We start from the raw sequence: 57,081 nt of genomic DNA, 5'->3' as shown, positions 1-57,081 counted from the left end.
AGACGTGGCACGCACGTACACATGTACAGGGCGTGCCGCTTCGGGGCGGTAGCTCAGCCGGTTAGAGCAACGGACTCATAATCCGTCGGCCGTGGGTTCGAGTCCCACCCGCCCCACTTCTGCCCCTCTGCGCAGAAACGTTCACGCACGTGAGGCGCCTCCTCGACGCTCGCCGTCGAGGAGGCGCTGTGCGTGGTCGGCGAGTTCGACCTTGCGGATCTTGCCGGTGGCGGTCATCGGGAAGGCGTCGGTGAGCGCGATCAGCGGGATCTTGTAGCGCGCCATGCTGGTGCGGGCCCACTCCGCGAGGCCCTCCGCGTCCACGGCCGCGCCGGGGCGGCGGCGCACGAAGGCCACGGGCCGCTGGCCCAGTTCGGGATCGGCGGCGGCGACCACGGCGGAGGCGAGCACTTCCGGATGCTGGGCGAGCAGCATTTCGACCTCCGCGGGGAAGACGCTCATCCCCTTCACCTTGATCATGTCCTTGTCGCGGCCGAGGAAGTGCAGACAGCCGTCCTCGTCGAGCACACCGTTGTCCCCTGTGTGCAGCCATCCGTCGCGCAGTTGACGCGCTGTGGCCTCCGGGCTGTTCCAGTAGCCGCGCATCACGGAGGGGCCCCGTACGACGATCTCGCCCGTCTCGCCGAGGGGCAGCGGCTCGCCGGTCGCGAAGGAGACGACGGCCACATCGGTGCCGGGCACGGGCAGCCCGCAGAAGACGGGACGGGCGCGCAGATCGCGGTCGTCCTGCGAGAGTCCGAAGGGGGTGACGTCGCTCGTGTGGGTCTCCGTCATGCCGTAACCGCCTTCGCGCAGTACGGACTTCCGGCCTGCCGCCTTCTGCCAGTGCTGCCGCACTTCGGGGGTCAGCGTGCGGACGAAGGACACGGCGAGCGGGTCGGTCAGGGACGACAGGTCGGTGTCGGGCAGTGCCGGATGGCCGAGCAGTTCGAGGTAGTTCTCGACGGTGCCGACCATGGTGGTGGGCCGGTACGTACGGATGGCGGTCAGGGCGGCACCGGCGTCCCAGCGGGGAAGCAGAACTGTCGTACCCCCGGTGACGAAGGGTGCGAAGGCGGTGTTCTCGCCGGCGATCCAGAAGACCGGTATGTAGCAGAGCGCGGTGGACGGGCTGTCCGGGCCGCGTCCCGTGGTGCTCGCGACGGCGGCGAACGTGTAGATCATGTGCCGGTGGGTGTGCTCGCATCCCTTGGGCAGGCCCGTGGTGCCGCCGGTGTAGTTGAGGACGGCGAGGTCGTCCATGCCGGCCGCGTGCTGCGGCAGTTCCGCACATGGCGACGTGTCGTACCGCAGTGCCTCCTCCCAGCCGCCGGGCACGGTGAGGACCTGCCGTACGGCGGTCTCCTCCCGTACGTCCTGTACGCGGTCCGCCAGGTCGTCGCGGGTGATGACGGTGACGGCTCCGGAGTCGGCGAGTTCGTGGGTGAGTTCGCGGCGTTCGAACATCGGGTTGACCGGGACCAGGACCGCGCCGGCGCGCAGTACGGCCAGCAGTGAGACGACGTACTCGGGACTGTTGCCCAGATGCACGGCCACTCTGTCGCCGGGCCGTACACCGCCGGGTCCGGCGAGCCAGCCGGCCAGCCGTCCGGACTCCTCGTCGAGCTGTGCGTAGGTGTACGTACGGGGCGCGGGCCCGTGGAAGGCGAGGGCGAGCCGGTCGGGGTGCCGGTCCGCCCAGTGCGCCACGTGTCCGGGCAGGGTCATCTCGCCCAGCGGGAAGGTCACTTCGGCCGCGGCGCCCGCGGGGCGGGTCCGTGCCTGGCGTGCCCGCAGGTCCTTCAGATACGCCTCGATGTCCATGGCGGGGCTCCTCACCGGAAGGTCCGGAAGTCCGGAGGTCAGTTGTCGCCGGAGGTCAGTTGTCGCCAGAGGTCAGTTGTCGCCGGAGGTCAGTTGTCGCCAGAGGTCGCCGCACCGGATGCCGGTGCGGCAGTTGTCGGTTCAGCAGGACGGCAAGGTCAACGGGACGGTCGGTTCAGCGGGCCGTCGGTACAGCGGGCGGCCGGTTCACCAGGTGTCGATGAAGGGGCGCGCGGTGTGCGGGGGTTCGGCCGGGGCGGGCCCCGAGAGGGCGGCGGTGATCCAGCGGCGGGTGTCGGCGGGGTCGATGACGTCGTCCACGTCGAAGACCGTCGCGGCGCTGAGGGCGCGGCCGCGTTCGTAGGCGGCGTCGAGGAGTTCGTCGTAGAGGCGCTGGCGTTCGGCGGGGTCGGAGACGGCCTCCAGCTCGCGCCGGAAGCCGAGCCGCACGGCGCCCTCCAGTCCCATGGGGCCCAGTTCTCCCGTGGGCCAGGCGACCGTCGCGACGGGGGTGCGGAAGCCGCCGCCGGCCATGGCCATCGCGCCGAGCCCGTACGCCTTGCGCAGGACGACCGCGCACAGCGGGACGGTGAGCCGGGCGCCGCCCACGAAGAGCCGGCTGAAGTGCCGTACGGTCGCGGTCTTTTCGGAGTCGGGGCCGACCATGAAGCCGGGAGTGTCGACGAGGGAGACCACCGGCAGCCGGTGTGCCTCGCACAGCTGGAGGAAGCGGGCCGCCTTGTCGGCGGCGTCGCTGTCGATGGCGCCGCCCAGATGCGCGGGGTTGTTGGCGACGAGCCCCATGGGGCGCCCCTCGACGCGGACGAGCGCGGTGAGCGCTCCGGCGCCGAAGTCGCGGCGCAGCTCCAGGACGGAGCCGGTGTCGGCGAGGCCCTCGACGGCGCGCCGGATGTCGTAGGCGCGCACCCGGTTCTCGGGGACGACGTGCCGCAGGAGGCGCTGGTCGGCGCAGTCCCAGTCACCGTCCGGCGCTTCCGACGGGCCCTGGAAATAGGCGAGATAGCGGCGTGCCGCCTCCACCGCTTCGGCCTCGTCCTCGACGACGAGGTCGACGACGCCGTTGGGGGCCTGCACGGATATGGGGCCGACCTCTTCGGGCAGGCAGGCGCCCAGTCCGCCGCCCTCGATCATGGCGGGTCCGCCCATGCCGATGGTGGCGTCCCGGGTGGCGATGACGACGTCGCAGCAGCCGAGCAGCGCGGCGTTGCCGGCGAAGCAGCGGCCCGAGGCGATGCCGACGGTGGGGACCTGCCCGTTGAGCCGGGCGAGGGCGCCGAAGGTGCCCACGGAGAGGCCCGCGGTCTCTCCCGCGCCGAGGTCCGTGTCGCCGGGCCGTCCGCCGCCGCCCTCGGCGAACAGCACGACGGGCAGCCCGCGTTGGTGGGCGACGTCCAGCATGCGGTCGGTCTTGGCGTGGTTGAGGACGCCCTGGGTGCCGGCGAGGACGGTGTAGTCGTATGCGAGGACGGCGCACTGCCGGCCGCCGATCCTGCCGAGACCGGTGACCATGCCGTCGGCGGGCGTACGGGCGATCAGGTCGTCGAGGGAGCGGCGGCGGCGCTGCCCGGCGACGGTGAGCGCGCCGTACTCGGTGAAGCTGCCGGGGTCGCAGAGTCCTTCGACGTTCTCGCGCGCGGTGCTCTTGCCCTTCTCGTGGCGGCGCCCGACGGCTTCGGGGCGGGCCGCGTCAAGGGTGGCCTCCTGGCGGCCCAGGACCTCGGCGAGGTCGGGCCTGACGGTCTCCAAGTCGGCCTCGGGGCGGGCGTCCTGCGCGACGGCGGCGTCCTCGGAGGGGGTGACGAGTGCCAGCGTGTCGCCCTCGCGCACGGTGTCGCCGACGGCTGCCCGTACGTCCTTGACGGTGCCGGCGGCGGGTGCGGCGAGGACGTGCTCCATCTTCATGGCTTCGAGGACGAGGACGGCGTCGCCGGCGCGGACCGCCGTGCCGGGCGGGGCCTCGACGCCGACGACGGTGCCGGCGGAGGGGGCGAGGACCGAAGTGCCGTCCTCCGGCTGCCCATTCGGTCCGTCCCGCGACTCCCGCACGTCGGGCGCTTCCGGCTCCTCGGGCAGCAGCTCGGTCAGGTGCCGGTCGAGGAAGTCGGTGGTGCAGGCGGCAGCGGCGAAGTCCGGGTGCGCGAGGACGGCGCGGAGCAGGCCGGTGTTGCAGCCGGGCCCCTCGACGGTGAACTCGCCCAGGGCGCGCGCCAGTCGAGCCGCCGCGGCATCGAGGCCGCCGCGCGGGGTGTGGGCGACGACCTTGGCCAGGAGCGAGTCGTAGCGGGCCGTCATCTCGGCGCCGGCGCGACCGTACGTGTCGACGCGGATGCCAGGTCCGCTGGGCGGCTGGAAGGCGGTGAGGGTGCCGGAGGTGGAGCGGGGCACGCCGTCCCGGCCTGTGCGCTCCAGATTGACGCGCGCCTGTACGGCGTATCCGGCGGGCTCGGGTATCCGGTCCTGTGTCAGGCCCTGCGCGGCGAGGGACTCCCCCAGCGCGACGCGCAGTTGGGCCGCGACGAGGTCGATGCCGGTGATCTCCTCGGTGACGGTGTGCTCGACCTGGAGCCGCGGGTTGGCCTCGATGAAGAACAGTTCGTCGCCCTCGGGCGCGTCGAGGTCGACGAGGAACTCGACGGTGCACAGGCCCGCGTAGCGCAGTCCGCCGGTGAGGCGCAGCGCGGCGTCGGTCATGCGGCGGTGCAGACCGTCCGCGAGCGCGGGCGCCGGCGCGGTCTCGATGAGTTTCTGGTGCCGCCGCTGGATGCTGCAGTCCCGGTCCCACAGGTGGCTGACGGCGCCCGAGCCGTCGCCGATGATCTGCACTTCGACGTGCCGGGCGCGGCGGACGAGCCGTTCGGCGCACAACGCGCCGTCGCCGAAGGCGCGTTGCGCCTCGGAGCGGCAGCGCTCGAACGCGGCGGGCAGCTCGTCCGGGGCGCGTACGGGGCGCATGCCGCGTCCGCCGCCGCCGTGCAGCGCCTTGAGCATGACCGCGCCGCCGGGCCCCTGTCCGGCCAGGAACGCGCGCGCGTCCTCCAGCGTGACGGCGCCGGGGGTGGCGGGCAGGACGGGTACGCCGTGTTCGTGCGCGGCGGTGCGGGCGCGCGCCTTGTCGCCCAGCAGCCGCAGCAGTTCGGGGGACGGCCCCGCGAAGGCGAGGCCCGCTGCGGCGCAGGCCTCGGCGAACTCCGCGTTCTCGCTGAGGAATCCGTAACCGGGGTGCACGACGGTCGCGGTGCGCCGGGCGATGCCGACGATCTGTGCGGCGTCGAGATAGCCGTCCGTCGTGCCGTGGTCGAGCAGGTGCGCCTCGTCGGCGAGCCGGACGTGTGGCGCGTCCCGGTCGTCCGGGGTGTGCACGGCGACGGTCCGCAGGCCGAGTTCGGCGGCGGCGCGCTGGACCCGTAGGGCGATCTCGCCCCGGTTGGCGATCAGAACGCTGTGCTTGCCGGGCTCCTGCATGGGCGTTCAAGCCCCTTCCCTCACACGAATGCGGCCGCAGATCACGCTAAGTCCCCGCAGCGCACAGGGGCAGGGGTCGTACGCGGAAAGATCACGCGGCGGCGCGGGTCCGTACCCCTGTCAATGAGGGTTGACACGCGGAGACTGTCATCCTAGGTTGACAGCATGGCCGACACGGGAGCACGAGAAGCAGCGGACACCGCCGCGGCCGCCCTGAACAGCGATCCGCACGTGGGCCTGCGCGCCGTGGCCGCGCTGCGCCGGCTGACGGAGCGTCTGGAGGCGCTCCAGGTCGACAGCGCGCGGAGCCGGGGCTGGTCCTGGGACGAGATCGGGGCGGCGCTCGGCGTGAGCAGGCAGGCCGTCCACAAGAAGCACGCACGCAAGGCGGACGCGAAGAAGACGGCTCCGCGGGATCCGGGCACGAAGGGGAAGAGGTAGAGGCGATGTTCGAGAAATTCACCCGCCAGGCACGTCAACTCGTCGTGGGCGCACAGGAGGAGGCGCGCGGACTGGGCCACGGCTGGATCGGGACGGAGCATCTGCTGCTGGCCGCCCTGCGGCAGCCCGGCGACCCCGGCGCCGCGACGCTCGTACGGCTCGGGGTCACCGCCGAGGAGTGCCGGACAGCGGTGAAGGGCGTGGTCGGACAGGAGGGCGGAGCACTCGGTGAACAGGACGCCGAGGCGCTGAAGGCGCTCGGCATCGACCTGGACGAGATCCGCCGGCGCGCCGAGGGCGCGTTCGGCAGCGGCGCGCTGGACGTACCGGCGGAGGATCCCGCGGACAAGCGGCGCCGCCCGTTCCCGCTCGGCCGCCGCCGCGACCGGGACGGGGACGGCGCACCCGGCAAGGGGCACATCCCGTTCACGGCCCGCGCCAAGAAGGCGCTCGAACTGGCGCTGCGCGAAGCTGTCGCGCGCAAGGACCGGTACATCGGCGTGGAACACGTGGTGCTGGCACTGCTGCGCAGCGACGACAACATCACCGCGGCCCTCTTCGCCGAACTGGACCTCGTTCCCCGGGAAGCACGTGAGCATGTGCTGTCCGATCTCGGGGGAGCAGCCTGAGACAGGCCTAGTTGAATCTTGTACCATCGCATTCGCCCCTGGCCACCTACCGGTCCCGCCCCCGGAACAAGGAGACGACCGTGGCTTCCCAGATCGACGCCCGCCCCTCGGCCGGCCGCTTCCAGACCAGGAACTCCTGGCTGGACTCGCGGCACTGTTTCTCCTTCTCCCGGCACTGGGACCCGGCCAACACGCACTTCGGACTGCTGCTCGTCTCCAACGACGATGTCGTCGCACCCGGCAGCGGCTTCGAGACCCATCCGCACAAGGACATGGAGATCGTCACCTGGGTGCTGGACGGCGGCCTGGTGCACCAGGACTCCGAAGGGCACAACGGCGTCATCTACCCCGGCCTGGCCCAGCGGATGAGCGCCGGCACCGGCATCCTGCACAGCGAGAAGAACGACTCCTGGACGCTGACCGGCGAACCCGAGCACAAGGACCCGGTCCACTTCATCCAGATGTGGACGCTCCCGGATGAAGAGGGCATCAAGCCGGGATACGAACAGCTCGACATCAACGACGAGTTGGACAAGGACGGCTGGACCGTCGTCGCCTCCGGCATGCCGCGGCACCAGGACCGGCGCGCGATCTCCATCCGGCAGAAGCACGCGGCGCTGCACGTCACCCGGGTCCGCCCGGGGAAGACCGTGGAGCTCGCCACGGCGCCGTACGTCCACCTCTTCCTGGCCCGCGGCGTCGGCGACCTGGAGGGCGGCTACCCGATGGCCACCGGCGACTCGGTGCGCGTCACCGGCGCCGAGGGCCAGCGCTTCACCGCGGGTCCTACCGGTGCCGAGCTGCTGATGTGGGAGATGACCGCCGACGCGCGGGCCCGCTGAAGCAGCCGCGGCGGCTACGTCCGGCGGCCGGGCCCGGCCGTCGGAAGCCGTAGCCCCGTAAGGCATCATTCCGGTCATGGGGATAGTCGCCGGTCTGGACAGTTCAGCTGAGTACACACGCATCGTCGTCTGCGACGCGGACACGGGTGCCGTCATCAGGCAGGGGCACGCGGAGCACCCCGACGAGCGGGACGACCCGCAGTCCTGGCTGGTGTCGCTCGGCAAGGCGGCCGGCGGCGGTCAACTGGCCGACGTCCAGGCCATCGGCGTCTCCGCGCAGCAGCAGGGCCTGATAGCCCTCGACGACTCGGGCACCCCGGTACGGCCGGCGCTGCTCGGCAACGACAAGCGAACCCAGACCGCGGCGGCCGACCTGATCGACGCGCTCGGCGGACGCGAGGCGTGGGCACAGTCGGTGGGCGCCGTACCGCAGGCCGGGCACCCCATAGCCAAGCTGCGCTGGCTCGCCCGCAACGAGCCGGAGGCCGCGGCCCGGGTGACCGAGCTGATGCAGCCGCACGACTGGCTGGTGTGGCAGCTGCTCGGCCGCCCGCCGCAGCGCGTCACCGACCGGGGCGACGCCTCCGGCACCGGCTACTGGTCGGCCGCCACCGCCGCCTACCGGACCGACCTGATCGAGCTGGCGCTCGGTCACCAGGTGCGGCTGCCCGAGGTGATCGGCCCCGCCGAGGTCGCGGGCCAGACACCGGAGGGCCTGCTCATATCGGCCGGTACGGGCGAGACCATGGCGGCGGCGTTCGGCCTGGGTGTCGACTCCGGCGACGCGGTCATCTCCCTCGGCGCCTCCGGCTCGGTGTTCGCCGTGCACCACGAGGCACTCGCCGACCCGAGCGGCACCATCACCTCGTACGCCGACGCCACCGGCATGCACCTGCCCGCCGTACGGACGCTGAACGCGACCCGTGTGCTGCGCGGTACGGCGCAGCTGCTCGGCACCGATCTGGACGGACTGTCCGAACTCGCCCTGCAGTCCACCCCGGGCGCGTCCGGACTGGTGATGCTGCCCTATCTGGAGGGCGAGCTGACACCCCAGCTCCCGCACACCGCCGGCTCGTTGCACGGGATGCGCCGCGAGAGCATGCACCCGCAGCACCTGGCCAGGGCCGCGGTCGAGGGCATGCTGTGCGGACTGGCCGACGCGCTGCAGGTGCTGCGCGCACGGGGCGTCGAGGTGCGCCGGGTCTTCCTGCTGGGCCAGGCCGCCGAGCTGCCCGCCGTACAGGCAGCGGCACCCGGACTGTTCGGCGCGCAGGTCGTCGTGCCGCAGCCCGCCGACTACACCGCGCTCGGCGCGGCCCGGCAGGCGGCCTGGGCGCTGCAGGGCGGCGCGCAGCCGCCGCAGTGGCCGGCCGCGGCCTGCCAGGTCTTCGAGGCGGGCGACGAAATGGCGGTCGGACAGGCCGTCCGCCAGCAGTATGTGACGGTCCGTGAGGAGAGCCACCCGGGCGCCTTCGGCTGACCCGCGCACGGCGCTCCGGCGGGCCGGGTCACACCCGGACCGCCGGTCGGCCGTGCAAAAAGGTCAGTCGAGATAGCCGCGCAACTGGTCGGCGAAGGCGTGCTCGCGCAGCTTGTTGAGCGTCTTGGACTCGATCTGCCGGATGCGCTCCCTGGTGACGCCGAACAGCCGGCCGATCTCCTCCAGGGTGCGCGGCCGGCCGTCGGCCAGTCCGTACCGCAGCTGTACGACCTTGCGTTCGCGCTCGCCGAGGGTGGAGAGCACGGCCTCCAGATGCTCGCGGAGCAGCAGGAAGGCGGCCGACTCGACGGGCGAAGGCGCGTCGCCGTCCTCGATGAGGTCGCCGAGGTTGACGTCCTCCTCCTCGCCGACGGGCGCGTGCAGCGACACCGGCTCCTGCGCGAGCCGCAGCACCTCGGTGACCCGTTCCGCCGTCAAGTCCAGCTGCACGGCGACCTCTTCGGCCGACGGCTCGTACCCGCGCTCCTGGAGCATCCGGCGCTGGGCCCGCACCACACGGTTGATGAGCTCGACGACGTGCACCGGGACCCGGATCGTGCGGGCCTGATCGGCCAGCGCCCGGGACATGGCCTGCCGGATCCACCAGGTGGCGTACGTGGAGAACTTGTACCCGCGCGCGTAGTCGAACTTCTCGACGGCGCGGATCAGTCCGAGGTTCCCCTCCTGGACCAGGTCGAGCATGGTGAGCCCGCGGCCCACATAGCGCTTGGCGACGGACACGACCAGCCGCAGGTTCGCCTCGATCAGGCGCCGTTTGGCCATCCGGCCGAGGACGACCAACTGGTCCAGATCCAGCGCGAGCGCGCTGTCCAGATCGACGTCGCCCGCGAGCTTCTGCTCCGCGAACAGTCCGGCCTCGACGCGGCGCGCGAGGTCGACCTCCTCGGCGGCGGAGAGCAGCGGGATCCGTCCTATCTCGCGCAGATACTGCCGGAACAGGTCGGCGGACGGGCCGCTGCCGGACCCCGTATCCGGCCTGGCGGCTGGCGCTTCCGACTCGGCTTCGGGCGGACCCGGCTGCGCGGGCACGGCTTCGAGCAGGGACGCCTCGGTGCTTTCCGGGGGCGCCTGCGGAGCGGGTGGAGCGGGCGCGGGGGACGCTGTCGGGGCGGCAGGGGCCGCGGTGGTCAGGGTCTGGGTCTGCACGGGGGCGACCTCCAGTGTGATCGCTGCCGGTACGGGGGGCGGCGTGCGAGACGCGGACGACTGCGGCCATGCCGCATACCGTCCGACCATGCTGTGCGGATTCGCGGGGGACTCCGGCTCCTCCTGGCCGGCACCGCCGCGCTCCGAGGACTCAGGCACCGGGACCCAGTGTGGAGTACGACACACTCCCGCCACGAGGGGCGTGCGCCCGGTTTTTTGCCGGACCGGTGACGCCGCACGTACGGAGCGCGATGGCCTCCGGGGCGGCCCGCCGTCGTGACGCGGCACCCGCTGCCGCGGCGGGATGTGCGGCACGGCGAACCTGCCGGCGGTCTCCGCGCGAAGCGCCCCCGCGCGACGCGCTCGGACACCGCCCCGGACCGACCCTGCGGGGGCGCTCGCCGCTGCGGCGGGAAGAGGGGGCGGGCGGCCCCTCCGTCCGACCCCGCGTCCTGCCGGCGGTGTCTCCTTCGCGGCCGTCGGCCCGCGTCCGGGCCGCCCGGGCCGTACGGTCCGGTTACCGTCGCCGTATGCACGCCACCGACGGCACGACCGGTACGTACGACGTCTCCGACACCGAGCGCTGGGTTCCCGAACCGGACAAGCGGCCGGGCCGTACGGCCTTCCAGCGGGACCGCGGACGGGTGCTGCACTCGGCGTCGCTGCGCCGGCTCTCCGGCAAGACCCAGCTGGTCGCGCCCGGCTCCAGCAACCAGGCGTGGGACGCCAGTCCGCGCACCCGGCTCACCCACTCCCTGGAGTGCGCACAGGTCGGCCGGGAGCTGGGTGCCGCGCTGGGCTGCGACGCCGACCTCGTCGAAGTGGCCTGCCTCGCGCACGACCTGGGACATCCGCCCTTCGGGCACAACGGTGAGCGGGTGCTGAGCGACATCGCCCGGACCTGCGGCGGCTTCGAGGGCAACGCGCAGTCCCTGCGGCTGCTCTCCCGGCTGGAGCCGAAACGCTTCACCGAGGCACAGGACGGCAGCGGCCGGGTCTCCGTCGGGCTCAACCTCACCCGCGCCACCCTCGACGCGGCCACCAAGTACCCCTGGCCGCACGGCGGTCACCCCACGGACCCCGGCTCGCTGAAGTTCGGCGTGTACGAGGACGACCTGCCCGTCTTCGACTGGCTGCGGCGCGGCGCTCCCCCGTTCCGCACCTGCTTCGAGGCGCAGATCATGGACTGGTCGGACGATGTCGCCTACTCCGTGCACGACTTCGAGGACGGGCTGCACGCCGGGCACGTCGACCCCAATCTGCTGCTCGCCGAGCCCGAGCGGCGCGACATCTTCGGACTGGCCGCCGAGCGCTACGCGCCGGGCGCCGCACCCGCCGAACTGGCCGCCGCGCTCGACCGGTTGCTCGACGAGGAGTGGTGGCCGCACCGCTACGACGGCTCCGCCACCGCGCAGGCCCGGCTCAAGGACGCGACCAGCCAGCTGATCGGCCGCTTCTGCCTGGCCGCCGAGGGGGCGACCCGCGCCGCGTACGGCACGGGACGGCTGACCCGGTACGCGGCCGAACTGGTCGTCCCCCGCGAAGTACGGCTGGAGTGTGCGGTCCTGAAGGCCGTCGCCGACCGCTACGTGATGCAGCGGCCCGAACTGGAGCGGCTGCGGGCCGAACAGCGCACCGTGCTCGGCGAACTGGCCGAGGCGCTCGTCGCCCGCGCGCCCGAGGGCCTGGACCCGCAGTTCCGGGAGCTGTACACGGAGGCGGACGGGGACGCGGCACGGCTGCGGGTCGTCGTCGACCAGATCGGCTCCCTCACCGACTCCTCCGCGCGCTCCCTGCACCAGCGCCTCACTGCCGGCGGTGCGACACCGGCGTGAATGCCGCGCCCCCTGTGACACCCGCCCCCGTGTGACCGCCGTGCATCCCTGTGCACCGCTGTGCAGCTGTGCACCGCTGTGCACCGGCACAACGGGCGCCCCCGCAGACTGGGCAGCGGCCGCACGGGCGACGACGCCCGTGGACGGCACGACGGACCAGTGCTCTGCTGACCGCATGCACAGCCGTAGCTCCGTGCTCCGTGACATCGGCGAACTGCTCACCGCCACACGCTCCGGCTCCGGCGGTGCGCTGGTTCTGCGCGCCGCACCGGCCGCCGACGGCGAGGCACTGCTGCGCGATGCGGCAGCACAGTTCACCGACGGCACGGTGCTCCGCACCCGCGGCGTGGCCGCCGAGACGGACATCCCCTACAGCGGGCTGCACGCCCTGCTGCGCGCCGTGGACGTACCGCTGTCCACACCGCTGGGACGGGCACTGCGGCTGCAACCGGGCGCTGCGGACGAACTGTTGCCGGGCCCCGTGCTGGCCGGACTGCTCGCCCTGCTGCGCCGGCTGGCCGCCGGCCAGCCTGTGCTCTGCCTCGTCGCGGACGCCCATCTGCTCGACCCGGCGTCCCGCAGGGCGCTCGGTTTCGCCGCCCGGCGCCTCGGCCCGCCGCTGCCCGTGACGCTGCTGGCCACCACGGACCGCGAGAGCCCGGACGAGAATCTCGCGGGGCTGCCCACCCGTACCCCCGTGCGCGGTGTCGACGAACTCCGCAGCGGGCTGGCCGAATTGGCCGGCGGGGTGATCGGCGACGCGGGCGAACTGCTGCGGGAGGCGTCCCGACTGCTGGAGCCGCACGAACCCGCGGCGGCCGGGACCGCGCTGCTGTACGCGTCGGAGGCGGCCTTCGGCCTGGGCGACCGCGAGGGCTGCCTCTCCGCGCTGGACCGGCTGGCCCGCCTCTCCCCCACGGCCGGCGACGACCTCGTCCGCGCCTACGCGGAGGGCATGAGCGCCGTGATGGACGGGCGCTTCACCGAGGGAACCGGGCCGCTGCGCCGCGCCGTCGCCCTGGCCGCGCACGAGGAGCGCCCCGAACATCTGCTGCGCTCCACCGTCGCCGCGCTGGTGCTCGGCGAGGTACGGGCGGCCCGGGAGACCGGCTCGCGGGCCCTCGCCGCGGCGCGCGTCCGCGGCCCCGCCGAACTGGTCCCGCGGGTGCTGGAACGGCTGGCCTACGGCGAGTTGCGCACCGGACGGCACGGCCGCGCCCACGCGCACGCCGTGGCGGGACTGCGTACGGCGGAGGACACCGGGCAGCGCAACACCGCCGCGCACCTCCGCGCGGTGCTGGCCATGGCGGCGGCCGTCACGGGCGAGACCGAGGCCTGCGTACGGCACGCCCGCGCGGCCGGTCAGGCCGCCGGGCCGCACGGGCTGAGCGTCGCCGCGACCCTCGCCCAGTGGGCCCTGGCCCGGCAGGACCTCGGCCACGGCCACGTGCACGAGGCCGCCGAACGGCTGCGGCCCCTGATCCACGGCGGGCCCGCGCCCACAGGGCCCGAGCCCGGAGGGCCGCCCGGGCAGGGGCACTTCACCCAGCGCATGCTGGCCGTGCCCTGCTTCGTGGAGGCGGCCGTGTTCGCCGGCGCACCGGAGGAGGCACGTACCGCGCTGGACGGCTTCGCACAGTGGACGGCGGTGATGGCCGACCCGCTGGCACCCGCGCAACTGGCCCGCTGCCGCGCCCTGCTGGCGGAGGACCCGGAGGAGGCCGACGCGTACTTCGCGCGCGCTGTGGCGGAACACGGCCGCGCGGAGGGCGAGTTCGAGCGGGCCCGCACCCTGCTGCTGTACGGCAAGTCGCTGCGCAGACGGCGCCGCCCCGGCGAGGCCCGCGGCCTGCTGCACACGGCGCGGCTCGCCTTCGAACGCTGCGGCGCCCGCCCCTGGGCCGATCAGGCGGAGGCCGAACTGCGCGCGACGGGCAGCGCGGCGGCACGGCAGCCGGCGTCCCTGGCCGCGCTCACACCGCAACAGCTGCGCATCGCCCGGCAGGTGGCCGAGGGTGCCACCAACAGGGAGGTCGCGGTGCGGCTGTCGGTGAGCCCGCGCACCGTCGACCACCATCTGCGCAACACCTTCGCCGCGCTCGGCGTACGGTCCCGCGTCGAACTGGCCCGCGTGCTGGCCGCTGCGGAGGGCACCGACGCGGCGTGACGGGGCGTGAGGGGCGGGGGCCGCACGGGACGCCGGACAGCCGGCCGGCCGGGGTACGCCGGGCAGCCGCGGGGCGGCCGGTTCCCGCGGTACGGAGGTACGCTGACAAACTGTCAGTGAACCGTTCCAGCCACCCTGTCGCGCCCGAGGTGGAGGTCCCGATGCACCCGCCCGCGCGGACCGGCACACAGCACGCGCACCCCGACAGCCGTCCGGACCGGCCCGGCCGCGCCGACCGACCACAGGCCGGCGCCGACGCACAGGCCGTACTGCACCGTTCCGCCCGCAGCCTGCTGGACCGGCTGCCCGGGCTGGCGGACCGGGTGACGACGCTCCTCCGGCAGCACGAACCCGCTTACGGGGCACCCGCGTTCACTCACGAGGAGCTGCGGCGCGAGGTCCACCAGTCGCTGAGCTTCAGCGTCGGCTCGCTGCTGCGCCCCCGGGAGCTGCGGGAGGACGCGCACCGCTGCTCCCGGCGGATCGGCGCCGCGGGACCCGCGCGCGGGCTGCCGCTGGACGCCATGCTGCACGCGTTCCGCATCGGCGGCAGCGTGGTGTGGCAGGAGCTGCTGGACACCGCCTCGCGCCACGACCCGCAGTCCATGCGGCTGCTGGTCCATGTGGCCGGTGACGTATGGGAGTTCGTCGACGAGCACTGCGGCGTGGTGGCCGAGGCGTACCGCGGGGCCGAGCGGCGGCTGGCCTGGCGCCGCGCCAACCGGAACCGGCTGCTGACCGGCGCGCTGCTGGACGGCACCGCGCGCGTGGCGGACCTGCCGGAGGCCGCCGCCGTGCTGGGGCTGCCCCGGCACGGGCGGTACGCGGTGGCCGCGGTGACGGGTGCCGGACGGTCTGCCGCCAGGACGCTGCCCCTGCCGGACGGTCTGCGGGCGCTGTGGCATCCGGCCCCGGCCGAAGAGGGCCCGGACGGCACGGACTTCGCCCTCGTCCTGCTCGACGGGGCACGGCACGGTGGCGGCGACGGCGAGGACGGCCGCAGTCCGGCCGGTGCGCACGGGGACCGTACGGACCCGGCCCGTGCGGACGACGGCGCCGGCCCCGGGGCACTGGCCGGAGCGCTGCGCGCGGGCCGGACAGCGAACCGGACGGCAGGCCGGACGGGTCCGGCCGCCACGGAGTTCCGCGCCGGGGTCAGCACCGCGGTGGAAGGGCTGGCCGCGGTCGGCGAGGCCCGTACGCTCGCCGTCACCGCGCTGCGCACCTGCCCCGCCGGCGGCGGGGTCACGCTGCTGGAGGAGGAGATCCCGGCCGCGCTCGTGGCCTCCTCCCCCGGGCTCGCCGCCGTCCTCACGGAACGCGTCCTCGGCCCGGTGCTGCGGCTGGGCCACACCGATCGCGAGGTGCTGCTGGACACCCTCACCGCCTATCTGGAGTGCGACGGTTCGGCGCAGGCCACCGGGGTGCGGCTCTCCTGCCACCGCAATACCGTGCTCAACAGGCTCCGGCGGTACGAGCGGCTGACTGGACGCTCCCTCGGCAGTCCGCGCGAGGCGGCCGAACTGTCCCTCGCACTCACCGCGTGGCGGCTGCGGTGACGGGCCGCGCGGCGAACACCCCCTTCCCGCGTCCGCGCCGATGCGGGACGCTCGCCTGTGAACTCTGTCCGACGGGGGGACTGCGAGGAGGAATCAAGTGGTCGACGCACACCGCACGTTCGTCATCATCGGCGGCGGCCTGGCCGGCGCGAAAGCCGCGGAGGCGCTGCGCGCGGAAGGCTTCACCGGCCGCGTCATCCTGATCGGCGACGAGCGCGACCACCCGTACGAACGGCCCCCGCTGTCCAAGGGCTATCTGACCGGCGACGACGAGCGGGACAGCGTCTTCGTGCACCGCCCCGCCTGGTACGCGGGCGCCGACATCGAACTGCACCTCGGACAGCCCGCCGTACAGCTCGACCGCGAGGCGCGCACAGTCCGGCTCGGCGACGGCACCCGCATCCACTACGACACACTGCTGCTCGCCACCGGCGCAGAACCGCGCCGCCTCGACATCCCCGGCACCGACCTGGTCGGCGTGCACCACCTGCGCCGCCTCGCACACGCCGACCGGCTGCGCGGACGGCTGGCCACCCTCGGACAGGACAACGGACACCTGGTCATCGCCGGTGCCGGCTGGATCGGACTGGAGGTCGCCGCGGCGGCCCGTTCGTACGGCGCGGAGGTCACCGTCGTCGAGCCCGAGCCGACACCGCTGCACAGTGTCGTCGGGCCCGAACTGGGCGCCCTCTTCGCCGACCTGCACCGCGAACACGGTGTGCGCTTCCACTTCGGCGCCAGGCTGACGGGCATCTCCGGACAGGACGGCCTCGTCCAGCGGGTACACACCGACGACGGTGACGAGCACCCGGCGCACGACGTGCTGGCCGCCATCGGCGCCGCGCCCCGTACCGCCCTCGCGGAGGCGGCGGGCCTGGACCTGGCCCCGCAGCCCGGCGGCGGCATCGCCGTCGACGCGTCGCTGCGCACCTCCGACCCCGACATCTACGCGGCGGGCGACGCGGCCTCCGTCCAGCACCCGCTGCTCGGCGAGCGGCTGCGCGTGGAGCACTGGGCGAACGCGCTGAACAGCGGCCCGGCCGCGGCGCGGGCCATGCTCGGACGGGACGTCAGCTACGACCGGGTGCCGTACTTCTTCTCCGACCAGTACGACGTCGGCCTCGAGTACTCGGGGTACGCGCCGCCCGGCTCGTACGACCAGGTGGTGTGCCGGGGAGACGTCACCAAGCGGGAGTTCATCGCCTTCTGGCTGAGCGAGGGCAGGGTGCTCGCCGGGCTGAACGTCAACGTGTGGGACGTGGCCGAGTCCGTGCAGCAGCTCATCCGCTCCGGCGCGCACGTCGACACCCACGCGCTGGCCGACCCGGGTGTACCGCTGAGCACCCTCGAAAAGGAGTAATGCACACAGATCGCCTGTACGGGATAAATTGCCCTTAGTTCAGCGAGGTTCCGGTCCCCCGGTACACCCGGCGTCGAAGGGCAGTGAAGACCGATGGGCAAGTCGAAGCAGAGCGTGGCCGAACAGTTCGTCGACACCCTGGAACGCAGCGGTGTGCAGCGGCTGTACGGGGTGGTGGGCGACAGCCTGAACCCGGTCGTCGACGCGATCCGCCGCAGCTCCGCCATCGACTGGATCCAGGTGCGCCACGAGGAGACCGCCGCCTTCGCCGCGGGCGCGGAGGCGCAGGTCGCAGGGCGGCTCGCGGCCTGCGCCGGCTCCTGCGGCCCGGGCAATCTGCACCTCATCAACGGGCTGTTCGACGCGCACCGCTCCATGGCCCCTGTGCTCGCGCTCGCCTCGCACATCCCCAGCAGCGAGATCGGCACGGGCTTCTTCCAGGAGACCCACCCCGACCGGCTGTTCCAGGAGTGCAGCCACTACAGCGAACTCATCTCCAGCCGCGCCCAGATGCCGCGCGTACTGCAGACCGCCGTCCAGCACGCGGTCGGCCGGCAGGGCGTCAGCGTCGTCACGCTGCCCGGCGACATCGCCTCCGAGGAGGCGCCCGAAGCTCCCGAGGAACACGCCATCGTCACCCAGCGGCCCTCCGTACGCCCCGGCGACGAGGAAGTGGACCAGCTGGCCCGGATGATCGACGACGCGAAGAAGGTCACGCTGTTCTGCGGCAGCGGCACCCGGGGCGCGCACGAGCAGGTCATGCGATTCGCCGAGCGGATCAAGTCCCCTGTGGGACACGCGCTGCGGGGCAAGGAGTGGATCCAGTACGACAACCCGTACGACGTCGGCATGAGCGGACTGCTCGGTTACGGTGCGGCGTTCGAGGCCACCCACGAGTGCGATCTGCTGATCCTGCTCGGCACCGACTTCCCGTACAACGCCTTCCTGCCGAAGGACTGCCGCATCGTGCAGGTCGACGTGCGCCCCGAGCACCTCGGGCGGCGCACCAAACTGGACCTCGCCGTCTGGGGCGACGTGCGCGAGACGCTCGACTGTCTGACACCGCGCGTGAAGGTCAAGGAGGACCGCGGCTTCCTCGACCGGATGCTGAAGAAGCACGCCGACGCGCTGGAGGGCGTGGTCAAGGCGTACACGCGGAAGGTCGAGAAGCACACGCCCATCCACCCCGAGTACGTCGCGTCCATCCTGGACGAGGAGGCCGCGGACGACGCCGTGTTCACCGTCGACACCGGCATGTGCAACGTGTGGGCCGCGCGCTATCTGACGCCGAACGGCCGCCGCCGTGTCATCGGTTCCTTCACCCACGGCTCCATGGCGAACGCCCTGCCGCAGGCGATCGGCGCACAGTTCACCGACCGGCGCCGGCAGGTCGTCTCGATGTCCGGCGACGGCGGGTTCTCGATGCTGATGGGCGACTTCCTGACGCTCGTGCAGTACGACCTGCCAGTCAAGGTCGTACTGTTCAACAACTCCTCGCTCGGCATGGTCGAACTGGAGATGATGGTCGACGGCATGCCGGCGTACGGCACCGGCTACCACGCCACGGACTACGCGGCGATCGCGAAGGCGGCCGGCGCCCACGGGGTGCGGGTCGAGAAGCCCAAGGACATCCGCGGCGCGCTCAAGGACGCCTTCCGGCACAAGGGCCCCGCCCTCGTCGACATCGTCACCGACCCGAACGCGCTCTCCCTGCCGCCCAAGATCACGCGCGAGCAGGTGAGCGGTTTCGCGCTGTCGGCGGGGCGCACGGTGCTGGAGGGCGGCGTCGGCCGCATGGTCCAGATGGCCCGCTCGAACCTGCGCAACGTCCCGCGGCCCTGACCCGCGGCTCCGTCACTTCCGCCCCCTCCGTTCCCCAGCCCGGGAACGGAGGGGGCGGAGCCCGTTCGCGGGGATGTCGGAGCACGGCCGTAGACTCTCGGTGTGGCTGGGAAGATCAATGACGAGGACGTGAAGGCGGTACGGGACGCGGTCCCGATCGACGCCGTCGTGTCCGAGTATCTCCAGCTGCGGAACGCCGGCGGCGGAAACCTCAAGGGCCTCTGCCCGTTCCACGACGAGAAGTCCCCCTCCTTCCACGTCAGCCCCAGCAAGGGCTTCTTCCACTGCTTCGGCTGCCAGGAGGGCGGGGACACCCTCACCTTCCTGATGAAGGTCGAGCACCTCTCCTTCTCCGAGTCCGTCGAGCGGCTCGCGGCGCAGGCCGGCGTCACCCTGCGGTACGAGGAGGGCGGATACGGCCGCGCCAGCCAGCAGGGCGAGCGCACCCGCCTCGTCGAGGCGCACAAGGAGGCCGCGAAGTTCTACGCCGAGCAGCTCGGCGGCGCCGAGGCCGAGGTGGGCCGCCGGTTCCTCACGGACCGCGGGTTCGACGAGGCGGCCGCACAGCACTTCGGCATCGGCTACTCCCCCGCCGGCTGGGACCACCTGGTGCGCTTCCTGCGCGGACGCGGCTTCTCCGACAAGGAGTTGACGCTGTCCGGGCTGGCCCAGGAGTCGCGCAACGGCCGGCCCATCGACCGCTTCCGCGGCCGGCTGATGTGGCCCATCCGGGACATCACCGGTGAGGTCGTCGGCTTCGGCGCGCGCAAGCTGCGGGACGACGACAACGGGCCGAAGTATCTGAACACCCCCGAGACGCCGATCTACCACAAGTCCCATGTGCTGTACGGGATCGATCTCGCGAAGAAGGAGATCGCCAAGGCGAACCGGGCGGTCGTCGTCGAGGGCTACACCGATGTGATGGCCTGTCACCTGGCAGGCGTGACGAACGCGATCGCCACATCGGGCACGGCCTTCGGCGAGGGGCACATCAAGATCCTCCGGCGGCTGCTGATGGACAACGCGCGCTCGGAGGTCGTCTTCACCTTCGACGGCGACGCGGCCGGGCAGAAGGCGGCGCTGCGGGCCTTCGAGGACGACCAGAAGTTCGCGGCCCGCACCTCCATCGCGATCACACCGGGCGGGATGGACCCCTGCGACCTGCGCCTCGCGCGCGGTGACGACGCGGTGCAGGAGGTCGTCGAAGGGCGCTCCCCGCTCTTCGAGTTCGCCATCCGGTCGATGGTCGACCAGCACAACCTCGATACGGCGGAAGGCCGTTCGGCCGCGCTGGAGCAGGCGGCGCCGGTGGTCGCGCAGATCAAGGACGTGTCGATCCAGCACGAGTACGCCGTGCGGCTGGCGGGGCTGCTCGGGATCGTCGACGAACAGTTCGTCGTGCGGCGCGTGGCGCAGCTCGCGCGCTGGGCGCGGGAGCGGGGGCGCTCCGCGGGGCCGCCCTCCGGCGCGGGCCGGCAGGGCCCGCGGCCGCAGCCGCCCCCGGCGGGCGCCGGGGGTGTGCGTGGCCCGGCGCTCAATCTGCGCAGCCCTGCGCACCGGGTGGAGCGCGAGCTGCTGAAGCTCGCGCTGCAGCGGCCCGCGCTGGTGTCGCCCGCGTTCGACGCGTACGGCACGGACGAGTTCACCGCGCCGCCGTATGCGACGGTCCGTCAGGCGATCGAGGCGGCCGGCGGGGTGGAGGGCGCCGAGACCGACAACGGCCTCGTCGCCCGCGTCCGCGACGCCGCGCCGGACGACACGGTGCGCACGCTCGTCACGGAGCTCGCCGTGGAACCGCTGCGGAACGCGCGGGGGCGCGAGCCGGACGAGATGTACGCGGGCAACCAGCTCGTCGCGGTCCGCCTCGCCGCGGTCAACACACGCATCACCGACCTGGAGGGCACGGCCCGCCGGCTCGAGGCGCAGCGCGACGCGGAGTCGTCCGCGGCCGTCCGCGAGCAGATCTGGACCCTCCAGCAGTACGGCCGCGCCCTCCGCGAACGCGGCGCGTCAGCGCTCTGACCCCGCGGGTCGACCGTGACGGGCCCCGTCTTACGTGTGGGGCCCACCCGGGCCCCCGCCCCCGCCCAGGGGAGGGCCCGGTCTGCGCGACGGGCCCCGCCCGAGCCCCCGCCACGTGACGGCGCCCCTCCCCGCCGCAGCGGGACGTGCCACGCGGCGAACCGGCCGGCGAGATCAACGCTGCGCGACCCCGCACGACACGCTCAGACCGCCGAGCCGGCCCGCCGTGGGCGCCCGCCGCTGCGGCGGGAAGAGAGCCCTGGGGGACGCGGTGGCGGAGCAACCCCGCCCGCCCGCGTGACGGCCATACTTTCCCGCCGCAGCGGGACGTGCCACGCGGCGAACCGGCCGGCGAGATCAGCGCTGCGCGACCCCGCACGACACGCTCAGACCGCCGACCCGCCCCAGCGTGGGCACCCGCCGCTGCGGCGGGAAGGAGGGGGTCTCTCGGAGGAGGGTTCGCCGCTGCGGCGGGGAAGAGAGCCCTCCCGGTGCAGCGGGATGCTCGCGTATGCCGAGCCGTTGGTGGTCTCAGCGTGGCGCGGCCCCTCCCCCCGGAGGGTTACGTGTGGGCCAAGGGGGTGGGGGTTCGGGTGGCTGTGTCGTAGCGGTGTAGGAGGAGGCGGGCCAGGGCGGGGTGGGCGCCCAGGGGGGCGGCCGCGGCGGTGAGGCCGGGGACCGCCGCGCACTGTGCGGCAAAGTGGCCGGGGGCCGCGAAGTACGAGGCGAGGCCGACCCGTTCATGCCCCCGCGCCCGCAGCTCGCGCACCGCTTCCGCCACGCCGGGCCGCGCCGCCGAGGCGTACGCGGCCCGTACAGGGGTGCCGCCGAGCCGGCGGGACAGCCGGTCCGCCATGCGTTCGGCCCCCGCGACGCCCTCCGGATCACGGGACCCCGCGGAGGCCAGCACCACGGCGCCCTCCCCCGGCCCCGTCCCGGCCACCGCGCCCCAGCCCGCGTCGGCGAGCCGGTCGTGGAGCGCTTCCGCCAGCAGCGGGTGCGGGCCGAGGGGGCCGGCGACCGCGGCCCGTACGTGCGATGCCGCGTCCAGCGCGCGGGGGATGTCGTGCTTCACGTGGTGGCCCCGCCCGAAGAGCAGCGGCACCACCACCGCCTCACGGCCGGCCGGCAACGCCCCGAGCGTGTCGGGCAGCAGGGGCGCGTCGAGCTCGATGTGGCCGAGCTCGACCCGCAGTCCGGGCCGCAGCGCGCGGGCGCCGGCGAGGAGCCGCTCGACGGTGCGCCGGGCGGCGGGGTCGCGGGAGCCGTGCGCCACGGCGACCAGCACCGGGGAGTCCCCGGTGGCCGCAGGGGCGGGTGCCGCCGGGGGCACCGGACGTATCGCTCGCAGCTGCGTGGTGAGCTGCGCGGTGAATCGGGTCATGAGCTGCGCCGTACTGTCGATGCCTGCGAACGAGTCGACTGCGGGATCCTGAAGGAGCTTCGGGGGAAGCGACGCCGTCATGAAGGGATTCTGGACGCCGGGCATTGCCTGGCCATTGCGCCGGAATGACGGATGGTTGCGCACTGCTCACACGGAGGGTGACGTGAGGGTGCGCGGGCGCACCGCTGTCACCTCACGTCCGCCCGTACGGCACGCTGAGGTCGCCTTGCCGGGGCCGTAACCGGCGCACACGTTCCCCGTAACACGGCCGTCGCACCCTGCTCGTATGAAGGGTCACACCACCACGACCGACACCCACTGCCCCTACTGCGCTCTCCAATGCGGCATGGGGCTGCGCGCCGCGCGCCCCGCGCACACCGCACCGGCGGGCGACGTCCCGGCGGACGACGGCTCCGCGGCGGCCGGTCTCGAGGTGGTGGAACGCCCCGGTTTCCCTGTGAACCGCGGCGCCCTCTGCGGCAAGGGCCGCACCGCGCCCGCCGTGCTGTCCTCCCGGGTACGGCTGACCGAACCGCTGGTACGCGATCCGGAATCGGACACCCTGGAGCCGGCGACCTGGGAGGAGGCGCTCGACCGGATCGCCGCACAGTTCGGCCGTATACGGACCGCACACGGACCCGACGCGCTGGGCGTGTTCGGCGGGGGCGGGCTGACGAACGAAAAGGCGTACACGCTGGGCAAGTTCGCCCGTCTCGTCCTCGGCACCTCGCAGATCGACTACAACGGCCGGTTCTGCATGTCGTCCGCCGCGGCCGCCGGAACCCGCGCCTTCGGGCTGGACCGCGGGCTGCCGTTCCCGCTCGCCGACATCCCCCGTACGGGCTGTGTCGTCCTCGTCGGCTCCAATCCGGCGGAGACCATGCCGCCGGCCATGCGCTATTTCACCGAACTCCGCGAGAACGGCGGCACGCTGATCGTCGTCGACCCCCGCCGCACCCGTACCGCCGAACAGGCCGACCTCCATCTGGCACCGCGCCCCGGCACGGACCTCGCCCTGGCACTGGGCATGCTGCATCTGGTGGTCGCCGAGGGACGCGTCGACCAGGAGTACGTGGACGCCCGTACGACCGGCTGGACGGAGACGCGCAGCGCCGCCATGGCGCACTGGCCGGAACTGGTCGAACGGCTCACTGGTGTGCCGGTGCCCGAACTGCGCGAGGCGGTACGGCTGTTCTGCGAGCCGGAGAACGCCATGGTGCTCACGGCACGCGGGCCCGAGCAGCAGTCGAAGGGCACCGACACCGTGGGCGCCTGGATCAACCTCGCCCTGGCCACCGGGCGCTGCGGCCGGCCACTGTCCGGCTACGGCTGTCTGACGGGACAGGGCAACGGACAGGGCGGACGCGAACACGGCCAGAAGGCCGACCAGTTGCCCGGTTACCGCAAACTGGACGACCCGGCGGCACGCGCGCACGTGGCCGACGTGTGGGGCGTGCACCCCGACGTTCTGCCGGGGCCCGGACGGAGCGCGTACGAACTGCTGGACGCGCTGGGCGGCGACGTGAAGTCCCTGCTGCTGATGGGCTCCAACCCGGTCGTGTCCGCGCCGCGTGCCACCCACGTCGAACAGCGGCTGCGGGCACTGGACTTCCTCGCCGTGTGCGACGTCGTGCTGTCCGAGACGGCACAGCTGGCGGATGTCGTCCTGCCGGTCACCCAGTGGGCGGAGGAGACCGGGACGACGACGAATCTGGAGGGCCGGGTGCTGCTGCGCCGCCGCGCCGTGGACCCGCCGCCGGGTATCCGCAGCGACCTGCAGGTGCTCAACTCCCTCGCGGCGCGGCTCGGCTGGGAGAAGGGCTTCCCCAGCGACCCGGAGGAGGTCTTCGACGAACTGCGGCGCGCCTCGGCGGGCGGCCCGGCCGACTATTCGGGCATCACGTACCGGCGGATCGCCGAGGAGGACGGAGTGTTCTGGCCCTGCCCGGACAGCGCGGCACACACGGACAGGGACGGCGCGGGGCCCGAAGAACCTGTCGGCGGGCCCCTGTTCGCGGACGATCCGGCCAACGACTACGGCCCCGATGACAGTCTTGCCGACGGTCCCGGCACGGACCCGCACCCGGGTACGCCGCGGCTGTTCCTGGACGGGTTCGCGACGCCCGACGGCCGCGCCCGGTTCGCGCCTGTCACGCACCGGCCCGCGGCGGAGGAGCCGGACGACGCCTATCCGCTGTATCTGACGACGGGCCGGGTGCTCGCGCAGTACCAGTCCGGCGCCCAGACCCGCCGGGTGGACGAGCTCAACTCGGCGGCCCCCGGCCCCTTCGTGGAGCTCCACCCGCATCTCGCCGAACGGCTGGGTGCCGCCGAGGGCGACCGGCTCACGGTGGTGTCCCGCCGCGGACGGGTCGTCGCGCCGGCCCGGCTGACCCGCGCCATCCGGCCCGACACGGTCTTCATGCCGTTCCACTGGCCGGGCGAGGGCAGCGTCAACGCGCTCACCAACCCGGCACTCGACCCCACGTCACGCATGCCGGAGTTCAAAGTGTGCGCGGTACGGGTCGAACCGGCCACGCAACCGGGCCCGGTGCCCGCCGCGTCCAACGAGGCGTGCTGATACGGGAGTTCAGGAAACCACGGGAGTTCAGGAAACACAGTGCCGAGCGGACGAGTGTGGGACGGGCCGCGCCGGGCACACGGGCGTCCTGCGACGGCCGTGCCGGTGACGGTTCAGGCAAGGGCCCGTCCCCACGGCCGTCGCCCCGGGGCCCGTCGCATCCGCGTGTACCCCTGCGCCTTCCGCGTACCCGGCGCGGGCGGCGGCGGGCCCTCCAACTTCTCGACAGCAGCCGCCACGACGACGACCAACCGGACGCCATGCGCCGCTGTCTGACGGACCGTGGCGTTCCGGTCCGACGGGCCGACGGGCCGACGGGCCGACGGGCCGACGGGCCGACGGGCCGACGGGCCGACGGGGAGGAGCATGTCGGTCAGACTGCGGACGTCTCCGCCTCCACCCACGACAGGTAGTCGGCGCCGCCCCGTACGACGGGCGTAGCGATGATCTCCGGTACGTCGTAGTCGTGCGCCTCCCTGATGTACGCCTCCAGCGCGTCGTACCGGGCGGCTGCCGTCTTGAACAGCACCTGCCACTCGGTGTCGTTCTCGATGTTGTCCTCCCAGCGGTACACGGAGGTCACCGGCGCACTGATCTGCGCGCAGGCGGCGACTCTCCCCTCCACGGCGCCGGCGGCCAGCGCCCGCGCCTTGTCCTCGCTGTCGGTGGTGGTCAACACGGTAAGGATCTCGGCCATCCGCCCACGGTAACGGCCGCGGCACCGTGTCCGATTCGTTCAAGGCCGGGGGCGCGCGGGCGGTCTAGCGTCGTCCGTATGACACCTCGATTCGACCTCATCGGCATCGTCACAGCGGACATGGCGGCCTCGCTCGCCTTCTACCGGCGGCTCGGCGTCGACGTCCCCGACGGCGCGGAGGACAGCCCGCACGTCGAGGCCCAACTGCCCGGCGGGCTGCGGATGGCGTGGGACTCGGAGGCCACCGTCCGCTCCTTCGACCCGGACTGGACGCCGGGCCCGCGCGGCAGCGGACGGCTCGGCCTCGCGTTCCACTGCGAGACCCCGGCCGGTGTGGACAAGAACTACGACGAGCTGACCGCCGCCGGGTACGAGGGGCACAGCGCGCCCTGGGACGCGGTGTGGGGCCAGCGGTACGCCGTGATCCTCGACCCGGACGGCAACTCGGTCGACCTGTTCGCGCCGCTGTCGTGAAGAACGCACAGCCTGACGAACGCAGACCCTGAAATACGCACAGCCTGAGCCCGAAGTACGCACAGCCTGACGAACGCGTCGGCCCGACAAACGCGTCGGCCCGCTCAGCGGCGTACGAGCTCCGACACCGGGGCGCCCGCCAACGCCCGTATCTCGCGCGCGAGATGGGCCTGGTCGGCGTACCCGGCGTCGGCGGCGACGCCGGACAGCGGGCGGCCGTCCTCCGCGAGCCGCAGCGCACGCCGCATGCGCAGGACGCGCGCGAGGGTCTTCGGCCCGTATCCGAAGGCGGCCAGGCAGCGGCGGTGCAGCTGCCGTTCGCTGTAGCCGACGGCCTCGGCGGTCTCCGCCACACCGCGCCCCTCGCGCAGCCTGTGGACGACGGCGCCCAGCACCCCGTCCTGCCCGCCCGCGTCCCGCAGCCGCCCGGCCGCCGCGCTCTCCAGCACGCGTCCCCACCCAGGGCCCCAGCCGGCCGCGGCCTCCTCGGCCGCGGCCCGCTCGGTGAGCTCCCGCACCGCGCGCTCCGGCCAGACCGCCGCGAGCGGCACCCGCTGGTCCCGCAGTTCGTGTGCCGGGACGCCGAAGACGCGCGGCCCCAGGCCGGGGCCGAACCGCAGCCCCGTCACCGCGGCGGCCCGCTCCCCCGTCACGGTGTGCCCGCGCGTATCGGGCCCGGCGATCGTCAGTCCGCCGCCCCACCACAGCAGGTCCATGCACCCGTCGGGCAGCACCCGAACCGTCTCCCCGGGCTCGGCGGTGCGCACCCACACCACGGCCCCGTCCACGGCCGAACCCCGTTCCACGTACATGTCTCCAGCATGCCGGGTGTCGGTGACACTGCGCCTCCGAACAGCCGGCGCCCCGGACGCGACGGCCCGCGCTCCCTCCGTCCTCATCCCCCGCGCGCGGGTGCGGTGGCCGCGCGGTAGGCGGCAGGGCTCTGACCGCGGACCCTTTTGAACGCCACGCTCAGCGCGAACGCGTCCGCGTAGCCGACACGGCGGGCGACGGAGGCGAGGGTGGCGTCCGTGTCGCGCAGGAGGCGGGCCGCCAGGTCGAGGCGGCGGCGGGTCAGATAGGACATCGGGGGCTCGCCCACCATGGCCGTGAAGCGGCGGGCGAGCGCGGCGCGGGACACGCCCGTACCGGCCGCGAGGGACGCCACCGTCCAGTGGTGCGCGGGCTGTTCGTGCAGCAGCCGCAGGGCCGCGCCGACGACCGGGTCGCCCTGTGCGCGGTACCAGTCCGTCGGCTGCGCCTCCGGGCGGGCAAACCACGCGCGCAGGACGGAGATCAGCAGCAGGTCCAGCAGCCGGTCCAGGACGATCTGCTGGCCGGGGCCGTCCTTGACGACCTCGGCCGTCACGACGGTGAGCAGTGTGGAGTCCCAGTCCTTCGCGCCCAGCACCAGCACGTCCGGCAGCGCGGCGCGCAGGGTTCCGCCGATGTCGCCCTGTGCCGTGCAGACGCCGCTGAGCAGCAGGGACGGGCCGGTCCCCGTACTGCCCCAGGTGCGCACCCCGCGGCGCAGTTCCTCGCACAGGTCGCGCCCCGAGGGGGTGGTGCAGCAGTCGCCGGGCCGGATCACCAGACCGGGTGCGGCGGCGGTCGACGGGTGGTCCGCGAGGACGTACGGGGCCGGCCCGCGCACCACCGCGATGTCGCCCTCGCCGAGGGGCAGGGGCTCCCCTCCGTCGGGCACGATCCAGCCGTCCCCGCGCACCATGGCGGCGAGGGCCAGCGGCGCCTCGTCCTGCACGCGCACCGCCCACGGCGGGGCGAGCACCACCTGGTGGAACAGCCCCCCACTGGACCTCGTGCCGCTGCCGAGCAGCTCGGCGAGTACGTCCACGACGGCAGCGTAAGCCTGTACGGGCGGCCGGGCGGCGTGTGGCGGCGAGACTGCGGCACATGCGGGTGAGCGCACCGGCCATGTGACAGGACGGCGTACGGGAGTTGACTCCCCGGCATGGACAACGACATGAGCAGGAAGACCGTGCTGGTGCTCGGAGGCACCGGCACGACCGGCAGCAGGGTGGCACGGCGGCTGGAGGAGCGCGGCCTCACGGCGCGCGTCGGTTCCCGCTCGGGGCGGCCGCCCTTCGACTGGGCGGATTCCGGGAGTTGGGCGCCCGTACTGCGCGGTGTCGAGTCGGCGTACCTGGTGTGCGCGCCGGATGTGGGCGCTCCGGGCGCGGCGGAGGCGGTGCGCGGCTTCGCCGCGGCGGCGCTGGAGCGCGGGGTGCGGCGCCTGGTGCTGCTGTCCGCGCGCGGCGAGGAGAGCGCGCTCCCGGCCGAGCGGGCGGTGCGCGACTCGGGGGCCGAGTGGACGATTGTGCGGGCGAGTTGGTTCAACCAGAACTTCAGCGAGGGTCATCTGCTGGAGCCGGTGCTCTCGGGCGAGGTCGCCTTCCCCGCCGGGCATGTGCTGGAGCCGTTCGTCGACGCGGAGGACATCGCGGACGTGGCGGTCGCGGCGCTGACGGAGGACGGGCACCGGGACCGGGTCTACGAGGTGACGGGCCCGCGCCTGCTGTCGTTCGCCGAGGCGGTCGCGGAGGTCTCCAAGGCGAGCGGCCGCGAGGTGCGCTATGTGCCGGTGAGCGACGGGCAGTACGCCGAACTGCAGGCCGGTTACGGGATTCCGGAACCGGAGGCGGCGTTCCTGCGGGAGATGTTCGCCCAGGTGCTGGACGGCCGGAACGCGCACTTGACGGACGACGTACGGCGCGTACTGGGGCGCCCGCCACGCGACTTCACGGACTTCGTCCGTACGGCCGCGGCCGGCGGCGCGTGGACGGACGGCTGAGCATCGGCGGCGACGCCGGCCACTGACCCGCGAGGGACCCGCGCGCGGGCCGGCGGTACGGCTGTGTCACCCGCGCCCGGCGGCCTGCGCTCACAGTCGCTCCCCGCGGGCGATGAGGGACGCGTTGCGCCGGGGAAACGGTGGTGATGCGGGCGGGTAACAGGGGGGACGCACTCTCGTCCCATGACCTCGAGACAGCGTGTGGTGGTGGCCGGCGGCGGGATGGCCGGTGCACGGCTCGCGCAGCAGACGGCCGGCACCGGCGTCGACCTCACCGTGGTCGGTGAGGAGCCGCACGGCCCGTACAACAGGGTGCTGCTCGGCGAGGTACTGGCCGGCCGGTACACGTCCGACGTTGTCCGGCTGCCCCCGTACCCCGCGGAGGTCCGCACTCTTCACGGGGTGCGCGCCGTCCGCATCGACCGCGCGGACCGGGTGCTCGTCTGCGACGACGGCAGCCGCCTCCCGTACGACCGGCTCGTGCTGGCCACCGGCGCGAACCCCGTACTGCCGCCACTGCGCGGCCTGTTCGGGCAGGACGGCACCGCCTCGCAGGGCAGCACCGGCTCACAGGCCGGCACCGAACTGCCCGACGGCGTGCTGCCCTTCCGCACGATGGACGACTGTCTGGCACTCGGCGCGCAGGCCCGCGAGGGCGTACGGGCCGTCGTCATCGGCGGCGGACTGCTCGGCGTGTCCGCGGCCCGTGCCCTCGCCCAGCGCGGCGTCCAGGTGCTCCTCGCCCACCAGGGCGAGCGCCTCATGGAACGGCAGCTCGACGTGGAGGCAGCCGAGGTGCTGCGCCGCCACATGACGGACCTCGGCGTCGAGGTGCACACGGAGTGCCGGGTGCGCGGCGTACGGACGGACGGGGCGCACGGAGCGGCCCGTACCGTACGGGCCGTCGAACTGGCCGACGGGTGCACGCTGGACGCCGATCTCGTCGTACTGTCCTGCGGCACCCGTCCCCGTACGGGTCTGGCCCGCGCGGCCGGACTGCGCGTCGAGCGGGGCGTCGTCGTCGACGACAGGCTGCGCACCAGCGACCCGCACATCCACGCCATCGGCGACTGCGCGGAGCACAACGGTGTGCTGTACGGCCGGGCAGGACCCGCGCAGGAGCAGGCCGACATCCTGGCGGCCGTTCTCACCCGTCCGGCGCCGCCCCGCTACCGCGGCACGCGGGCCCTCACCCGGCTCACCCTCGCGTCCGGCGGCCGGAGCGGCCAACTGCCGCTCGACCTGGCCTCCTTCGGCGAGACCAGCCCGCTGCCCGACGACGACGTCGTCCGGCTGGCGGACGCCACCCGCGGCCGCTACCGCAAGGTCGTGGTCCGCGGCGACCGGCTGGTCGGCGGCATTCTCCTCGGCGATCTCGGCACTGTCGGCGCGCTCGCCCGCACCTGGGAGGGCGACGAGCCGCTGCCCTCCGCTCCCCTGCACCACCTGCTCACGAACGATGGAGGCTGACGGGATGACCGACACCCACGCCACGACGACCCCCACAATCGTGCTGGTCGGGCACGGCATGGTCGGCCAGCGCTTCCTCGAAGCCCTCGCCGCCCGCGGCGTGACCGGCAGTGCCCGCGTGGTCGTACTGTGCGAGGAGACGCGCGCCGCGTACGACCGCGTGCAGCTCACCTCGTACTTCTCCGGCACCACACCGGACGAACTGTCCCTCCTGGAGGAGGGGTTCGCCGAGAAGCACGACATCGAGCTCCATCTGGGCGATCCGGCGGTGAGCATCGACCGCGAGCGGCGCACCGTCACCTCGCGCACCGGGCTGACCGTCGCGTACGACACCCTTGTGCTCGCCACCGGCTCGTACCCGTTCGTGCCGCCCGTCCCGGGCAAGGACAGCGCGGGCTGCTTCGTCTACCGGACCATCGAGGACCTGCTCGACATCGAGCAGTACGCGCAGGGCACCCGCACCGGCGTCGTCGTGGGCGGCGGGCTGCTCGGTCTGGAGGCCGCCGGTGCGCTGCGCGGGCTCGGACTGGACACCCACATCGTCGAGTTCAACCCGCGTCTGATGGCCCTCCAGGTCGACGAGGGCGGCGGTGCCGCACTGCGCCGCAAGATCGAGGACATGGGTCTCACCGTGCATACCGGCGTCGGCGGCGAGGAGATCACCGCGGACGCCTCCGGAGCCGTACAGAGCATGCGGCTGTCCGACGGCACCGAACTCGCCACCGACATGGTGGTGTTCTCCGCCGGCGTGCGCCCCCGCGACCAGCTGGCACGTGAGCACGGACTGGAGACCGGCGAGCGCGGCGGCATCGTCGTCGACGCACAGTGCCGCACCAGCGACCCGCACATCTACGCCATCGGCGAGTGCGCCAAGGCTGTCGACGGCATGGTGTACGGACTGGTCGCGCCCGGCTACGAGATGGCGGAGACCGCGGCGGACAGCGTCGCCGGACACACCGGCGGACCGGGCTTCACCGGCGCCGACACATCGACCAAGCTGAAGCTCCTCGGTGTCGACGTGGCGTCCTTCGGCGACGCGCACGGCCGCACGGAGAACAGCCTGGACGTCGTGTACTCCGACTCCCGTGCCGGCGTCTACAAGAAGCTCGTCGTCGACGGCGACGGCACGCTGCTGGGCGGCGTCCTGGTCGGTGACACGGACGCCTACGGCACGCTGCGGCCGCTCACCGGCACCGTGCCGCCCGTACCGGCCGAGTCGCTGGTCCTGCCCGCGGGCGCGGAGGGCGGCGGCGCGGCGCTGGGGCCCGCGGCCCTCCCCGACGACGCCGTCGTCTGCAACTGCCACAACGTGTCCAAGGGCACCATCCGGGGCGCCGTCACCGAGCACAGCTGCACCGACGTGCCGTCGGTCAAGAAGTGCACCAAGGCGGGTACGGGCTGCGGCAGTTGCGTCAAGCTGCTCGGCCAGCTGGTGGACGCCGAACTGGAGGCCAACGGCGTCACCGTCGACAAGGGACTGTGCGGCTGCTTCGCGCACACGCGTGCCGAACTGTACGAGGTCGTGCGCACTCTGCGGCTCACCACCTTCGCGGAACTGCTGGACTCGCACGGCCGCCCCGAGGCCCGCGACACCGACGGCTGCGAGGTCTGCAAGCCGACCGTCGCCTCCATCATCGCGTCCCTCGCGCCCTCCATCGGCGCCGACGGATACGTGCTGGACGGTGAACAGGCCGCGCTCCAGGACACCAACGACCACTTCCTCGCCAACCTGCAGAAGAACGGCTCCTATTCGGTCGTCCCCCGCATCCCCGGCGGTGAGGTCACCCCGGAGAAGCTGATCGTCATCGGGGAGGTCGCACGGGACTTCGGCCTGTATACGAAGATCACCGGCGGGCAGCGGATCGACATGTTCGGCGCCCGCGTGGACCAGCTCCCGGTGATCTGGGCCCGCCTCGTCGACGCCGGCTTCGAGTCCGGGCACGCCTACGGAAAGGCGCTGCGCACCGTCAAGTCCTGCGTGGGGCAGACCTGGTGCCGCTACGGCGTACAGGACAGCGTGCGCATGGCGATCGATCTGGAGCTGCGCTACCGCGGGCTGCGCGCACCCCACAAGCTCAAGTCGGCGGTGTCCGGCTGCGCCCGCGAGTGCGCCGAGGCGATGAGCAAGGACTTCGGCGTCATCGCCACCTCGAACGGCTGGAACCTGTACGTCGGCGGGAACGGCGGCGCCACACCGCGGCACGCCGACCTGCTCGCGCAGGACCTCGACGACGCGGAACTGGTGCGCCTCATCGACCGGTTCCTGATGTTCTACATCCGCACCGCGGACCGGCTGGAGCGCACCTCCGCCTGGCTGGACCGTACGGAGGGCGGCATCGACCACGTGCGCGACGTGGTGGTGCACGACTCGCTCGGCCTGTGCGACGAGCTGGAGGCCCTGATGGCCGGCCACGTCGCGCACTACAGCGACGAGTGGGCCGAGACCCTGCGGGACCCGGAGAAGCTCTCCCGCTTCGTGTCCTTCGTCAACGCGCCCGAAGCGCCGGATCCGTCCGTGCAGTTCGTCGAGGAGCGCACACAGATCAAGCCGGACCTGACGCTGCTGTCGGGTCCCGACATCCCCGTACGCACGCTGGAAGGGGCCATGAGCCGATGACCACAGCAACGCTGACCCGTACACAGGTCGAAGTGCGCACCGAGGACGGCTGGTTCGCGGTGTGCGGCACGGACGATCTGACGGCCGGCCGCGGAGTGGCGGCGCTGCTGCCGGACGGCAGCCAGATCGCCGTCTTCCTGGACCGTTCGGGCCACACGTACGCCATCGCCAACCGCGATCCGTTCAGCGGCGCGTACGTCCTCTCGCGCGGGCTGCTCGGTACGGCGGACGGTGCGCCGTTCGTGGCGTCACCCCTGCTGAAGCAGCGCTTCGATCTGCGGACGGGCCGCTGCCTGGACGACGACACGGTCACCGTCCAGACGTACGGAACCCGCTCCCGCGAGGGGTGAGCCTCCCGTAACCCCTTCTCCGCCGCAGCGGGAAGCCGACGAACGGAATTGGCCGGCGGTGACAGCGCGACGCTGTCACCGCCGGCCAATTGTCCATCCGGTCACCCGCCACCGCGGCGCGAAAAGGGGCGGCACGGAACAACTATCCGCGCTGCGCCGCCTCCGCAACGCGGTGAAGCACTGCGCGCAGGGCCAGTTCGTAGCCGAAGACGCCGTGCCCGGAGACCATGCCCTGGCACACCGGTGAGGTCACCGAGGTGTGCCGGAAGGACTCGCGGGCGTGGATGTTGGAGATGTGCACCTCGATGGTGGGCACGCCCATCCCCGACACGGCGTCGATGGCGTCCCGCAGCGCGTAGCTGTAGTGCGCGTAGGCGCCCGGGTTGAAGACGATGCCGTGGTCGCTCTTGCGGGCCTCGTGCACAAGGTCGACGAGCTCGCCCTCGTGGTTGCTCTGCGCGCAGTGCACCTCGGCCCCGAGCTCCTTGCCCAGCGCCGCCGTGCGCTCCTCGATCTCGCGGAGTGTCGTGCTGCCGTACTGCTTCGGATCGCGTTCGCCGAGCAGATTGAGGTTCGGTCCGTGCAGCAGCAGGACGCGCGGAGTCGCGGGGGCGGTGGCCGGGCTCGAAGTCATCGTCAGTCGTGTCCGATTCGTCGGTCGAGGGCGAGGCGGGCCTCGTCCATGGCGAGGGAGGTGGCGAGCCGCGCCGCCTCGGCGTCGGCACAGCCGAGCGCCTCGGCGATCTCGTCCCAGTCGCGGCCCGCCGCGAGCAGGGCACGGACGGCGGCGCCGAGCGCGGTGTCGGCGGCGCGCCGCAGCTCGCCCAGTTCGGCGAGCGTACCCAGCAGATCGGGTGCGGTTCGAGCCGCGGAGTCGAGGTCCTTGACGCGGGTCAGCGACTGGCCGGCGGTGACCCACCAGTCGCCCGAGGTGGCAGCAGGTGCTTCCGGAGTCAGGGTCATGGACCCAGACTAGCGGCGTGGACCGTCACATGGTTCTGCCGGTCCGCTGAGCGGACCGGCAGAATCCGGACGGGTCCCGGCCGCGCGGGCTCAGATCTTCAGCCGCTCCACCTTGTCGATGAGCAGCACGTACGCGAGCAGTCCGGCCAGCACCAGCAGTGCGATGTAGCCGAGCGCCCAGACGAACGAGCCCGTGGCGTCGACGATCATGCCGACGAGGATCGGGGTGACCGCGCCGCCCAGATTGGCCATGAAGCTGAAGACGCCGCCGCCGGTGCCGGTCAGCCGCCGGGGCACCATGTCGGCGAAGAGCGCCCAGCAGTTCTGGATGAGGCCCTGCGCGAAGAACGCGACGGACATGAAGGTGATCACCAGCGGCGCGGAGTCCGTGAAGTTGGCCAGCACGATGACCGAGGCGAGCACGAAGCCGATCATGATGGGCGCCTTGCGGGCCACACTGCGGCTCCGTCCGGCGTTCAGCATGCGGTCCGACCAGGTGCCGCCGAACAGGGTGCCGATGAGCGCCGCGATGTACGGCACGGAGGCCCACAGTCCGGCCTTCAGGATGGTCATGCCCTTCTCGTCGACCAGGTACGACGGGAACCAGGTCAGGAAGAAGAACAGCACCGACGCGTTGGCGAACTGGCCGATGTACAGGCCCCACAGCGGTTTGGACGTCAGGAGCGCCCGCAGGTCGGCGCGGACGGACGAGGGTGCGGACTCCTCGGCGGCCTCCTCGGCCGTCTCCAGGTCGTCCGCCTGCCGGATGTGCTCCAGTTCCGCCTGGCTCACCTTGGAGCTGTGCTCGGGGCGCTCGTTGACCCGCAGGAACCACACCACGGAGAAGGCGAGACCGGCCAGACCGGTCACCAGGAACACCGAGCGCCAGCCGAACTGCACGGTCAGCAGCGACAGTACGGGCGCGGCGACGGCCAGCCCGACGTACTCGCCCGCGGTGTACGTGGCGGTGGCCCGGCCGCGCTCGCGGCCGGGGAACCAGTTGACGACGAGCCGGTTGTTCGACGGGAAGGCCGGCGACTCCATGGCGCCGAGGGCGACCCGCATGCCGAGCAGCGGGGCGAAGCTCTTCGCCAGCACGATGGCGACGGTCGCGAGGGACCAGCCGACCATCGCGTAGCCCATCGACAGTTTGGCGCCCACCCGGTCGATGAGCCGGCCCGCGGGGATCTGCAGCAGCAGATAGGCCCAGCTGAAGGAGGACAGCAGGAGTCCCTGCTGGGTCCCCGTCAGGTGCATCTCCTCCTTGATGTGCGGGAGGGTCACCGAAAGGTTGGTGCGGTCCAGGTAGTTGAGAGCCGTCACGACGAACAGGCAGGCCAGCAGGCCGTACCGGGCGCGGCTCACAGTCGGGCGCGCCGATTCGGGGACGATCGGCGGCGCCGGGCGGGACTCGGTGGCGGTCATGTCGAGACTCCTTCGTCTCGGCTCAGCACGTCCTGGGCGTGCTCAGCCAGGGCGGGAAGGGGGATTTTCCGGGCGCGAGCGGGCGCACGGAGGCATGGCGGAGCGGCCGCGACTGCGGGGTGCGCGGCCTGGTACGGACGGGACGGGAACCCGGGCGGAGAGGGACGGGTACGGGAAGACCCGGGCGGGCCCGTGCGATTCAGTTCGGGGCAGGGTGGCTGCGGTTGTCCGGATCGGGGCGGCCCGGAGGGTCAGCCGTCCTGCGGGTCGAGCGAGATCCAGGTCTTGCCCGCGCGGTCGCGGGCCCCGGCGAACGCCTCCTGCGCCCGTTCCAGGGGGAACCGCGCCTCGAGCGTGGCTGCGGGGCGTACCCGCCGGGCGGCGATGTCGTCGAGCGCGGCGCGGAAGTCCGACGGGTGGTCGTAGATCAGCGAACCGCGCAGGGTGAGCTGGCCGCGCACCAACTGCTCCATGGTGAGGGGCAGTTGCGCGGCGGTCAGGCCGATGACGGTGACGGTCGCGCCGGGCTCCGCACGGTCCAGCGCCGCGCTCAGCGCCGCGTCCACGCCGGAGGTCTCGAAGACCCAGGCGAAGCCGCCCTCGCCGGCGGAGGCCGTCTCGGCGCCCAGCCCGAGGGCGCGCTCCAGTCGCAGGGGGTGCGGCTCGGTCACCACGGGCTGCACGCCGATCGCCAGCAGCGCCTGGCTGACCAGCAGCCCCTGCGCGCCGGCGCCGACGACCAGCGCGCGGGCGCCCGCCGTGATGCCGCTGCGCCGCACCGCGGTACGGGCGACGGTGTACGGCTCGGCGCAGGCCAGGTCGGCGGGGTCGAGGGAGTCGGGCACGGGGTGGGCGAACGGGGCCGGGACGGCGACGCGTTCGGCGAGGATCCCGGGGGTGTTCATGCCGACGATGTCCCGCTTGGCGCAGGCGGAGGTCAGTCCGCGGGCGCAGTCGGGGCAGTCGAGGCAGGCGTAGTTGGGCTCGATGACGACCCGCTGCCCCACCTGCGGCGCCTCCCGCGCCGGCTCGCCCGCCCGGTCGCCGACGGCGACGACGCGGCCGAAGCCCTCGTGCCCGACGACCCAGGGCAGCACCGGCGGTTGCCGCTTGCCGTCGAAGACGGCGAGGTCGGAACCGCACAGGCCCATGCCCTCGAGGGCGACGAGGACATCGCCGGGCCCGCACACGGGCTCCGGCCAGTCCCCGGTCACCTCGAGGGTGCGGGCGGCGGTGAGGACTGCTGCTTTCACGGGTTCACCTCGCCACATCGGTCCCACGGACTCCGGGGACCCGGTCCGCTCTGCGGACCCTTCGTTCCAATGTGCGGCGACGATAGAACGCACACTGACTATCTACAAGAGGTTGCCGCAAAGTTACGGCGATGCACTGTCACCCCTGGTCCACGCAGTGGACCTGTGCGCATACTGGCGCCCGGCAGCAGCGGACGAAGGAGCATGTGCGAATGAACGGCGAATCCGGTGGGATGCGGACGGTTCAGCGGGCCATCGACATCCTGGGCCTGTTCAGCGAGCACCGGCCGGCGCTCTCGCTGCGCGAGATCGTCGAGTCGAGCGGTCTGCCCAAGACGACCGTGCTGCGGCTGCTCCAGACGCTCCGGCTGAACGGCCTGCTGTGGCTGGACGAGCACGGCCGCTACATCGCGGGGCCCGGCTTTCTGCGCTGGGTGCGGATGGCCGACCGCGGCTGGCAGCTGCCCGCCAAGGTGCGCCGCACGCTGCGCGAACTCGCCGCGGAGCACCGGGAGACGGTCCATCTGTACGTACGGCGCGACGTCCAGCGTGTCTGCATCGCGCAGGAGGAGGGCCCACAGGCGCTGCGCCATGTGGTGAAGGTGGGCGACGAGTTGCCGCTGTGGGCGGGCGGCCCGTCGAAGGTGCTGCTGACGGAGGCCGACGACGCGCTGCTGGACCGGGTGGCCCGCGCGTCCCCGTGGGGCGCGGGCCACACCGAGACACTGCGGCGCTGGGTCGCGGAGACCCGCCGGCACGGGTACGCGGCGAGCCACGGGGAGCACGAGGAGGGGCTGTCCTCGGTGGCGGTCCCGGTGCGCGCCCCGGCAACCGGCAAGGTGGTGGCGGCACTTGCCTTCGGCGGCCCCTCGTCGCGCTTCACCCGCGAGCGGATGCCGCTGTTCGTACGGTCGCTGACGGCGGCCTCCCGCACGGTCGCGTCGGACGGCCTGGGCGGACTGCCCACGGAGGGCTGAGCCGCACGGGTGGCCGCCCCGTACGCCCCGGCACCGCACAGCGGACCGCCCGTACGGCAGCCCGCCCCGCAGACACCAGACCCGCAGACACCAGACCCGCAGACATCAGACCCGCAGACATCAGACCCGCAGACATCAGACCCGCAGGTCCTCCGCCGCCTCCGCGACCCGGCCGATGAGCCGGAGCAGCTGCTCCTGCTCGTCCTCGGACAGCGGGGCCAGGAACACCCTGTTCATCCGGGAGGTGCGGGTGACCAGGCGCTTGTGGACGCGGGTGCCCTCGGCGGTGAGCTTGAGGACGTTCCGCCGCCCGTCGAGCGGGTCGCGCACGCGGGCGACCAGCTCGCGGCGCACCAGCCGGGCCACGAGGTCGGCGATGGTGGAGCGGTCGAGGTGCACGTGCTCGCTCAGGGTCCGCTGGTCTATGTCCGGCTTCTCCTGCAGGGCGTTGAGCACCGCGAACTGCGGTGATGTGGTCTCCTCGGAGACCATGGCCCCCCACAGCAGGGAGTGCGCCTGCTGGAGCCGGCGGGCCAGGTGCCCCGGATGGGTGCTGAGGTCTACCGCGCTCATGCCTCTCCCTCACAACATTGTTCGCGTGCTGAACGATTCTTGCGCGATTGCCGGAAGGTGTCGAGTGAAATCACGGTTCCGGGCAAGGTCTTGACGTTGTGACCTGGCGATGGCAGCGTTTCGCACCATCGAATAAATGCTCAGCACACTGAGCAACTGTTCCGGAAACTCGAAGGAGAGCAGGCGGACTGATGGACAAAACGGTTGCCTCCGCCGCCGAGGCGGTGGCCGGCGTCCGCGACGGCGCATCGCTCGCGGTCGGCGGCTTCGGCCTCAACGGCGTCCCGAACGTCACGATCGACGCGGTGCTGGAGCGCGGGGTCACGGACCTCTCGGTCGTCTCCAACAACTGCGGCGCCATGGAGACCGGCCTCGCCGTCCTGCTCACCGCGGGCCGCATCAGCCGCGTGACGGGCTCCTACGTCGGGGGCAACAAGGAGTTCGCCCGCCAGTACCTCGGCGGTGAGATCGAGCTGGAGCTGATCCCACAGGGCACGCTCGCCGAGCGGCTGCGCGCCGGCGGCTGCGGCATCCCCGCCTTCTACACCCCGGCCGGGGTGGGTACCCAGGTCGCCGACGGCGGCATGCCGTGGCGCTACGCCGAGGACGGTTCGGTCGCGGTGGCCTCGCCGCCGAAGGAGGTCCGCGAGTTCGACGGCGAGGAGTACGTGCTGGAGCGCGCGATCCGTACGGACTTCGCGCTGGTGCGGGCCGCGAAGGGCGACCGGCACGGCAACCTCGTCTTCAGCAAGTCCTCGCAGAACTTCAACCCGCTCGCCGCGATGGCCGGCAAGGTCACGATCGCCGAGGTCGAAGAGCTGGTGGAGCCGGGCGAGTTGGGCCCGGACGAGATCCATCTGCCCGGCATCTTCGTGCAGCACATCCTGCAGCTGACCCCGGAGCAGGCGGCGGACAAGAAGGTCGAGCAGACGACGGTCCGCGACGCAGGAAAGGTGCGCGACTGATGGCCTGGAACCGTGACGAGATGGCCGCGCGCGCCGCGGCCGAACTCCCCGACGGCGCCTACGTGAACCTCGGCATCGGCCTGCCCACGCTGGTGCCCAACCACATCCCGGACGGCGTCGACGTGGTCCTGGAGTCGGAGAACGGCATCCTCGGCGTCGGCCCGTACCCGACCGAGGACGAGCTGGACCCGGATCTGATCAACGCGGGCAAGGAGACGGTCACCGTCCTGCCCGGCGCCTCCTTCTTCGACTCCGCGCTCTCCTTCGGCATGATCCGCGGCGGTCACATCGACGTCGCCGTGCTCGGCGGCATGGAGGTCTCGGCCGCCGGCGACCTCGCCAACTGGGCCGTCCCCGGCAAGATGATCAAGGGGGTCGGGGGTGCCATGGACCTGGTGCACGGCGCCCGCCGGGTCATCGTGACGATGACGCACACCGCCAAGGACGGCACCCCGAAGATCGTCAAGGAGTGCTCGCTGCCGCTCACCGGCAAGGGCTGCGTCGACCGGATCATCACCGACCTCGCCGTCCTCGACGTCACCGACGACGGCCTGGTCCTCGTCGAGACAGCGCCCGGCGTCAGCGAGGACGAGGTCGTGGAGAAGACCGCGGCACCCGTGCGCGTGAAGGTGGAGGGCTGAGATGAGCCGGCAAGTACGCGATGTGTACATCGTCGACGCCGTACGGACCCCGGTCGGCAAATACGGCGGCGGACTGTCCGCCGTACGCCCCGACGACCTGGCCGCACACGTCGTCCGCGGTCTCGTGGACCGCACCCCCCAGCTGGACCCGGCACGCGTCGACGACGTGCTGTTCGGCAACGCCAACGGCGCCGGCGAGGAGAACCGCGACGTCGCCCGCATGGCCGTCCTGCTGGCCGGACTCCCCGAGTCGGTGCCCGGCGCGACCGTCAACAGGCTGTGCGCTTCCGGCATGGAGGCCGTCATCCAGTCGGCCCGTGCCCTCGCGCTCGGCGACGCCGACATCGCCATCGCCGGCGGCGTCGAGTCGATGAGCCGCGCCCCCTGGGTGGTGCCCAAGCCGGAGCGCGCCTTCCCGGCCGCGGCCCCGCAGATGCACTCCACCACGCTCGGCTGGCGCATGGTCAACGAGCGGATGCGGCCCGAGTGGACCGTCTCCCTCGGCGAGGGCGCCGAACTCATCGCCGACAAGCACGGCATCACCCGCGCACAGCAGGACGCCTTCGCACTGGCCAGCCACGAGAAGGCGGCCCGCGCCTGGCAGGACGGCCTGTACGACGCCGAGGTCCTGCAGTACGAAGGGGCCGAGCTGGAGCGCGACGAGACGGTGCGCGAGGGCGGCACCCCCGAGTCGCTGGCAAAACTGAAGACGGTCTTCCGCAAGGACGGCACCGTCACCGCCGCCAACTCCTCGCCCCTGAACGACGGTGCGTCCGCGCTGCTGCTCGTGAACGAGGAGGGCCTGAAGGCCACCGGGCGCGAACCCCTCGCCCGCATCAGCGCGTCCGCCGTGACCGCGCTGGAGCCGCGCTACTTCGGACTCGGCCCCGTCGAGGCGATCCAGCGCGCGCTGCGGAAGGCCGGCAAGGGCTTCGGCGACCTGGAGACGGTCGAACTGAACGAGGCGTTCGCCGCGCAGTCCCTCGGCTGCCTGGCCGAACTGCCCGAGCTGGACCCGCAGATCGTCAACCCGCGCGGCGGCGCCATCGCCATCGGCCACCCGCTCGGCATGTCCGGCGCACGGCTGACCGGCGCGGTGGCCCACCAGCTCGCGGCCAAGGGCTCCGGCACCGGAGTCGCCTCCCTGTGCATCGGCGTCGGCCAGGGCCTCGCCCTCGTCCTGGAACGGTAGGAGCGGAAACGTCATGACACTCAGCCAGCACGACATCGACCGCGAGGTCGCCGACCTGCGCGAGGCGTACGAGAAATCCCGTGCGGCCGGCGCACCCGCCGCCGACCATCCGCCCCGCGACTACGCGCCGTACCGCAGCAGCGCCCTCCGGTACCCCAAGCAGCCCCTCGTGGCCGTCAACGGGGGCGACCCGGAGACCGTCGAACTGCACACCCCGGTGTTCGGCTCGACCGACGTCACGGAGATCGACCACGATCTGACGCGCCAGCACACAGGCGAACCGCTGGGCGAACGGATCACCGTGTCGGGCAAACTGCTCGACAGCGACGGCCGTCCTGTACGCGGTCAGTTGATCGAGCTGTGGCAGGCCAACGCGTCGGGCCGGTACGCGCACCTGCGCGACCAGCACCCTGCGCCGCTCGACCCCAACTTCACCGGTGTGGGGCGCGTGCTGACCGGCGACGACGGCAGCTACAGCTTCACCACGATCAAGCCGGGCGCGTACCCGTGGCGCAACCACCACAACGCCTGGCGGCCGGCGCACATCCACTTCTCGCTGTTCGGCAGCGCGTTCACGCAGCGCCTCGTGACACAGATGTACTTCCCGAACGACCCGCTGTTCGCGTACGACCCCATCCTGCAGTCGGTCACCGACGACTCGGCCCGGCAGCGCCTGGTCGCCCAGTACGACCACGACCTGTCGCAGGCCGAGTTCTCGCTGGGCTACCGCTGGGACATCGTGCTCGACGGCCCGTCCGCCACCTGGATCGAGGAAGGCCGCTGATGACCGCCACCGACTCCACTCCCCTGGGCCCCACGCCCTCGCACACGGTGGGCCCCTTCTACGGGTACGCGCTGCCGTTCCCCGGCGGCGGCGACATGGCCCCTGCGGGGCGCGCGGACGCCGTCACGGTGCACGGCGGCGTGTACGACGGCGCCGGGAACCCGGTGCCGGACGCGCTGATCGAACTGTGGCAGGCCGACGACGGGGGCGACCTGTCCGGCGCTCCGGGCTCGCTGCGCCGCGATCCGGTGACGGGCGGTCATCTCGGCCGGAACGGCGTGGACTTCACCGGCTTCGGCCGGATCGCCACCGACGCCGACGGCAGCTGGGCGGCGCGCACGCTCGTACCGGGCGCGCGCCCCGGTCACGCCCCGTACATCAGCGTCTGCGTGTTCGCGCGCGGCCTGCTGCACCACCTGTTCACCCGGATCTACTTCCCCGAGCACACCGAGGCACATGCCACGGACCCGCTGTTCGCCTCGCTCGCGCCGCATCAGCGCGAGACGCTGGTTGCCGCGGCCGAGCCGCACGGCTCGTACCGTTTCGACATCCGGCTGCAAGGCGAAGGGGAGACGGTCTTCCTTGACTTCCACTGATCCGGCCGCGCGTACGGGGGACGCGGGACTGCTGTCCCCCGTACGCGCGGGCTCGGAGGCCGAACAGGCCACCGACGACACGGCGTTCCTCCAGGCCATGCTCGACGCCGAGGCCGCGCTGACCCGTGCGCAGGCGAACCTCGGCCTGGCTCCGCCGTCCGCCGCCGAGGCCGTGACGGCCGCGGCCCGCGCGGACCGCTTCGATGCCCGCGACCTCGCGCTGCGGGCCCGCTCCGGCGGGAATCCGGTGATCCCGCTGGTCGCCGACCTGACCGCGGCCGCCGGCGACGAGGCGGGCCCGTACGTACACCGGGGCGCCACCAGCCAGGACATCGTCGACACAGCCCTCATGCTGATGGCGGCGCGCACCCTGGACGGCATCCTCACCGACCTGGAGTCGGCCGCCGCCGCGCTCGCGGGCCTGGCCGAGGAGCACCGGGCCACCGCCATGCCGGGCCGCACCCTGACCCAGCACGCGGTGCCCACCACCTTCGGGCTGAAGGCCGCGGGCTGGCGCAGCATGGTCCTCGACGCGCACGACCGGCTGACCGACGTACGGGCCGCGCTCCCCGCCCAACTGGGCGGCGCGGCGGGCACGCTGGCCGCGTTCGGCGCCCACGCGCGGGCCGCCGGGGAAGCGGCCACGGCGGCCGGGGACGCCCCGGCCGAGGACACCGGCATCGCGCTGCTGCGCGCGTACGCGCGGGAAACCGGCCTGGCCGAACCCGAGTTGCCGTGGCACACCCTGCGCACTCCCGTGGCCGGTCTCGGCTCCGCGCTCGCCTTCGTCTGCGGCGCGCTCGGCAAGCCGGCCGCCGACGTCCTCGTGCTGTCCCGTACGGAGGTCGGCGAGGTCGGCGAGGGAAGCGGCGGCGGCTCCTCCGCCATGCCGCACAAGAGCAACCCCGTACGGGCCACGCTCATTTCCTCCGCCGCGCGGCAGGCCCCGGCGCTCGCCGCCACCCTCCAGCAGTCCCTCGCCGCCGAGGACGAACGCCCCGGCGGCGCCTGGCACGCCGAGTGGCAGCCGCTGCGCGAACTGCTCCGCCTCGCCGGAGGAGCCGCCCGCGCCGCGGCCGAACTCGCGCAGGGGCTCCAGGTGTTCCCCTACCGCATGGAGGAACACCTCGCGCTGACCGAGGGGCTCATCGTCAGCGAACGCATCGCCGCCGAACTCGGCCCGCTGCTCGGCAGGGCCCGCGCCAAGGACCTGCTCACCAGCGCGTCCCGGACCGCCCGCGACGAGGGCATCGCCCTCGACGAGGCCCTGGAGGAGGCCGAGCCCGAACTCCGCTCCCTGCTCGGCAAGGAGCGGCTGCGCGAACTCACCGACCCCGCGCGGTACGTGGGCAGCGCCCCCGTCCTCACCGACCGCGCGCTGCGCCGCACCCCACGCGCCCCGCATTCCGCACAGCCCGCCCGGCCCGCACCGCCCGCGGCGGGACACGACGGCTGACCCGACACCCACGCATCGGAGACCACCCACGATGGCCGGCACCGCCGCACCCCTCCCCCACCACCGCCTGGACGGCCCCGCCGACGGCACCCCGCTGATCCTCGGCCCGTCCCTCGGCACCTCCCTCGCCCTCTGGGAACCCCAGCTGCCCGCGCTCACCCGCGCCCACCGGGTGCTGCGCTGGGACCTTCCGGGGCACGGGAGTTCACCCTCCGGCGTGCTCCCCACCGACGGCTCGGCGACCGTCGGCGACCTCGCCGCGCAGGTACTGCGGCTGGCCGACGCGCAGGGCTGGGACCGGTTCGCGTACGCCGGGGTGTCCCTCGGCGGTGCCGTCGGCCTGTACCTCGCGGCGCACCACCCGGAGCGGGTCGCGTCGCTGGCCGTCGTCTGCTCCTCGGCCCGGTTCGGCGACCCGGACACCTGGCGGGCGCGTGCCGCGTCCGTGCGGGCCGACGGCACCGAGGCCATGGTCGCCAGCCGGCCCGGCACGTGGTTCGCGCCGGGCTTCGAGAAGACGGAGCGCGGCGCGGCCCTGATCGAGGACCTGCGGGCCGTCGACGCGGAGGGGTACGCGGCCTGCTGCGAGGCGCTCGCCGCGTACGACCTGCGGGGCGAACTGTCCCGCATCGGGGCGCCGGTCCTCGTCGTGGCGGGCCGCGACGACCCCGCGACGCCGCCGTCGCACGCGCGGGAGATCGCGGACGGCATCCCCGGCGCGGCCCTCACGGAGCTCCCCGGCGCGGCGCACCTCGCCGGCGCGGAACGTCCCGAGGCGGTCACCGCCGCGCTGCTGGCCCACTTCGGCGACGCGTCCGCGCCCGCGGACGACGGCGCGCGGCACCGTGCGGGCATGGAGGTACGACGGGCCGTGCTCGGCGACGCGCACGTGGACCGCGCGGTGTCCCGCACCACCGAATTCACCGCCCGCTTCCAGGACTTCATCACCCGCTACGCGTGGGGCGAGATCTGGACGGGCGACGCTCTGGACCGCAAGCAGCGCAGCTGCGTGACGCTCACCGCGCTGGTGGCGCACGGCCACTACAGCGAGCTGGCGATGCACGTACGCGCGGCCCTGCGCAACGGCCTCACCCGCGACCAGATCGGCGACGTCCTCCTCCAGTCCGCGGTCTACTGCGGCGTCCCGGCAGCCAACTCGGCCTTCGCCACAGCCCAAAAGGTCTTCGACGACCTCGACGGGTAATCCGGCGAAAGCGGGGGCAATGCCCCCCGCTTCTTGGGCGCGGGCGCGGGGCGCGTACTGCCCAACCGGCGTGTTCGCGATTACGCTGGCCGCATGGGCTGGACCGCGCGCAACATCCCCCCGCAGGCCGACCGCACCGTCGTCGTGACCGGAGCCAACAGCGGCCTCGGCTACATCACGTCCCGGGAGCTCGCGCGCCGCGGCGCGCGCGTCGTTCTCGCCTGCCGCAGCACGGAGCGCGGCGAGGACGCCGCGGCGCGGCTGCGGCGCGAAGTCCCGGAGGCGGACGTGGAGTTCCGCCCGCTCGACCTCGCCGACCTGGCGTCGGTCCGCGCGTTCGCGGACTCCCTCCCGTACGACCGCGTGGACACGCTGGTGAACAACGCGGGCCTGATGGCCGTTCCGTACGCCCGCACGGCGGACGGTTTCGAGATGCAGTTCGGGGTGAATCACCTCGGCCATTTCGCCCTCACGGGGCTGCTGCTGGAGCGGCTGCTGGCCGCGCCCGGCGCCCGTGTCGTGACGGTGTCCAGCCTCATGCACCTGCTGGCCAACATCGACATGGGCGACCTCAACAGCGAGCGCCGCTACCGCCGCTGGACGGCCTACGGCGCCTCCAAGACGGCGAACCTGCTCTTCGTGCACGAACTCGCCCGCCGCGCGGGCCGCAAGGGCCTGGACCTGACGGCCACCGCCGCACACCCCGGGTACTCGGCGACCGAATTGCAGACGAAGGGCGCGCGGATGGCGGGCCGCCCGTTCACCGAGCGGGTGATGCAGGCGGGCAACAGCCTGGTCGCCTCCTCGGCGCAGCTGGGCGCGGCGCCCGTGCTGTACGCGGCGACGGAGCCCGGGCTGCCCGGCGACTCCTTCGCGGGGCCGCGCATCCTCGGCGTCCGCGGCGGTCCCGCCCCCTCGTGGCGCGCACCGTGGACCCTCAACGACACGGCGGGCGAACGGCTGTGGGCCGCGTCCGAGCACCTCACCGGGGTCGGCTACGGCGCGCTCTGAGCCCGGCCCCCGCCGGCCGGGCCCGGCCGGCACGTGTGACGTGGCATACAGCCCGTCGTGACCCGTGCGCTACGGTGGCGCGCATGAACGAGAGGCCCGCTGTCCGCGTACTGGTCGTCGACGACGACTTCATGGTCGCGCGGCTGCACAGCACTCTCGTCGAGCGCGTCCCGGGCTTCACCGTCGCGGGCGTCGCGCACAACGGCACCGAGGCCCTCTCGCTCTTCCGTGAACTGCAGCCGGATCTGGTCCTGTTGGACATCTATCTGCCCGACGTTCCCGGCCTGGAGGTGCTGCGCGGCCTGCGCGGCGACGGCGCCCCCGAGGACGGCCCGGACGTGCTGGTGGTCACCGCCGCCCGGGACGCGGAGACCGTACGGGGCGCCCAGCGCGGCGGGGCGGTGCAGTACATCATCAAGCCGTTCGAACCGCAGCTGCTCCAGGAGCGGCTGCGGCGGTACGCGGAGCGGCGCCGCGAGCTGGCCTCGCTGTCCGCTCCGGGCCAGGACGACGTGGACCGGATCTTCGCCGGCTCGCAGAACGCCGGCCAGGACGCCGGCGGACACCGCAGGCCGCTGCCGAAAGGGCTGACGGAACAGACCTCCGAACTGGTGCGGGCCACGCTCGACGCGTGCCAGGACGGGGCGGGGGTGTCGGCCTCGGAGTGCGCGGAGCGCAGCGGCCTGTCCCGGGTGAGCGCCCGCCGCTATCTGGAGCACTTCGTGGCCACGGGCAGTGCCCGGGTCACGCTGCGGTACGGCACGACGGGCCGGCCGGAGCGCCGCTATCACCCGGACGGCGCGGCTTCTTCTTCCCCTTCGGCCTCCTCCCCGGACACAGCGGTGCCCGGCACCGGCCGTACGGACTGACCTTTTCCGCCCCTGCAGAAACCCTCCCGGATTTCACGGATTTCTGGAAAGTACGGCGCGTCGTACTGCCGCCGCTCTCCGGGGAACTGGCGCCGGATCAGCCATCCGTGACGGCAGTCACTTTCCCTCCCGCGCGTGCTGATCGTTTTCCGCATTGATCTTCCCCCGAATGCCGTACGCCACAAGATCGAATCTTGTAATTCAGTGACCCAAACCACAGGAACTCGGTGAGTCGGGTCACAAGAACGGCCGCCGTTTCCGCCATTGTTCGGCGTTCATGTCAGACGGGCCTCCTCAACTCCCCACACGGCAACGGGAGTTGGCGGGTAGATCAACTCCGGCCACGGAATGTAGGGGATCTGTACACGTGCCCTGATCTGTCCAGTTCCTTGTGATGGCGAATTTCGTCTGCTTACTGTTCATGCCGCCACCGCACGTCCCATGCGGCGGCTCCGTGACCGGGACGCCTAATCCTGCCGCCCGGTCTCGCGGATACACACGACTCACAGGGCGGCAGGAGCGGGGGAACCAGGTAAGTGCCGTGCCCGCACCCGATCGGTGCAGGCAACGGCTTGGGGTGAAGCCATCCCGTGGAAAGCGTCAAGGAGCGCTTTCACGAATGGCCGGGCATCTCCAGCCCGAATCCGACAGCTCACCTCGCAGGCGCAGGAGAGGAACGAAGAAGCTTTATGGCCACTATCTCTGAGCGCGCTCGCAACAGCCGTCAGCAGACCCGCCGCATGGCCCGTATCTCGCTGGCGCTGACCGCCGGCGGCGCGGGCATCGCGCTTCCGCTGCTCGGCGCGGGCAATGCCCAGGCCGCGCCGGTGAGCACGTGGGACAAGGTCGCCCAGTGCGAGTCCGGCGGCGACTGGTCCATCAACACGGGCAACGGTTACTCGGGCGGTCTGCAGTTCGACTCGCAGACCTGGCAGGCCCACGGCGGTACGAAGTACGCGCCGAGCGCCGGCGAGGCCAGCAAGGAACAGCAGATCAAGATTGCCGAGAAGGTGCTGGCCGAGCAGGGCCCCAGCGCCTGGCCGAACTGCGGCCCCAAGGCCGGTCTGAGCCAGAACAGCGGTGAGCCGCAGTTCTCCTCCGACAAGTCCTCGCAGCAGCAGGACCAGCAGAAGTCCCAGCAGCAGAGCGACGCGAAGCCGCAGCAGCAGGAGAAGCCGCAGCAGCAGAAGTCCGAGCCCAAGCAGGACTACACCCCGCAGAACGCCGGCACGACCGCGTACAAGGTCGTCACCGGTGACACGCTCGGCAAGATCGCCGACGCGAAGGGCGTCCAGGGCGGCTGGCAGAAGCTGTACCAGGACAACAAGCAGACCATCGGCAAGGACGCCAACGTCATCTTCCCGGGTCAGAAGCTCGACCTGAAGGGCGGCTCCGGTGACTCCGGCGCCACCCCGCAGGGCGGCGCCTCGCAGCAGGCCCCGTCTGCCGCGGACAAGGCCGACCAGGCGAAGAAGGCCGCCGAGAAGGCCGAGCAGCAGGCCCAGCAGAAGGCCTCCGCCGCCAAGAGCGCCCAGGGCGACTACGTGAAGCCCGTGAACAGCCAGACCAGCACGCCCTACAAGGCGTCCGGCGGCAGCTGGTCCAGCGGCAGCCACACCGGTGTCGACTTCACCGCCGACTCCGGTACGCCGGTGAAGGCCGTCACCAACGGCACCGTCGTGAAGACCGGCAACGGCGGCGCCTACGGCAACGAGGTCGTCATCAAGGGCGAGGACGGCAAGTACACCCAGTACGGCCACCTCACCTCGGCCACCGTGCAGGCCGGCCAGAAGGTCGGCGCCGGCGACCAGATCGCCGTCTCCGGCAACACCGGCAACACCACCGGCCCGCACCTGCACTTCGAGGTCCGCACCGGCCCCGAGTACGGCAGCGACATCGACCCGGTCGCCTACATGCAGCAGCACGGCATCAACATCTGAGCCGTCTCGCAGCAGCCACACGGTGGCGCAAGGGTCTGAGCACCGGATGCCCGGCACTCCCTCAAGGGGTGCCGGGCATCCGGCCGTTGGGGCCCGCGCCACCCCGGAACAAAAACTGAGGGGGCGGCACCTCCGCACAAGGTGCCGCCCCCTCCGGGGCCCCGGGCCCGGCGCCGCCGGTGAGGGTGGTGCGCGGCGTGAGGGCCCGGAAGCCGGCGCGCTGAGCGCGCCCCGGGATGGTCAGTCGTCGTTGGCGGCGGCGCGCCCGGCCTCCAGTCGCGCCACGGGGATCCGGAACGGCGAGCAGGACACGTAGTCGAGCCCCACCTCGTGGAAGAAGTGCACCGAGTCGGGGTCGCCACCGTGTTCGCCGCACACGCCGAGCTTCAGGTCGGGCCGGGTGGCCCGGCCCGCCTCCGCGGCGTTCCGTACGAGCGCGCCGACGCCGTCCTTGTCGATGGTCTCGAACGGGGAGACGCCGAAGATGCCCTTCTCCAGGTAGGCGGTGAAGAAGCTGGCCTCCACGTCGTCCCGGCTGAAGCCCCACACGGTCTGGGTGAGGTCGTTCGTGCCGAAGGAGAAGAAGTCGGCGGACTCCGCGATCTGACCGGCCGTCAGCGCGGCCCGGGGCAGCTCGATCATGGTGCCGAGCGAGAGGCCCAGCTCCACCCCGTACTTCTGCTCGGTCTCCGCGATGACGGCCTCGGCCTCCTCGCGGACGATCTCCAGCTCCTGCACGGTGCCCACCAGCGGGATCATGATCTCCGCGCGGGGGTCGCCGTTGGCGGCCTTCCGCTCGGCGGCGGCCTCCGCGATGGCCCGTACCTGCATGCTGAACAGGCCCGGGATGACCAGCCCGAGGCGTACGCCGCGCAGGCCCAGCATCGGGTTCTGCTCGTGCAGCCGGTGCACGGCCTGGAGGAGCCGCAGGTCGTTCTCGTTGGCGTCCTCGCGGGACTCGGCGAGCGCGACGCGCACCGACAGCTCGGTGATGTCGGGCAGGAACTCGTGCAGCGGCGGGTCGAGGAGACGCACCGTCACGGGCAGCCCGTCCATCGACTCGAACAGCTCGACGAAGTCGCCCTTCTGCTGCGGCAGCAGCGCGTTCAGCGCCTCGTCGCGCTCCTCGCCGGTGTCGGCGAGGATGAGCCGCTCGACCAGTTCGCGCCGCTCGCCGAGGAACATGTGCTCGGTGCGGCACAGGCCGATGCCCTGCGCGCCGAACCGCCGTGCGCGGGAGGCGTCTTCCGCGTTGTCGGCGTTGGCCCGCACGGACAGCCGGCGCTTCCGGTCGGCGTACGACATGATCCGGTGCACGGCCTGCACCAGTTCGTCGCCGGCGCCCGCGTGCGTACGGCCCTCGAAGTATTCGACGACCGGCGACGGCACGACCGGGACCTCGCCCGCGTACACCTTGCCCGTCGAGCCGTCGATGGACACGACGTCGCCCTCGTCGATCACGGTGCCGCCCGGCGCGGTCATCCGCCGCCGCTTGGTGTCGACTTCGAGCTCCTCCGCACCGCACACGGCGGTCTTGCCCATGCCGCGGGCGACGACGGCCGCGTGCGAGGTCTTGCCGCCGCGCGAGGTCAGGATGCCCTCGGCGGCGATCATGCCGTCGAGGTCGTCCGGGTTGGTCTCGCGGCGGATGAGGATGACCCGCTCACCGGAGCGCGACCACTTCACGGCGGTGTACGAGTCGAAGACCGCCTTGCCGACCGCGGCGCCCGGCGAGGCGGCGATGCCCCGGCCGATCTGCGCGATGCCCTCGCCGCTGAGGCCGCCGTTGCTGTCGAAGCGGGGGAACATCAGCTGCGCGAGCTGCGCCCCGTTGACCCGCTGCAGGGCCTCGGCCTCGTCGATCAGGCCCTGGTCGACGAGCTGGGTGGCGATCCGGAAGGCGGCAGCGGCGGTGCGCTTGCCGACGCGGGTCTGCAGCATCCACAGCTTGCCGCGCTCGATGGTGAACTCGATGTCGCACAGGTCCCTGTAGTGCGTCTCCAGGGTCTCCATGATGTGCATCAGCTCGTCGTAGGACTTCTTGTCGAGCTGTTCGAGGTCGGCGAGCGGCACGGTGTTGCGGATGCCGGCGACGACGTCCTCGCCCTGCGCGTTCTGCAAGTAGTCGCCGTACACGCCCTGGTGGCCGCTGGCCGGGTCGCGGGTGAAGGCGACGCCGGTGCCGGAGTCCGGACCGAGGTTGCCGAACACCATGGAGCAGATGTTGACGGCGGTGCCCAGGTCGGAGGGGATGCGCTCCTGGCGGCGGTAGAGCCGCGCACGGTCGCCGTTCCACGAGTCGAAGACCGCCCGTACGGCGAGGTCCATCTGCTCGCGCGGGTCCTGCGGGAACTCCCGCCCGGTCTCCTTGAGCACGATCGCCTTGAACTGCTCGACCAGGCCGCGCAGATGAGCGGAGGTCAGGTCGACGTCGCTGACCGCGCCCTCCTCCCGCTTGGCCTCGTCCAGCGCCTCGGCGAACAGCTCGCCCTCGATGCCGAGGACGGTGTCGCCGAACATCTGGATGAGCCGGCGGTACGAGTCCCAGGCGAAGCGCTCGTCGCCGGACTGCCGCGCGAGCCCGTTCACCGACTCGTCGGAGAGCCCGATGTTGAGGACGGTGTCCATCATCCCGGGCATGGAGAACTTCGCGCCGGAGCGGACGGACACCAGCAGCGGGTCGTCGGCCTGCCCGAGCTTCTTGCCCATCTTCGTTTCCAGCGCGGCCAGCTGCGCGCCCACCTGCTCACGCAGGGCCGGGGGTTCGTCCCCGGACTCCAGGTAGACCTTGCAGGCCTCGGTCGTGATCGTGAACCCCGGAGGGACGGGGAGACCGAGGTTGGTCATCTCGGCGAGGTTGGCCCCCTTCCCGCCGAGGAGGTCCTTGAGGTTCCTGTTGCCCTCCGTGAAGTCGTAGACGAACTTCCGCTTATCCGCACTGGCGTTGTGCGCCGCGCTGGATGCGTTCTTTGCGTTCTCTGCGTGAACGGCCACCGGACTCGGCTCCTCGTGGACGGTTGCCCTGACGGCGGGGAGCGTACCCAGATCAAAGGCTTTGAGGTACGTCCAGCAGCACGTCACACGGCTGTAACCCGCACTCGCCCAATGATCGAAAGTCACAGCGGGCTTACGGGGGACGGAGGTTGATGTCCATCTCTCGAATACGCGTCTCCACGATCCCGTGCGGCAAAACGGATGAACAGCACGAAAAGGGAAGTTGATCGTTCACACCACGAACCAAGGCTCGGTAAAGTCCCACCCCGCTCCTTGGAGATGTGCAGATCACAGGTGAGCGCTCATCTGAGCACACCTCTGATCAGAGTGGTGAGCATCACGCGGCACAGGGTGCCTGCATTCCAGAATGCGGACACTCTGATGGGAGGCGCATACGCCGGATACCGGACACGAGATGGCGAACTGCCCCTACGCGGGCACGTCTTCGAGGATTCCGCCCGCTCGCCCGGCACCCGGTGCCAGACGTGCGCGCCGCGTGTCGCCCCGCCCGAGCGTGCCGGGACCGTACGGGGCCCGTACCGGCCGCTAGCCTGACCGCTGATCACGGGCCGGCGGAGGAGGCGGAGGGGCAGCGGAGATGACGGGCAAGGACGTACGGCCGGAAGCACGCCGGGCACGGCTCGTGACGGGCGTCGTCGCGGCGGCACTCGGCCTCGCGCTGCTGCACATCGTCCTCGTCCAGCTCGTCCGCGACGAGAACGGCGCCCCCGTGTTCCCGCTCCGCGCCTGGGAGTGGAACGCCCTCGCCCTCGTCCCCCTCGCGGCCCTGGCCTTCCACTGGCACCCGCGCCAGCGCTCCCCCGCGCCCAACATGGAACCGGCGATCCTGGTGTCGTCCAGCCTGTACCTGGTGTACGGCTTCCTGTCCTTCTCCGGGGGCGACCTCCGCCTGTTCCCCGCGCTGCTGGCGAGCGCCGCGACCCTGACCGGCGTCTGGCTCTCCAACCGGCGTACGGCGCGCAGGGTGTGACGGGACGTCGGGCGCCCGGTTGACCCTCAGGTCTCCAGAAGGGCGGCGATCAGACTGAGGAACGCGAGCACCGTCGTGACCGTCCGCACGATGTTCCAGAGGACCCAGCGGCTCTCGAAAGCGGCCCGGTCGCCCTCCCGCTCCAGCTGGTTGTTCAGCGGCACGTTCACGATGGCCGTGATGACGAACGTCCCCAGGTACAGGGGCAGTGCGGGAAGGATCCACACCAGCGCGGGATCCCCGATGTGCAGCACGGCGGCGACGACCGTGAACACGAACGCGCCCAGATAGCAGGACAGGAACCACCCGTTCAGGATCGCCCTGTTGATGTGCCGCATCACGTCGACGAACGCCCGGTCCTCGGCCCGCCTCAGCCCCGGCATCACGGCGTACGAGAACGCCCCGAACAGTCCCGCCGTCATCCCTGTGGTCAGAGTGGCCAGCACCACCGCGATCGCCGCGAGCATCTCCACGCGCCCGGCCCCCTCCCCCGGCCACGCACCAGGTCAGCGCAAGCTAGCCGGGCCCCGAGGGCCCGTCAAGAGCGCATCGCGGGGCGCCGGTTGGCCCCGCCTCACCCCGCGACGGTACGGATGAACTCCGTGAACGCCGCTGCGGGGAACGTGAGGTGACCCCTGTCGGGGTCCTTGGAGTCGCGTACGGCAACAGTCGCGCTGGCGCGCGGCATGCCGACCTCGACGCACTCGCCGCTCTTGTCGGCGCTGTAGCTCGACTTACGCCATGCGGCGGCGCCGAGCGTGGCGCACTCGACGCATTCGCCGCCTTCGTCGTCGCTGTAACTCGACTTACGCCAAGGACGGGTCTGCCCCAGGTCGGTGTCCATAGCGCTCCTCCATGACACGGCCGATGAGCTCCGCCGAGTCCTGCAGGGACAAGGCGTTTGCTCTCAAAAGATCGTAACGGTGCACCCGTTCCTCAACATGCTGCAGTTCGGCCGTCACGTCGACCCGTCCATACGACTCGACGTACGCGAGCGTGGGTTGGTCCTCGTAGGAGTAGAGAGAGAACGCTCCTGGCAGCCCGGCGTGCGCCCCGGCACGAAATGGCAGCACTTGGATACCCACCCTCCGGCTGGGCCAGTAACTCAACAGGTGGGTCAATTGATTTCGCATGACCTCTCGGCCGCCAATCTCCTGATGCAGCACTCCTTCGCCGAGGATCAGCCAAAGCAACGGCGTTTCGTCCCACTCCAGCATGCGCTGCCGAGCGAGCCGGGCCGCGACCTGTCCGTCCACGTTCTCCTGCCCCAGGACTCCGAGTACCGCTCGCGCATACCCTTCTGTTTGGAGCAAGCCGTGCACCAGCTGCGGCTGAAATGCGCGGATCTTCTTGGCCGTTGACTCGATTTCGGAGACCTGCCGAAGCTTGTACGGCAACGGTTGCCGCCTCACCAGCTCCCACGCGCGCAGCAGCGCGCCGTCCGCGCCCACCGCGTCGTCGAGCCGCGGCACGTGCTCGTCGCGCGGCACCCTGACGGCAGTCTCGAACTGGCTGATCAGCGCGCCCGTGAGGAACAGCTTGCCGCCGAGCTGGTCCAACGTGAGCCCGGCGCGGTTTCTCCACCAGCGGAGTTCCGCGCCGAAGTAGTGGAGCGGCGAGGCTCCCGGGTCAAGCTTCTTGATGTTGGCCACGGGAGCTCCCTTGCTCAACCAGTTAAGCCCTGCACGCAGTTGATTTCACGCCATGGCTCAGCGTAGCCACGTGGACACATCCTCGTCCCGTGGCTGTGCATGAAACCCCCCTCAATCACTCGCCGTACCGGTTCCACGTAGAACTCACGCTCGGCGAGCACTCGCCCCTCTTCATGCGGAAGGCGGTGCGGCGCTACCTCCGCATGTGGGAACTCCCGTACCTGGCCGAGCCGGTGACGCTGGCCGTCAGCGAACTGCTGACCAACGTGTACCGGCACGTGCCGGACGCGTGGTGCGCCTGCACGGTGATCCGCACGCTGCACGGCGTACGGGTCGAGGTGTACGACCGGTCACCCGAGCTCCCCGAACCGGCCGCCGCGGACCTGCTGGACACCTGCGGCCGGGGGCTCGCTCTGGTCGGTCTGATGACGGACGCCTGGGGCGTCACCCCGCACCGCACCGGCAAGACGGTGTGGTGCGAGGTGGAAGCATGAGGTGTCGGGGACCGTCAGTCGCGGGCCGGGAGGCCGGCGAAGAAGTCCAGGAGGGCCTCGTTGACTTCCTGGGGGCGCTCCTGCTGGGTCCAGTGGCCGCAGCCGGGCAGGACTTGGTGCCGCACGTCCGGGGCCATGTGCGCGGCGCCGCGCAGCACGTTGTCGAGGCCGGTGAAGGTGACGAGGTCGCGGTCGCCGAGGACGTACAGCGCGGGGACCTCGACGCGGCGGCCCTGGAGGGGCGCGGTGAGCTCCCAGTTGCGGTCGAAGTTGCGGTACCAGTTGAGGCCGCCGGTGAAGGCGTGCTCGCCGTGCCGCGCGTAGTCGGCGACGAACGCGGCGACGTCCTCCTCGGTGAGCCACGCGGGCAGCTTGTCCGGCTCGGGGATGGCTTCGAGCACCCCGAGGCCCTCGGGGGCGATCCACGGCCGGACCGGATCGGTGAACGGGCTGTCGCCCGAGGCGCCGACCAGCAGCCGCCGGAACGTGGACGTCAGGTCGCGGGCCAACTCGGCGTCGGCGACGCCGGGTTCCTGGAACCGCAGGATGTAGAAGTCGTCGCCGGCGGCCTGGCGCATCGCCTCCGTGGGAGGCGTGCTTCCGCGCAGCGGCGCCGGCACGCTGAGCCCCACGACGCCCCGTACGACGTCCGGCCGCAGCATGGCCGTGGTCCAGGCGACCGGCGCGCCCCAGTCGTGGCCGACGACCACGGCGTGCTCCCGGCCGAGCGCGTGGATCAGACCGATGACGTCACCGGTCAGATGCAGCATCGTGTACGCGCCGATGTCCTCGGGCTGCTCACTGCGGGCGTAGCCGCGCTGGTCGGGGGCGACGACGCGGTACCCCGCCGCGGCGAGCGGGCCGAACTGGTGCCGCCACGAGTACCAGCTCTCCGGGAAGCCGTGCAGCAGCACGACCAACGGGCCGTCCTCGGGCCCCTGTTCGGCTATGTGCAGCCGTACGCCGTTGACGTCGATCTCGCGGTGCTGGACGTTTTGCAGCTCTGCGCCGGTCACGTGCCCTCCCCTGGTCGTGGCCGGACCTTGCCGGCACTCGGGAACGAGCGTACGCCGCCCGTACGACAGTCCGGTGTGGCGGGACGTAACGCCCGGTGAAGGACCGCGGTGACGCGCCGCTTCGCCAACGCCCCGCCGGCGGCGGGCTCCGACGGTCTGAACGGGGGAATCCCGTACCCCGTCCTCGGGTACGCCCGCCCGGCCGCCGGGGTACCCGGTGCCGCGTGCTGGATGCTGCCCCGAGCGCCGGACCGCGCACAGGGCGCACCGGCGGAACGGACCCACTGATTCGGCAGGAGTACCGACATGGCGGAATGCGAAGTCTGCGGCAACGACTATGAGATGTCCTTCGAGGTGATCACGGCCGGCATGTCGCACACCTTCGACAGCTTCGAGTGCGCCAGCCAGAAGCTGGCGCCGGTGTGCGACAACTGCCAGTGCCGCATCCTCGGCCACGGCCTGCAGGCCGACGGCCAGTTCTTCTGTTGCGCGCACTGCGCCCGGGTGAAAGGCCACACCCGGCTGTACGACCACGCGTAGCACCGGCGGCCCGCCGCACGGCCGTCCGTCCGCCGCAGTCCCGCGGGCGGCCGGCCTCGCGGCCCGCCCGCGCGCGGGTCAGCCGCCGGAGGTGGACAGTTCTGCGTCGGCTGTGACGCCGTCCGCGCAGTCGTTGGGGTCGTCCAGCCAGCCGTCCGGGAGGACGACCTTGTTGCGGCTGTGCGTACGCCCGCGGGGGCCGTCCGCGCCCGCCGCCGGCCACGGCTGGTCCAGGTCCAACTGGTCCAGCAGCGCCCGCAGTTCGGTGAGCGACGAGGCCACGGCGAGCTTCTTCCGCATCTCCGAGCCGACGGAGAAACCCTTCGTGTACCAGGCGACGTGCTTGCGGAAGTCGATGACGCCGCGCGCCTCGTCGCCCAGCCACTCGCCGAGCAGCTGCGCGTGCCGCACCATCACGTCCGCGACCTCCCGCAGCTCCGGCTCGGCCCGCTCGGGCCGCCCCTCGAAGGCCGCCACCAGATCGCCGAACAGCCACGGCCGCCCCAGGC

The 57,081-nt window shown here is 72.4% G+C and carries 48 protein-coding genes, 1 tRNA gene and 1 riboswitch (1 of these 50 running past the window's edge); of the genes, 31 read left to right on the top strand and 18 right to left on the bottom strand.

All coding sequences use genetic code 11. From position 1 onward, the window contains the following. The first annotated feature begins 42 nt into the window (after positions 1-42). A tRNA-Ile gene (locus tag AC3AGO_RS23505) sits at positions 43-116 on the top strand. A gap of 25 nt (positions 117-141) precedes the next feature. Here the strand turns inward: AC3AGO_RS23505 and AC3AGO_RS23500 are convergent. Together AC3AGO_RS23500 and AC3AGO_RS23495 are read right to left on the bottom strand one after the other, a co-directional pair. Then, positions 142-1,824 (bottom strand): AMP-binding protein, encoded by a 1,683-nt coding sequence (locus AC3AGO_RS23500; RefSeq protein ID WP_487822209.1) that lies wholly within the window; start codon positions 1,822-1,824, stop codon positions 142-144. 207 nt (positions 1,825-2,031) lie between these two features. Further along, on the bottom strand, positions 2,032-5,307 hold the full coding sequence (locus AC3AGO_RS23495) for an acetyl-CoA carboxylase family protein (protein WP_487822208.1): 3,276 nt from the start codon (positions 5,305-5,307) through the stop codon (positions 2,032-2,034). 165 nt (positions 5,308-5,472) lie between these two features. Here AC3AGO_RS23495 and AC3AGO_RS23490 point away from each other — a divergent pair, with 165 nt between their 5' ends. The 4 genes from AC3AGO_RS23490 to AC3AGO_RS23475 all read left to right on the top strand — a co-directional run bounded on the left by AC3AGO_RS23490 (position 5,473) and on the right by AC3AGO_RS23475 (position 8,699). Further along, on the top strand, positions 5,473-5,748 hold the full coding sequence (locus AC3AGO_RS23490) for a hypothetical protein (protein ID WP_487822207.1): 276 nt from the start codon (positions 5,473-5,475) through the stop codon (positions 5,746-5,748). Positions 5,749-5,753: 5 nt separating this feature from the next. Next, positions 5,754-6,377 carry a Clp protease N-terminal domain-containing protein gene (locus AC3AGO_RS23485; protein WP_487822206.1) on the top strand — a complete coding sequence of 208 codons (624 nt, stop codon included), beginning with the start codon at positions 5,754-5,756 and terminating at the stop codon, positions 6,375-6,377. 80 nt (positions 6,378-6,457) lie between these two features. Further along, the gene (locus AC3AGO_RS23480) at positions 6,458-7,219 is read left to right on the top strand and encodes a pirin family protein (RefSeq protein ID WP_487822205.1); all 762 of its coding nucleotides are present in this window, start codon (positions 6,458-6,460) and stop codon (positions 7,217-7,219) included. 76 nt (positions 7,220-7,295) lie between these two features. After that, positions 7,296-8,699, top strand: a complete 1,404-nt coding sequence (locus tag AC3AGO_RS23475; protein WP_487822204.1) for an FGGY family carbohydrate kinase — start codon at positions 7,296-7,298, stop codon at positions 8,697-8,699. Positions 8,700-8,762: 63 nt separating this feature from the next. On the opposite strand, the gene AC3AGO_RS23470 is transcribed toward AC3AGO_RS23475, so the two are convergent. Beyond that, positions 8,763-10,025 (bottom strand): RNA polymerase sigma factor, encoded by a 1,263-nt coding sequence (locus AC3AGO_RS23470; protein ID WP_487822203.1) that lies wholly within the window; start codon positions 10,023-10,025, stop codon positions 8,763-8,765. Between the two features lie 371 nt (positions 10,026-10,396). Between AC3AGO_RS23470 and AC3AGO_RS23465 the strand changes: the two genes are divergently transcribed. From AC3AGO_RS23465 to dnaG, 6 genes are all read left to right on the top strand, one after another. Next, positions 10,397-11,701 carry a deoxyguanosinetriphosphate triphosphohydrolase gene (locus AC3AGO_RS23465; protein ID WP_487822202.1) on the top strand — a complete coding sequence of 435 codons (1,305 nt, stop codon included), beginning with the start codon at positions 10,397-10,399 and terminating at the stop codon, positions 11,699-11,701. A gap of 175 nt (positions 11,702-11,876) precedes the next feature. Continuing rightward, entirely contained in the window at positions 11,877-13,868 is a 1,992-nt protein-coding gene (locus tag AC3AGO_RS23460) for a helix-turn-helix transcriptional regulator (RefSeq protein WP_487822201.1), read from the top strand. 161 nt (positions 13,869-14,029) lie between these two features. Then, complete coding sequence (locus tag AC3AGO_RS23455; protein ID WP_487824779.1) at positions 14,030-15,427, top strand: PucR family transcriptional regulator; 1,398 nt, start codon at positions 14,030-14,032, stop codon at positions 15,425-15,427. 97 nt (positions 15,428-15,524) lie between these two features. Then, on the top strand, positions 15,525-16,787 hold the full coding sequence (locus AC3AGO_RS23450; protein ID WP_487822200.1) for an NAD(P)/FAD-dependent oxidoreductase: 1,263 nt from the start codon (positions 15,525-15,527) through the stop codon (positions 16,785-16,787). A 93-nt stretch (positions 16,788-16,880) separates the two neighbouring features. Next, complete coding sequence (locus AC3AGO_RS23445) at positions 16,881-18,629, top strand: pyruvate dehydrogenase (protein WP_487822199.1); 1,749 nt, start codon at positions 16,881-16,883, stop codon at positions 18,627-18,629. Between the two features lie 102 nt (positions 18,630-18,731). Next, positions 18,732-20,651 (top strand): DNA primase, encoded by a 1,920-nt coding sequence (dnaG, locus tag AC3AGO_RS23440; protein ID WP_487822198.1) that lies wholly within the window; start codon positions 18,732-18,734, stop codon positions 20,649-20,651. Between the two features lie 562 nt (positions 20,652-21,213). Here dnaG and AC3AGO_RS23435 read toward each other — a convergent pair. Further along, complete coding sequence (locus AC3AGO_RS23435) at positions 21,214-22,116, bottom strand: sirohydrochlorin chelatase (RefSeq protein WP_487822197.1); 903 nt, start codon at positions 22,114-22,116, stop codon at positions 21,214-21,216. Between the two features lie 205 nt (positions 22,117-22,321). Between AC3AGO_RS23435 and AC3AGO_RS23430 the strand changes: the two genes are divergently transcribed. Continuing rightward, the gene (locus AC3AGO_RS23430) at positions 22,322-24,616 is read left to right on the top strand and encodes a molybdopterin oxidoreductase family protein (protein ID WP_487822196.1); all 2,295 of its coding nucleotides are present in this window, start codon (positions 22,322-22,324) and stop codon (positions 24,614-24,616) included. Between the two features lie 373 nt (positions 24,617-24,989). Here AC3AGO_RS23430 and cutA read toward each other — a convergent pair whose 3' ends face one another. Then, positions 24,990-25,313 carry a divalent-cation tolerance protein CutA gene (gene cutA, locus AC3AGO_RS23425; RefSeq protein ID WP_487822195.1) on the bottom strand — a complete coding sequence of 108 codons (324 nt, stop codon included), beginning with the start codon at positions 25,311-25,313 and terminating at the stop codon, positions 24,990-24,992. Positions 25,314-25,391: 78 nt separating this feature from the next. Between cutA and AC3AGO_RS23420 the strand changes: the two genes are divergently transcribed. After that, complete coding sequence (locus AC3AGO_RS23420) at positions 25,392-25,787, top strand: VOC family protein (RefSeq protein ID WP_487822194.1); 396 nt, start codon at positions 25,392-25,394, stop codon at positions 25,785-25,787. 104 nt (positions 25,788-25,891) lie between these two features. On the opposite strand, the gene AC3AGO_RS23415 is transcribed toward AC3AGO_RS23420, so the two are convergent. Then, positions 25,892-26,599 carry a helix-turn-helix transcriptional regulator gene (locus AC3AGO_RS23415; RefSeq protein WP_487822193.1) on the bottom strand — a complete coding sequence of 236 codons (708 nt, stop codon included), beginning with the start codon at positions 26,597-26,599 and terminating at the stop codon, positions 25,892-25,894. 83 nt (positions 26,600-26,682) lie between these two features. After that, positions 26,683-27,642 (bottom strand): AraC family transcriptional regulator, encoded by a 960-nt coding sequence (locus tag AC3AGO_RS23410; protein WP_487822192.1) that lies wholly within the window; start codon positions 27,640-27,642, stop codon positions 26,683-26,685. Between the two features lie 117 nt (positions 27,643-27,759). Between AC3AGO_RS23410 and AC3AGO_RS23405 the strand changes: the two genes are divergently transcribed. The 4 genes from AC3AGO_RS23405 to nirD all read left to right on the top strand — a co-directional run bounded on the left by AC3AGO_RS23405 (position 27,760) and on the right by nirD (position 33,036). Then, positions 27,760-28,599: an NmrA family NAD(P)-binding protein gene (locus tag AC3AGO_RS23405; protein WP_487822191.1), complete on the top strand. Its 840-nt coding sequence runs from the start codon at positions 27,760-27,762 to the stop codon at positions 28,597-28,599. Between the two features lie 183 nt (positions 28,600-28,782). Then, the gene (locus tag AC3AGO_RS23400; protein ID WP_487822190.1) at positions 28,783-30,069 is read left to right on the top strand and encodes an NAD(P)/FAD-dependent oxidoreductase; all 1,287 of its coding nucleotides are present in this window, start codon (positions 28,783-28,785) and stop codon (positions 30,067-30,069) included. Between the two features lie 4 nt (positions 30,070-30,073). Beyond that, a complete protein-coding gene (gene nirB, locus AC3AGO_RS23395; RefSeq protein WP_487822189.1) occupies positions 30,074-32,686 on the top strand; it encodes a nitrite reductase large subunit NirB in 2,613 nt (870 codons plus the stop codon). Further along, complete coding sequence (nirD, locus tag AC3AGO_RS23390; protein WP_487822188.1) at positions 32,683-33,036, top strand: nitrite reductase small subunit NirD; 354 nt, start codon at positions 32,683-32,685, stop codon at positions 33,034-33,036. The genes nirB and nirD overlap by 4 nt, the downstream gene beginning before the upstream one ends. Before the next feature lie 142 nt (positions 33,037-33,178). Here the strand turns inward: nirD and aroQ are convergent, their stop codons facing one another. The 4 genes from aroQ to AC3AGO_RS23370 form a co-directional block, all read right to left on the bottom strand. After that, a complete protein-coding gene (aroQ, locus tag AC3AGO_RS23385; protein ID WP_487822187.1) occupies positions 33,179-33,670 on the bottom strand; it encodes a type II 3-dehydroquinate dehydratase in 492 nt (163 codons plus the stop codon). A 2-nt stretch (positions 33,671-33,672) separates the two neighbouring features. After that, on the bottom strand, positions 33,673-33,999 hold the full coding sequence (locus tag AC3AGO_RS23380) for a hypothetical protein (RefSeq protein ID WP_487822186.1): 327 nt from the start codon (positions 33,997-33,999) through the stop codon (positions 33,673-33,675). A gap of 90 nt (positions 34,000-34,089) precedes the next feature. Beyond that, positions 34,090-35,424, bottom strand: coding sequence for an MFS transporter (locus AC3AGO_RS23375; protein WP_487822185.1), 1,335 nt, complete (start codon positions 35,422-35,424; stop codon positions 34,090-34,092). Between the two features lie 251 nt (positions 35,425-35,675). Next, positions 35,676-36,677, bottom strand: coding sequence for a zinc-dependent alcohol dehydrogenase (locus tag AC3AGO_RS23370; RefSeq protein ID WP_487822184.1), 1,002 nt, complete (start codon positions 36,675-36,677; stop codon positions 35,676-35,678). 212 nt (positions 36,678-36,889) lie between these two features. Here AC3AGO_RS23370 and AC3AGO_RS23365 point away from each other — a divergent pair, with 212 nt between their 5' ends. Then, a complete protein-coding gene (locus AC3AGO_RS23365; protein ID WP_487822183.1) occupies positions 36,890-37,654 on the top strand; it encodes an IclR family transcriptional regulator in 765 nt (254 codons plus the stop codon). Positions 37,655-37,789: 135 nt separating this feature from the next. Here AC3AGO_RS23365 and AC3AGO_RS23360 read toward each other — a convergent pair whose 3' ends face one another. Next, positions 37,790-38,227: a MarR family winged helix-turn-helix transcriptional regulator gene (locus AC3AGO_RS23360; protein ID WP_487822182.1), complete on the bottom strand. Its 438-nt coding sequence runs from the start codon at positions 38,225-38,227 to the stop codon at positions 37,790-37,792. Between the two features lie 191 nt (positions 38,228-38,418). On the opposite strand from AC3AGO_RS23360, the gene AC3AGO_RS23355 reads away from it, so the two are divergent. The 10 genes from AC3AGO_RS23355 to AC3AGO_RS23310 all read left to right on the top strand — a co-directional run bounded on the left by AC3AGO_RS23355 (position 38,419) and on the right by AC3AGO_RS23310 (position 48,885). Further along, positions 38,419-39,192 (top strand): CoA transferase subunit A, encoded by a 774-nt coding sequence (locus AC3AGO_RS23355; RefSeq protein ID WP_487822181.1) that lies wholly within the window; start codon positions 38,419-38,421, stop codon positions 39,190-39,192. Next, positions 39,192-39,833 (top strand): CoA transferase subunit B, encoded by a 642-nt coding sequence (locus tag AC3AGO_RS23350; RefSeq protein WP_487822180.1) that lies wholly within the window; start codon positions 39,192-39,194, stop codon positions 39,831-39,833. Before AC3AGO_RS23355 ends, AC3AGO_RS23350 begins: the two co-directional genes overlap by 1 nt. Before the next feature lies 1 nt (position 39,834). Then, positions 39,835-41,025, top strand: coding sequence for a thiolase family protein (locus tag AC3AGO_RS23345; protein ID WP_487822179.1), 1,191 nt, complete (start codon positions 39,835-39,837; stop codon positions 41,023-41,025). Positions 41,026-41,038: 13 nt separating this feature from the next. Then, positions 41,039-41,809, top strand: coding sequence for a protocatechuate 3,4-dioxygenase subunit beta (gene pcaH / locus AC3AGO_RS23340; RefSeq protein ID WP_487822178.1), 771 nt, complete (start codon positions 41,039-41,041; stop codon positions 41,807-41,809). Then, a complete protein-coding gene (pcaG, locus tag AC3AGO_RS23335) occupies positions 41,809-42,405 on the top strand; it encodes a protocatechuate 3,4-dioxygenase subunit alpha (RefSeq protein WP_487822177.1) in 597 nt (198 codons plus the stop codon). Before pcaH ends, pcaG begins: the two co-directional genes overlap by 1 nt. Then, positions 42,392-43,861 (top strand): 3-carboxy-cis,cis-muconate cycloisomerase, encoded by a 1,470-nt coding sequence (pcaB, locus tag AC3AGO_RS23330; RefSeq protein WP_487822176.1) that lies wholly within the window; start codon positions 42,392-42,394, stop codon positions 43,859-43,861. The genes pcaG and pcaB overlap by 14 nt, the downstream gene beginning before the upstream one ends. A gap of 31 nt (positions 43,862-43,892) precedes the next feature. Then, complete coding sequence (pcaDC, locus tag AC3AGO_RS23325; RefSeq protein WP_487822175.1) at positions 43,893-45,065, top strand: bifunctional 3-oxoadipate enol-lactonase/4-carboxymuconolactone decarboxylase PcaDC; 1,173 nt, start codon at positions 43,893-43,895, stop codon at positions 45,063-45,065. Positions 45,066-45,158: 93 nt separating this feature from the next. Continuing rightward, positions 45,159-46,076 carry an oxidoreductase gene (locus tag AC3AGO_RS23320; protein ID WP_487822174.1) on the top strand — a complete coding sequence of 306 codons (918 nt, stop codon included), beginning with the start codon at positions 45,159-45,161 and terminating at the stop codon, positions 46,074-46,076. A gap of 83 nt (positions 46,077-46,159) precedes the next feature. Further along, positions 46,160-46,945: a response regulator gene (locus tag AC3AGO_RS23315; protein ID WP_487822173.1), complete on the top strand. Its 786-nt coding sequence runs from the start codon at positions 46,160-46,162 to the stop codon at positions 46,943-46,945. Positions 46,946-47,430: 485 nt separating this feature from the next. Further along, positions 47,431-47,626, top strand: a riboswitch (cyclic di-AMP (ydaO/yuaA leader). An 8-nt stretch (positions 47,627-47,634) separates the two neighbouring features. Then, a complete protein-coding gene (locus tag AC3AGO_RS23310; protein ID WP_487822172.1) occupies positions 47,635-48,885 on the top strand; it encodes a transglycosylase family protein in 1,251 nt (416 codons plus the stop codon). A gap of 240 nt (positions 48,886-49,125) precedes the next feature. Here AC3AGO_RS23310 and ppdK read toward each other — a convergent pair whose 3' ends face one another. Beyond that, positions 49,126-51,879, bottom strand: coding sequence for a pyruvate, phosphate dikinase (gene ppdK, locus AC3AGO_RS23305; protein WP_487822171.1), 2,754 nt, complete (start codon positions 51,877-51,879; stop codon positions 49,126-49,128). Positions 51,880-52,477: 598 nt separating this feature from the next. On the opposite strand from ppdK, the gene AC3AGO_RS23300 reads away from it, so the two are divergent. Then, on the top strand, positions 52,478-52,870 hold the full coding sequence (locus AC3AGO_RS23300) for a hypothetical protein (protein WP_487822170.1): 393 nt from the start codon (positions 52,478-52,480) through the stop codon (positions 52,868-52,870). 26 nt (positions 52,871-52,896) lie between these two features. Here AC3AGO_RS23300 and AC3AGO_RS23295 read toward each other — a convergent pair whose 3' ends face one another. The 3 genes from AC3AGO_RS23295 to AC3AGO_RS23285 form a co-directional block, all read right to left on the bottom strand. Next, entirely contained in the window at positions 52,897-53,337 is a 441-nt protein-coding gene (locus AC3AGO_RS23295) for an anthrone oxygenase family protein (RefSeq protein ID WP_487824778.1), read from the bottom strand. 107 nt (positions 53,338-53,444) lie between these two features. Continuing rightward, positions 53,445-53,714: a DUF397 domain-containing protein gene (locus AC3AGO_RS23290; RefSeq protein WP_487822169.1), complete on the bottom strand. Its 270-nt coding sequence runs from the start codon at positions 53,712-53,714 to the stop codon at positions 53,445-53,447. Further along, positions 53,677-54,522: a helix-turn-helix domain-containing protein gene (locus AC3AGO_RS23285; RefSeq protein ID WP_487822168.1), complete on the bottom strand. Its 846-nt coding sequence runs from the start codon at positions 54,520-54,522 to the stop codon at positions 53,677-53,679. The genes AC3AGO_RS23290 and AC3AGO_RS23285 overlap by 38 nt, the downstream gene beginning before the upstream one ends. Before the next feature lie 89 nt (positions 54,523-54,611). On the opposite strand from AC3AGO_RS23285, the gene AC3AGO_RS23280 reads away from it, so the two are divergent. Further along, complete coding sequence (locus AC3AGO_RS23280; protein WP_487822167.1) at positions 54,612-55,016, top strand: ATP-binding protein; 405 nt, start codon at positions 54,612-54,614, stop codon at positions 55,014-55,016. Between the two features lie 14 nt (positions 55,017-55,030). Here AC3AGO_RS23280 and AC3AGO_RS23275 read toward each other — a convergent pair whose 3' ends face one another. After that, on the bottom strand, positions 55,031-56,032 hold the full coding sequence (locus tag AC3AGO_RS23275; RefSeq protein ID WP_487822166.1) for an alpha/beta fold hydrolase: 1,002 nt from the start codon (positions 56,030-56,032) through the stop codon (positions 55,031-55,033). 306 nt (positions 56,033-56,338) lie between these two features. Here AC3AGO_RS23275 and AC3AGO_RS23270 point away from each other — a divergent pair, with 306 nt between their 5' ends. Continuing rightward, positions 56,339-56,572, top strand: coding sequence for a hypothetical protein (locus tag AC3AGO_RS23270; RefSeq protein ID WP_487822165.1), 234 nt, complete (start codon positions 56,339-56,341; stop codon positions 56,570-56,572). Between the two features lie 78 nt (positions 56,573-56,650). Here AC3AGO_RS23270 and dusB read toward each other — a convergent pair whose 3' ends face one another. Beyond that, a protein-coding gene (gene dusB / locus AC3AGO_RS23265) for a tRNA dihydrouridine synthase DusB (protein WP_487822164.1) crosses the window boundary here: on the bottom strand, positions 56,651-57,081 show its end. It continues 706 nt past the right edge of the window; 431 of the gene's 1,137 nt are visible here — the last part of the coding sequence; its start codon lies beyond the right edge, outside the window — the gene reads right to left on this strand; its stop codon occupies positions 56,651-56,653.

It is taken from the genome of Streptomyces sp. BL1 (genome assembly GCF_057628045.1).
The sequence above is the reverse complement of the archived record's forward strand: the minus strand, read 5'-3'. Positions and strand labels throughout refer to the sequence as shown.

Coding starts and splice junctions, on each gene's coding strand:
- AC3AGO_RS23500 (WP_487822209.1), bottom strand. CDS start 1,824: ATGGACATCGAGGCGTATCTGAAGGACCTGCGGGCACGCCAGGCACGG.
- AC3AGO_RS23495 (WP_487822208.1), bottom strand. CDS start 5,307: ATGCAGGAGCCCGGCAAGCACAGCGTTCTGATCGCCAACCGGGGCGAG.
- AC3AGO_RS23490 (WP_487822207.1), top strand. CDS start 5,473: ATGGCCGACACGGGAGCACGAGAAGCAGCGGACACCGCCGCGGCCGCC.
- AC3AGO_RS23485 (WP_487822206.1), top strand. CDS start 5,754: ATGTTCGAGAAATTCACCCGCCAGGCACGTCAACTCGTCGTGGGCGCA.
- AC3AGO_RS23475 (WP_487822204.1), top strand. CDS start 7,296: ATGGGGATAGTCGCCGGTCTGGACAGTTCAGCTGAGTACACACGCATC.
- AC3AGO_RS23465 (WP_487822202.1), top strand. CDS start 10,397: ATGCACGCCACCGACGGCACGACCGGTACGTACGACGTCTCCGACACC.
- AC3AGO_RS23460 (WP_487822201.1), top strand. CDS start 11,877: ATGCACAGCCGTAGCTCCGTGCTCCGTGACATCGGCGAACTGCTCACC.
- AC3AGO_RS23455 (WP_487824779.1), top strand. CDS start 14,030: ATGCACCCGCCCGCGCGGACCGGCACACAGCACGCGCACCCCGACAGC.
- AC3AGO_RS23445 (WP_487822199.1), top strand. CDS start 16,881: ATGGGCAAGTCGAAGCAGAGCGTGGCCGAACAGTTCGTCGACACCCTG.
- AC3AGO_RS23435 (WP_487822197.1), bottom strand. CDS start 22,116: ATGACGGCGTCGCTTCCCCCGAAGCTCCTTCAGGATCCCGCAGTCGAC.
- AC3AGO_RS23430 (WP_487822196.1), top strand. CDS start 22,322: ATGAAGGGTCACACCACCACGACCGACACCCACTGCCCCTACTGCGCT.
- cutA (WP_487822195.1), bottom strand. CDS start 25,313: ATGGCCGAGATCCTTACCGTGTTGACCACCACCGACAGCGAGGACAAG.
- AC3AGO_RS23420 (WP_487822194.1), top strand. CDS start 25,392: ATGACACCTCGATTCGACCTCATCGGCATCGTCACAGCGGACATGGCG.
- AC3AGO_RS23415 (WP_487822193.1), bottom strand. CDS start 26,599: ATGTACGTGGAACGGGGTTCGGCCGTGGACGGGGCCGTGGTGTGGGTG.
- AC3AGO_RS23405 (WP_487822191.1), top strand. CDS start 27,760: ATGGACAACGACATGAGCAGGAAGACCGTGCTGGTGCTCGGAGGCACC.
- AC3AGO_RS23400 (WP_487822190.1), top strand. CDS start 28,783: ATGACCTCGAGACAGCGTGTGGTGGTGGCCGGCGGCGGGATGGCCGGT.
- nirB (WP_487822189.1), top strand. CDS start 30,074: ATGACCGACACCCACGCCACGACGACCCCCACAATCGTGCTGGTCGGG.
- nirD (WP_487822188.1), top strand. CDS start 32,683: ATGACCACAGCAACGCTGACCCGTACACAGGTCGAAGTGCGCACCGAG.
- aroQ (WP_487822187.1), bottom strand. CDS start 33,670: ATGACTTCGAGCCCGGCCACCGCCCCCGCGACTCCGCGCGTCCTGCTG.
- AC3AGO_RS23380 (WP_487822186.1), bottom strand. CDS start 33,999: ATGACCCTGACTCCGGAAGCACCTGCTGCCACCTCGGGCGACTGGTGG.
- AC3AGO_RS23375 (WP_487822185.1), bottom strand. CDS start 35,424: ATGACCGCCACCGAGTCCCGCCCGGCGCCGCCGATCGTCCCCGAATCG.
- AC3AGO_RS23365 (WP_487822183.1), top strand. CDS start 36,890: ATGAACGGCGAATCCGGTGGGATGCGGACGGTTCAGCGGGCCATCGAC.
- AC3AGO_RS23360 (WP_487822182.1), bottom strand. CDS start 38,227: ATGAGCGCGGTAGACCTCAGCACCCATCCGGGGCACCTGGCCCGCCGG.
- AC3AGO_RS23355 (WP_487822181.1), top strand. CDS start 38,419: ATGGACAAAACGGTTGCCTCCGCCGCCGAGGCGGTGGCCGGCGTCCGC.
- AC3AGO_RS23350 (WP_487822180.1), top strand. CDS start 39,192: ATGGCCTGGAACCGTGACGAGATGGCCGCGCGCGCCGCGGCCGAACTC.
- AC3AGO_RS23345 (WP_487822179.1), top strand. CDS start 39,835: ATGAGCCGGCAAGTACGCGATGTGTACATCGTCGACGCCGTACGGACC.
- pcaH (WP_487822178.1), top strand. CDS start 41,039: ATGACACTCAGCCAGCACGACATCGACCGCGAGGTCGCCGACCTGCGC.
- pcaG (WP_487822177.1), top strand. CDS start 41,809: ATGACCGCCACCGACTCCACTCCCCTGGGCCCCACGCCCTCGCACACG.
- pcaDC (WP_487822175.1), top strand. CDS start 43,893: ATGGCCGGCACCGCCGCACCCCTCCCCCACCACCGCCTGGACGGCCCC.
- AC3AGO_RS23320 (WP_487822174.1), top strand. CDS start 45,159: ATGGGCTGGACCGCGCGCAACATCCCCCCGCAGGCCGACCGCACCGTC.
- AC3AGO_RS23315 (WP_487822173.1), top strand. CDS start 46,160: ATGAACGAGAGGCCCGCTGTCCGCGTACTGGTCGTCGACGACGACTTC.
- AC3AGO_RS23310 (WP_487822172.1), top strand. CDS start 47,635: ATGGCCACTATCTCTGAGCGCGCTCGCAACAGCCGTCAGCAGACCCGC.
- AC3AGO_RS23300 (WP_487822170.1), top strand. CDS start 52,478: ATGACGGGCAAGGACGTACGGCCGGAAGCACGCCGGGCACGGCTCGTG.
- AC3AGO_RS23295 (WP_487824778.1), bottom strand. CDS start 53,337: ATGCTCGCGGCGATCGCGGTGGTGCTGGCCACTCTGACCACAGGGATG.
- AC3AGO_RS23290 (WP_487822169.1), bottom strand. CDS start 53,714: ATGGACACCGACCTGGGGCAGACCCGTCCTTGGCGTAAGTCGAGTTAC.
- AC3AGO_RS23270 (WP_487822165.1), top strand. CDS start 56,339: ATGGCGGAATGCGAAGTCTGCGGCAACGACTATGAGATGTCCTTCGAG.